This is a genomic window from Candidatus Hydrogenedens sp., from assembly GCA_035378955.1.
Lineage (GTDB): Bacteria > Hydrogenedentota > Hydrogenedentia > Hydrogenedentales > Hydrogenedentaceae > Hydrogenedens.
On record DAOSUS010000002.1, the window covers coordinates 1 to 57,671 of the forward strand.

At 39.7% G+C, this 57,671-nt stretch carries 47 protein-coding genes and 1 riboswitch (1 of these 48 running past the window's edge); of the genes, 34 read left to right on the forward strand and 13 right to left on the reverse strand.

From position 1 onward, the window contains the following. Positions 1–389: 389 nt before the first annotated feature. On the forward strand, positions 390–3,137 hold the full coding sequence (gene secA / locus PLA12_00580; protein ID HOQ30984.1) for a preprotein translocase subunit SecA: 2,748 nt from the start codon (positions 390–392) through the stop codon (positions 3,135–3,137). Further along, the gene (locus PLA12_00585) at positions 3,113–4,603 is read left to right on the forward strand and encodes a transglutaminase-like domain-containing protein (protein HOQ30985.1); all 1,491 of its coding nucleotides are present in this window, start codon (positions 3,113–3,115) and stop codon (positions 4,601–4,603) included. Before secA ends, PLA12_00585 begins: the two co-directional genes overlap by 25 nt. A 12-nt stretch (positions 4,604–4,615) precedes the next feature. Here the strand turns inward: PLA12_00585 and PLA12_00590 are convergent, their stop codons facing one another. The 3 genes from PLA12_00590 to PLA12_00600 all read right to left on the reverse strand — a co-directional run bounded on the left by PLA12_00590 (position 4,616) and on the right by PLA12_00600 (position 7,109). Beyond that, positions 4,616–5,620 (reverse strand): aspartate-semialdehyde dehydrogenase, encoded by a 1,005-nt coding sequence (locus PLA12_00590; GenBank protein ID HOQ30986.1) that lies wholly within the window; start codon positions 5,618–5,620, stop codon positions 4,616–4,618. A 73-nt stretch (positions 5,621–5,693) separates the two neighbouring features. Continuing rightward, entirely contained in the window at positions 5,694–6,008 is a 315-nt protein-coding gene (gene trxA, locus PLA12_00595; protein HOQ30987.1) for a thioredoxin, read from the reverse strand. A gap of 336 nt (positions 6,009–6,344) precedes the next feature. After that, on the reverse strand, positions 6,345–7,109 hold the full coding sequence (locus tag PLA12_00600; protein HOQ30988.1) for an FKBP-type peptidyl-prolyl cis-trans isomerase: 765 nt from the start codon (positions 7,107–7,109) through the stop codon (positions 6,345–6,347). 289 nt (positions 7,110–7,398) lie between these two features. Between PLA12_00600 and PLA12_00605 the strand changes: the two genes are divergently transcribed. After that, entirely contained in the window at positions 7,399–9,372 is a 1,974-nt protein-coding gene (locus PLA12_00605; GenBank protein HOQ30989.1) for a methyl-accepting chemotaxis protein, read from the forward strand. Between the two features lie 69 nt (positions 9,373–9,441). On the opposite strand, the gene PLA12_00610 is transcribed toward PLA12_00605, so the two are convergent. The 4 genes from PLA12_00610 to PLA12_00625 form a co-directional block, all read right to left on the reverse strand. Further along, positions 9,442–11,580: a C45 family autoproteolytic acyltransferase/hydrolase gene (locus tag PLA12_00610; GenBank protein HOQ30990.1), complete on the reverse strand. Its 2,139-nt coding sequence runs from the start codon at positions 11,578–11,580 to the stop codon at positions 9,442–9,444. 144 nt (positions 11,581–11,724) lie between these two features. Continuing rightward, on the reverse strand, positions 11,725–14,883 hold the full coding sequence (locus PLA12_00615) for an AAA family ATPase (GenBank protein HOQ30991.1): 3,159 nt from the start codon (positions 14,881–14,883) through the stop codon (positions 11,725–11,727). Beyond that, positions 14,871–16,043, reverse strand: a complete 1,173-nt coding sequence (locus PLA12_00620) for a metallophosphoesterase (protein HOQ30992.1) — start codon at positions 16,041–16,043, stop codon at positions 14,871–14,873. Before PLA12_00620 ends, PLA12_00615 begins: the two co-directional genes overlap by 13 nt. A 26-nt stretch (positions 16,044–16,069) precedes the next feature. Next, complete coding sequence (locus PLA12_00625; GenBank protein ID HOQ30993.1) at positions 16,070–17,020, reverse strand: glycosyltransferase; 951 nt, start codon at positions 17,018–17,020, stop codon at positions 16,070–16,072. Between the two features lie 114 nt (positions 17,021–17,134). On the opposite strand from PLA12_00625, the gene PLA12_00630 reads away from it, so the two are divergent. The 25 genes from PLA12_00630 to PLA12_00750 all read left to right on the forward strand — a co-directional run bounded on the left by PLA12_00630 (position 17,135) and on the right by PLA12_00750 (position 43,158). Beyond that, complete coding sequence (locus PLA12_00630; protein ID HOQ30994.1) at positions 17,135–19,417, forward strand: YfhO family protein; 2,283 nt, start codon at positions 17,135–17,137, stop codon at positions 19,415–19,417. A 317-nt stretch (positions 19,418–19,734) separates the two neighbouring features. Then, positions 19,735–21,000, forward strand: a complete 1,266-nt coding sequence (locus PLA12_00635) for a hypothetical protein (protein HOQ30995.1) — start codon at positions 19,735–19,737, stop codon at positions 20,998–21,000. Positions 21,001–21,045: 45 nt separating this feature from the next. Then, entirely contained in the window at positions 21,046–21,762 is a 717-nt protein-coding gene (locus PLA12_00640) for a hypothetical protein (protein HOQ30996.1), read from the forward strand. Positions 21,763–21,806: 44 nt separating this feature from the next. Next, complete coding sequence (locus PLA12_00645; GenBank protein HOQ30997.1) at positions 21,807–22,004, forward strand: hypothetical protein; 198 nt, start codon at positions 21,807–21,809, stop codon at positions 22,002–22,004. Positions 22,005–22,021: 17 nt separating this feature from the next. Further along, positions 22,022–22,753 (forward strand): hypothetical protein, encoded by a 732-nt coding sequence (locus tag PLA12_00650; protein HOQ30998.1) that lies wholly within the window; start codon positions 22,022–22,024, stop codon positions 22,751–22,753. A gap of 21 nt (positions 22,754–22,774) precedes the next feature. Further along, positions 22,775–23,155, forward strand: coding sequence for a hypothetical protein (locus PLA12_00655; GenBank protein HOQ30999.1), 381 nt, complete (start codon positions 22,775–22,777; stop codon positions 23,153–23,155). A 17-nt stretch (positions 23,156–23,172) separates the two neighbouring features. Beyond that, a complete protein-coding gene (locus tag PLA12_00660; GenBank protein ID HOQ31000.1) occupies positions 23,173–24,222 on the forward strand; it encodes a hypothetical protein in 1,050 nt (349 codons plus the stop codon). 74 nt (positions 24,223–24,296) lie between these two features. Then, positions 24,297–24,776 (forward strand): hypothetical protein, encoded by a 480-nt coding sequence (locus PLA12_00665; GenBank protein ID HOQ31001.1) that lies wholly within the window; start codon positions 24,297–24,299, stop codon positions 24,774–24,776. A 1-nt stretch (position 24,777) separates the two neighbouring features. Beyond that, complete coding sequence (locus tag PLA12_00670) at positions 24,778–25,158, forward strand: hypothetical protein (protein ID HOQ31002.1); 381 nt, start codon at positions 24,778–24,780, stop codon at positions 25,156–25,158. 140 nt (positions 25,159–25,298) lie between these two features. After that, entirely contained in the window at positions 25,299–26,336 is a 1,038-nt protein-coding gene (locus PLA12_00675) for a hypothetical protein (protein HOQ31003.1), read from the forward strand. Continuing rightward, the gene (locus PLA12_00680) at positions 26,333–27,076 is read left to right on the forward strand and encodes a glycoside hydrolase family 2 TIM barrel-domain containing protein (protein HOQ31004.1); all 744 of its coding nucleotides are present in this window, start codon (positions 26,333–26,335) and stop codon (positions 27,074–27,076) included. Before PLA12_00675 ends, PLA12_00680 begins: the two co-directional genes overlap by 4 nt. Before the next feature lie 40 nt (positions 27,077–27,116). Next, entirely contained in the window at positions 27,117–27,617 is a 501-nt protein-coding gene (locus tag PLA12_00685) for a pentapeptide repeat-containing protein (GenBank protein ID HOQ31005.1), read from the forward strand. Then, complete coding sequence (locus PLA12_00690; GenBank protein HOQ31006.1) at positions 27,614–28,183, forward strand: MBL fold metallo-hydrolase; 570 nt, start codon at positions 27,614–27,616, stop codon at positions 28,181–28,183. Before PLA12_00685 ends, PLA12_00690 begins: the two co-directional genes overlap by 4 nt. A gap of 281 nt (positions 28,184–28,464) precedes the next feature. After that, positions 28,465–30,003 carry a class I SAM-dependent DNA methyltransferase gene (locus PLA12_00695; protein ID HOQ31007.1) on the forward strand — a complete coding sequence of 513 codons (1,539 nt, stop codon included), beginning with the start codon at positions 28,465–28,467 and terminating at the stop codon, positions 30,001–30,003. A gap of 699 nt (positions 30,004–30,702) precedes the next feature. Next, positions 30,703–31,935 (forward strand): restriction endonuclease subunit S, encoded by a 1,233-nt coding sequence (locus tag PLA12_00700; GenBank protein ID HOQ31008.1) that lies wholly within the window; start codon positions 30,703–30,705, stop codon positions 31,933–31,935. Between the two features lie 3 nt (positions 31,936–31,938). Next, a complete protein-coding gene (locus PLA12_00705; GenBank protein ID HOQ31009.1) occupies positions 31,939–34,905 on the forward strand; it encodes an HsdR family type I site-specific deoxyribonuclease in 2,967 nt (988 codons plus the stop codon). Beyond that, positions 34,883–35,173 carry a M48 family metallopeptidase gene (locus PLA12_00710; protein HOQ31010.1) on the forward strand — a complete coding sequence of 97 codons (291 nt, stop codon included), beginning with the start codon at positions 34,883–34,885 and terminating at the stop codon, positions 35,171–35,173. Before PLA12_00705 ends, PLA12_00710 begins: the two co-directional genes overlap by 23 nt. Positions 35,174–35,319: 146 nt before the next feature. Then, positions 35,320–35,976 (forward strand): tRNA (guanosine(46)-N7)-methyltransferase TrmB, encoded by a 657-nt coding sequence (gene trmB / locus PLA12_00715; GenBank protein HOQ31011.1) that lies wholly within the window; start codon positions 35,320–35,322, stop codon positions 35,974–35,976. A 9-nt stretch (positions 35,977–35,985) separates the two neighbouring features. Beyond that, positions 35,986–38,283, forward strand: coding sequence for a PASTA domain-containing protein (locus tag PLA12_00720; GenBank protein HOQ31012.1), 2,298 nt, complete (start codon positions 35,986–35,988; stop codon positions 38,281–38,283). A 97-nt stretch (positions 38,284–38,380) separates the two neighbouring features. Then, positions 38,381–39,541 (forward strand): hypothetical protein, encoded by a 1,161-nt coding sequence (locus tag PLA12_00725; GenBank protein ID HOQ31013.1) that lies wholly within the window; start codon positions 38,381–38,383, stop codon positions 39,539–39,541. 149 nt (positions 39,542–39,690) lie between these two features. Further along, positions 39,691–40,053, forward strand: a complete 363-nt coding sequence (locus PLA12_00730) for a PilZ domain-containing protein (GenBank protein HOQ31014.1) — start codon at positions 39,691–39,693, stop codon at positions 40,051–40,053. A 16-nt stretch (positions 40,054–40,069) separates the two neighbouring features. After that, the gene (locus tag PLA12_00735; protein HOQ31015.1) at positions 40,070–40,879 is read left to right on the forward strand and encodes a hypothetical protein; all 810 of its coding nucleotides are present in this window, start codon (positions 40,070–40,072) and stop codon (positions 40,877–40,879) included. 250 nt (positions 40,880–41,129) lie between these two features. Then, positions 41,130–41,609, forward strand: a complete 480-nt coding sequence (locus tag PLA12_00740) for a hypothetical protein (protein HOQ31016.1) — start codon at positions 41,130–41,132, stop codon at positions 41,607–41,609. Positions 41,610–41,836: 227 nt separating this feature from the next. Then, complete coding sequence (locus PLA12_00745) at positions 41,837–42,619, forward strand: enoyl-CoA hydratase-related protein (GenBank protein ID HOQ31017.1); 783 nt, start codon at positions 41,837–41,839, stop codon at positions 42,617–42,619. Between the two features lie 317 nt (positions 42,620–42,936). After that, positions 42,937–43,158, forward strand: coding sequence for a hypothetical protein (locus tag PLA12_00750; protein HOQ31018.1), 222 nt, complete (start codon positions 42,937–42,939; stop codon positions 43,156–43,158). A gap of 105 nt (positions 43,159–43,263) precedes the next feature. Here PLA12_00750 and PLA12_00755 read toward each other — a convergent pair whose 3' ends face one another. The 4 genes from PLA12_00755 to PLA12_00770 form a co-directional block, all read right to left on the reverse strand. Then, complete coding sequence (locus PLA12_00755; protein HOQ31019.1) at positions 43,264–44,325, reverse strand: DUF2961 domain-containing protein; 1,062 nt, start codon at positions 44,323–44,325, stop codon at positions 43,264–43,266. A gap of 99 nt (positions 44,326–44,424) precedes the next feature. Continuing rightward, on the reverse strand, positions 44,425–48,051 hold the full coding sequence (locus PLA12_00760) for a homocysteine S-methyltransferase family protein (protein HOQ31020.1): 3,627 nt from the start codon (positions 48,049–48,051) through the stop codon (positions 44,425–44,427). A gap of 89 nt (positions 48,052–48,140) precedes the next feature. Continuing rightward, positions 48,141–49,307, reverse strand: coding sequence for a hypothetical protein (locus PLA12_00765; protein ID HOQ31021.1), 1,167 nt, complete (start codon positions 49,305–49,307; stop codon positions 48,141–48,143). A gap of 38 nt (positions 49,308–49,345) precedes the next feature. Next, a complete protein-coding gene (locus tag PLA12_00770) occupies positions 49,346–50,407 on the reverse strand; it encodes a M42 family metallopeptidase (protein ID HOQ31022.1) in 1,062 nt (353 codons plus the stop codon). 480 nt (positions 50,408–50,887) lie between these two features. Here PLA12_00770 and PLA12_00775 point away from each other — a divergent pair, with 480 nt between their 5' ends. Both PLA12_00775 and PLA12_00780 read left to right on the forward strand, forming a co-directional pair. Then, complete coding sequence (locus tag PLA12_00775; protein HOQ31023.1) at positions 50,888–51,901, forward strand: M23 family metallopeptidase; 1,014 nt, start codon at positions 50,888–50,890, stop codon at positions 51,899–51,901. A 65-nt stretch (positions 51,902–51,966) separates the two neighbouring features. After that, a complete protein-coding gene (locus PLA12_00780) occupies positions 51,967–52,344 on the forward strand; it encodes a polymer-forming cytoskeletal protein (GenBank protein ID HOQ31024.1) in 378 nt (125 codons plus the stop codon). Positions 52,345–52,385: 41 nt separating this feature from the next. Here the strand turns inward: PLA12_00780 and PLA12_00785 are convergent, their stop codons facing one another. After that, positions 52,386–52,862 (reverse strand): helix-turn-helix domain-containing protein, encoded by a 477-nt coding sequence (locus PLA12_00785; protein ID HOQ31025.1) that lies wholly within the window; start codon positions 52,860–52,862, stop codon positions 52,386–52,388. A gap of 90 nt (positions 52,863–52,952) precedes the next feature. Here PLA12_00785 and PLA12_00790 point away from each other — a divergent pair, with 90 nt between their 5' ends. From PLA12_00790 to PLA12_00800, 3 genes are all read left to right on the forward strand, one after another. Then, on the forward strand, positions 52,953–54,350 hold the full coding sequence (locus tag PLA12_00790; protein HOQ31026.1) for an MATE family efflux transporter: 1,398 nt from the start codon (positions 52,953–52,955) through the stop codon (positions 54,348–54,350). Between the two features lie 162 nt (positions 54,351–54,512). Then, a complete protein-coding gene (locus PLA12_00795) occupies positions 54,513–55,199 on the forward strand; it encodes a DUF1080 domain-containing protein (protein HOQ31027.1) in 687 nt (228 codons plus the stop codon). 202 nt (positions 55,200–55,401) lie between these two features. After that, complete coding sequence (locus PLA12_00800; protein ID HOQ31028.1) at positions 55,402–56,454, forward strand: hypothetical protein; 1,053 nt, start codon at positions 55,402–55,404, stop codon at positions 56,452–56,454. Positions 56,455–56,545: 91 nt separating this feature from the next. Here the strand turns inward: PLA12_00800 and rpsU are convergent, their stop codons facing one another. After that, positions 56,546–56,740 carry a 30S ribosomal protein S21 gene (gene rpsU, locus PLA12_00805; GenBank protein ID HOQ31029.1) on the reverse strand — a complete coding sequence of 65 codons (195 nt, stop codon included), beginning with the start codon at positions 56,738–56,740 and terminating at the stop codon, positions 56,546–56,548. Positions 56,741–56,868: 128 nt separating this feature from the next. Further along, a riboswitch (Fluoride riboswitch) is annotated at positions 56,869–56,931 on the forward strand. Between the two features lie 38 nt (positions 56,932–56,969). On the opposite strand from rpsU, the gene PLA12_00810 reads away from it, so the two are divergent. Continuing rightward, positions 56,970–57,671, forward strand: partial view of a cation:proton antiporter gene (locus PLA12_00810; protein ID HOQ31030.1) — the 5' portion only. It continues 492 nt past the right edge of the window; only the first 702 of its 1,194 coding nucleotides appear in the window; its start codon is at positions 56,970–56,972; its stop codon lies beyond the right edge, outside the window.

Below are 57,671 nucleotides of genomic sequence, written 5' to 3' on the forward strand. Positions count from 1 at the left end.
TTTTCCCATCGGTAACACTCCATATTCCATGGTTATTTGTAATAATACATTATATTATATACTTTACTTTATCCCTATAATAAGCATTATACAATTTTTTTAACAAAATTAACACAATTTTATCTAACCCGTCAAGATTTATTATCCTTCTATTATATATAAATATTTTGTTCAATTTCTTTTTTATATTTGAATACAAATTTTAAAAATATTTTTCAAATAGAAAATAATGTATATATGGTTAATGGTTATGGATATAAGAACACATTTAGAGGCATAGTAAGGTGCATAATGGTTATAATATGGTAGGGGTAATTCATGAATTACCCTTACATGAATTACCCGTACATAAAATATTCCTACATGTTTGGAAATAAGGAAAAACATTGATGATATTTAAACTGATTGAATGGATTTTTGGTTCCAGTAAAGAGCGAGCTGTACGGAAATTGCTACCTCTTCTGGATGCTGTTCGTGAAGAAGAACCACGCATTGTTAAAATGTCCAATGCGGAATTGCGTTCGCAAACGGCGATATTAAAAGAAAAACTGTCGCAGGGGACAACTTTAGATGATATACTTCCGCATGCATTTGCCGTAGTTCGTGAAACGGCAAAACGCGTAGTCGGGCTACGACCCTTTGATGTTCAGATAATCGGTGGTATTGTTCTTCATCAAGGGGGTATTGCAGAAATGGTAACCGGCGAAGGAAAAACATTGGTAGCAACCATGCCGGTGTATTTGAATGCCCTGACGGGAGAAGGTGTCCATGTGGTCACGGTGAATGATTACTTAGCACGGCGTGATGCGGAATGGATGGGACCTATCTATCAGTTTTTAGGTTTAAGTGTTGGACTTATACAGCATGATATGGATTTATACGAACGGCAGGTGGGATACCGTGCGGATATTACTTACGGGACAAATAACGAATTTGGGTTTGATTATCTCCGCGATAATATGGCGGTGCGTAAAGACATGCAGGTTCAACGCGGGTTAAATTATGCTATTGTTGATGAAGTGGACTCTATATTAATTGATGAGGCACGCACTCCCCTTATCATTTCAGGTCGTCCTGAACGGAGTTCGGATATTTATGTGAAAGTAGATGAGGTTGTTCGACGACTTCGTAAGGGAGAGCATTACGAAGTGGATGAGAAACAACGCTATGTGCTTATAACGGACGATGGTATGGAACAGGCGGAACGACTTTTAGGTGTGGATGATTTATTTACAGATACTAACATTGGAATTGTCCATATTCTTGAGCAATCGATACGAGCCCATAATTTATATCATCGGGATAAAGATTATATTGTTCGAGATGGAGAGGTGCTTATTGTAGATGAGTTCACCGGTCGTGCATTAGAAGGGCGACGCTACTCGGACGGACTTCATCAAGCCATCGAAGCCAAAGAACGCGTGCCCATACGCTTTGAGTCACAGACCATTGCTACGATTACTTATCAGAACTATTTCCGAATGTATAAAAAATTAGCAGGTATGACAGGAACCGCTATAACAGAGGCTCTGGAATTTAGCAAAATCTATGGACTTGAGGTAACTCAAATTCCTACCAACTTACCTTTAATCCGCGAAGATTTGAATGACCTTATCTTTGCCACAGAAGATGGAAAGTTTCGCTATGTAGTAAAAGAAATTAAAAAAATACATGAAACAGGTCGCCCCATTTTGGTAGGAACGGTCAGTATCGAAAAATCCGAAAAGTTAGCCCAATTATTAGAAGGTATCGGTATTGATGATTATCAGGTATTAAATGCAAAACACCATGAACGCGAAGCCGTAATTATTGCCAATGCAGGGAAAAAATCAGCCATTACCATCGCTACAAATATGGCAGGTCGTGGAACCGATATTAAATTGGCGGAAGGGGTTCGTGAATTAGGTGGATTGTATATTATCGGCACGGAACGACATGAAGCACGGCGAATTGATAATCAACTACGAGGTCGTGCCGGCAGACAGGGAGACCCTGGAACTACTCGATTTTATGTAAGTCTTGAAGATGAAGTAGCACGGCTTTTTGGTGGAGACCGTGTTAAAAGATTGCTGGACATGTTTGGTAGTAATAGTGAAATGGACGAGCAACCTTTAAGCCAGCGTATGGTCTCACGCTCGATTGAACGGGCACAAAGGCAGGTCGAAGAATATAACTACGAAATTCGAAAGCATCTGCTTGAATACGATGAGGTTATGGATAAGCAGAGGAAATATATCTATTCCATGAGGCAGGAAGTGCTGGAAGATAAAGATGTGACGGAACGCCTGCAAGAAATGATTACGAATATTATTTCCGATGTCATTGACCAGTTTGCTCCGGAAGACCAACTGCCAGAAGAGTGGGACCTGGAAGGTTTACAAAAACAATTAAAAAAGATATTCAATACAGATTTTAATTTAAGCGGTGAAAAGGAAGAAGAGCCTATCTCGCTGCGTGAGAGCCTTTTTAAACAGGTGTTAAGGGAATATGAACGGCGTCATACCTTGCTTGAAGTGGAACTACAGAAACAATATGAACAACAAACGAGAGAAGGACAAACTCTCCCACCGGTAAACTTTAAAAAGATAGCCCGAAAACGCATTCATGATTTAGAACTTATGGTATTGTTGCGAGCCGTGGATGAAAAATGGATTGAACATTTATATGAAATGGATTATCTCAGAGAATCGGTGCGTCTTCGTGCTTATGGACAGAGAGACCCCTTACTGGAATACAAGCAGGAAGCTTTTGAATTATTCCAGAATTTAATACAGTCCATCGAGTTAAATGTTATTCAATCGCTATTCCGTATTACAGACCCGGAATATCGCAAAAAGAGAAGTATCCCTTCTCGTGCTACGGGGGCGACTATGGAAGATGACCCCTTTGCTCATTTGCAACGGTATAGTTACATTGCGGCAGATAAAGAAGCCGACCGTAGTTTTTCCGCTTTCGATACAAGAAAGTTTGCTCTGGGAGGGCAATCCGTTCCAGGGGGTGGAACCACAGAAGAAGCAGAAGAAGAAAAACCGAAACGGGTACCTGTTCGTGTCGGACCGAAAGTAGGACCGAATGACCCTTGTCCTTGTGGCAGTGGAAAGAAATATAAAAAATGCTGTGGAAAACAACTCGTATAATCGCTCTGGTCTCTATCGTTCTTTTTTGGATCGCTATGATGACCCTATTATTCATTCGGGAAGGATATTTTACAAAATCTACATGGAGTTTTCCTGAAACACGATGGGAACAATATAAAGATTGGCGGGTCGGTGTATATACAAACGATGATAAAAAAGTAGGATATGTGCAGATTACAACAAACCCGGAACCGATGAGCCCCTATGGACCTGCATTTAAAATGACTATTACATTCCGATTGGATACTGTGATTTTCTCCTTTCCTGTAAATTTATCTATTCGTGGTTTTGCATGGTTTAGTCAGCGGAAGGGTTTGGAAAATTTTCAGTTAGCACTTCGTTCCGATGAGAGCGACATCAAAATATCGGGTGAATATGATGGATATCAATTAAAGGGAGAGATAATAACCGGTAAAGAAACAGTTCCTTATTCCCTACCTGTCGGCAGGAATTTTTTACTTACTGCAGGACCGGCTTTACCCTTAATGGATACCCCTGTTTTAGAACCTGGCCAGAGTATTACTGTAGATGTTTTCGACCCCCTTTCCCGTTCCGTGCAGAAATCTATCATAACTTCCCAGAGCAAAGAAACTTTACAGATAGCAGGAGAAAATATTGATACTTACCGTATGACAGTAACTTTGAGTGGGCTTACATCAACGGTATGGGTTACCCCCGACCAGGAAGTAGTTCAAGTAACAACACCTTTCGGTTTGAAACTTAAGAAAATAAGTCTCGCAGAAACAACAGCACACATTCCGGACAGCGAAAAAGGGGATATAATCAGTGCAACAGCCATAAAACCTAAAGGGGTAAAGCCTTTCCGCGGAGCCAGGCAAATGTGGGTGAAAATTGAGGGATTAACAAATATCAACCAACCCCCCGTATCCACATATCAGGTAAGAACAGCTCAGGGATATTTTATCAATCCACCTGCAGAACCCAAATCGCTTCCCCTGACAGAAAAAATCATGCGGACAATCCCAGACAATACGCTTACAGGAGACGCATTAATTCAGTCGGAACATCCCAAAATTCAACAAATGGCAAAAGAGATTGTGGGGACAGAACAGGACCTCTGGAAAAAGAGCCAGAAAATTTATGATTGGGTTTTTAAAAATATAGAAAAGAAAATATCTCCAAATATTCCGTCTGCTTTGACGGTTCTTGAAACGCGTCAGGGCGATTGTAATGAACATGCAGTTCTTTTCACGGCACTTGCCCGTGCCGTTGGAATACCCACACGGATATGTATTGGATTGGTATGGAGTGATGAATTACAAGCCTTCGGTTATCATGCATGGGTAGAAGTATTTGTCGGAGATTGGACACCGATAGACCCAACTTTAGGGCAAGCTATCGCAGATGCTACACATATTGCCCTGATTTATGGGAATATTGAACAATGGTTCCGCCTCAGTTCTTATGTGAACCAAATACAACTCGAAATTATAAATGTAGAGTAATAATTTTTCCTTTTATAGATACTCTGCAATTTGAACAGCGTTATATGCAGCACCTTTAAGGAGATTATCCGCAACAATCCACATATCCAATGCACTGGGATGGGAAATGTCTTCACGAATTCTGCCTACAAAGGTTTCCCACCGTCCTACGGCTACCGTAGCCAAAGGATATACTTGTTTCGCGGGGTCGTCCATTAATACTACACCCGGAGCATTGGCAAGTAATTCGCGTGCTTTCTCTACAGTTACCTTCTTTTCTGTTTGTATATTTACAGATTCGCTATGACTATTAATCACCGGAACGCGGACTGTGGTAGCTGTTACCTTGATATTGGGGTCACCCATAATTTTCTTGGTCTCGTTGACCATCTTCATTTCTTCGTTCGTGTATCCATTCGCCTCAAAGGCATCTTTCTGCGGAATTTGGGGAATACAATTAAATAGAATTTGATGAGGGAAAACCTTTACTTCTAAAGGCTTTCCTTCTACATACGCCTGTATCTGATTTATTAATTCTTGAACCGCATTCTGTCCCGCCCCTGAAACCGCTTGATAAGTGGAAACTACAACCCGTTGTATTCGGGCGAAATCATGAATAGGTTTTAAAGCAACTACCATTTGTATGGTAGAGCAATTCGGATTTGCGATAATCCCTTTATGATTTTTGATTTCATGAGCATTAACTTCCGGGACCACTAATGGAACTTTCGGGTCCATGCGCCAGGCACTTGAATTATCAACAACAACACAGCCATCTTTTGCTGCAATGGGTGCAAATTTCTTGCTTGTGCTTCCACCTGCGCTAAAAAGGGCTATTTCAATCCCTTTGAATGAATTTTCATCAAGAACTTCAACAGGAATTTCTTCTCCCTTATAGGCTAACTTTTTGCCTCGAGAACGCTCCGAAGCAAGGAATTTTATTGCCTTAACAGGAAAATTCCTATTTTCCAATGTTTCTATCATTTTCCTACCGACCAAACCGGTAGCACCCACAACAGCAACTACTTTGGGATTCATATACACGACTCCTGTCTTATAAGTTATTTCGGTGGTTGTTTATATAATAGAAAAAGTTACTTTTTTACAAATGCTATCCAAGGTATGAATCTAACGCAGAGGCAAGAACTGCTTTCTGGGTTAGACCAACGAACCTTTTAACTTCAGTTCCATCTTTTATTATTACAAGCGTAGGAATACTCGAAACGCCAAACTGTTCTGCTAATTCAAATTCTTCATCTACATTTACTTTTCCAATCTTTGCCTTACCTGCGTAATCTTTTGCTAACTCTTCAATTATCGGTGTCATCATCCTACACGGTCCACACCACTCCGCCCAAAAATCTACAAGGCTTACACCCTTCGATGTTTCTGAAGAAAAATTATCTTTGGTAAATGTCATCGCCATATTAAACTCCTTAAAATATATTTTTCAAATGATAAAAATCATAATTCCGTAATAATTAAAACTACATCATTATATAATTTGTTCCCTTAACTTTTCAAACTTTATTTTTTCTGCCAATGATTGAATATAAAATCTTTTAATAAATATTGCAATTATTTTCTAATTCTTTGAATTTCAAAAAGGAGTTTGTAAAGAAACACTTTTATCGTGTCTTTCTTTGCAATTCATCTTTCATATTGTGCGTATTGTAGTTTATGTAGTCTATTCTTAATCTTATAAAGAAATCCCCCATACTTTCTTGTATGGGGGATTTAAGAAACTATCTATCATTCAATATTATTGATTGGGAAGTTGGACTGTGTTGTTGTCTTCTTGCTCTGGAGGTTTAATTTCCAATAATTCTACTTCAAACTGAAGTAAGGCATTCGGTGGAATTCGCTGATTGCCATCTTTACCATAAGCAAGGTTGGGAGGAATGAAAATTTGCCACTTGGAACCTACAGGCATAAGTTGTAAGGCTTCAGTCCAACCTTTTATAACACGATTTAACGGGAAGGTTACTGGTTCCCCACGGTCATAGGAACTATCAAAAGTTGTTCCATCTAATAAAGTGCCTTTGTAATGAACTGTTACGCTGTCGGTTTCTTTTGGTTTAGGTCCATTCCCTTCCTTCAGTATTTTATATTGTAAACCGCTGGGTAATGCGACCACACCTTCTTTTGTTTTGTTCTCTTCAAGGAATTTCTTTGCTTCTGCTTCATTTTTTACCGCGTCTTCTTCCCGCTTTTTCATCTGGGCTTCCATAAGGTTTTGCTGGAAGGTGCGAATACAGTTCTGCATTTCTTCATCTGTCATAGCCAGTTCTTTGTTGTCCAGAACATCATTGATGGCTTTATTTAATACCTCTAAATTAGGTTTAGTATTTAACATCTGAAAAGTCTTCGCTACATTCACACCTAAGGTATAGCAAAGTTTATCCACATCATTTTCAAATTTTGGCTTTTCTGTATCCTGTCCTCTTACTGGATTTATAAAAAGCAAAAGAGCGGATACTAACAAACAAGATGTAATGAGAATAGATTTACCCTTTAAAACTGACATTTTTTTCTCCTTTGAAATTGAAATTTTAAGGTTTCGATGGGGAGTCTCAAACTTTCTGAAAACAGCCCAATTTAGATAGAGCATACTCCTATTGCATATATAAAATCAAATTGTCGGTCTTTACAAAATAATCTGAAGAATGAATTGGTAACCTATATTTGTAAAGATATTAATCATATAAAATATTTGGCAATCTACTTTTATAGCGATTTTTTATTTTTATTGTTCATTGTGTAATAATAAAAAATAATGGAAAAGTAAGGATAAATATCTCTTAAAGGGGAATGTTATGAAAGTATCTCTTACATTAAGGTTGTTAATCTTAGGTGCGATTTTTACAATACTTCCTGCGGTAATTATTTTCTTGAATGTTTATGTACAGAATAATAAGGTATTGGATTCGGTACTGAGTGAAACAGAGAAACTTTCTAATTCGGATTTAAAGCATATTACAGAAGGAGTGTATAGTCTTTGTGAGACTCAGCAAGAAGTATTAGAGAATTTTGTAGGTAAAAGTCTGGATGTTGCTCATAAGTTGGTAGAGGTATCGGGTGGTATATCTGTAAATACGGATTCCCTTTTAACATGGGAAGGGACAAATCAGTTTACGAAAGAAAAACAAAGTGTAACACTACCACGAATGAAGATAGGGGACAAACCCATAGAGCCCAATAAGGACCCCAAAATTCCTTCTCCTATTGTAGATGAAGTAAAAAATTTACAGAATGTAACCTGTACTATCTTTCAACGAATGAATGATAATGGAGACATGTTGAGGGTATGCACTAATGTATTGACAAAAGAAGGACAACGGGCAATAGGGACTTATATTCCAGTAAAAGAACCTGATGGTAACCCCAATGAAGTAGTTAATACGGTATTAAAAGGAGAACGATATAAAGGACGTGCCTTTGTTGTTGACCGCTGGTATATAACTGCTTATGACCCCATATATGATTCCGCAGGAAAAGTTATTGGAATGCTCTATACGGGTATTCCACAAGAAAGTGCAACTGCCTTGCGTAAAGCGATTATGGATATTGTAATAGGGAAAACAGGCTATGTCTTTGTTCTTAATGGGAAAGGAGCTAATAAAGGATATTGTGTAATCTCCTATAAAGGAACAAGAGATGGACAAAACGAATGGGAAACCAAGAATGCAGATGGAGAATATTTCATCCAGAACATCATAAATAAAGCCTTGAAACTAAAAGGAAAAGAAACGGCAATTCATTATTATACATGGAAAAGAGCCGATGACCCTGTGTCCCGAAAAAAAATTGCCATGATTATGTATTATGAACCCTGGGATTGGGTTATTGGTACCAGTGCTTATGTGGATGAACTTCAGGAAGTAGAAGCCAAAATTCGGGGAACATTTCGCAATCAGATTGTTCTAATAATTATACTTACCGCGATAATTCTTGTAGTTGCCTTAATAGTCTGGTTCTTTATGGCAAAACGATTGACTTCTCACATGACAGATTTGTCAAACCTGTTGAACGAATCCGCAAATCAGGTAGATGCCGCCGCAGAGCACTTAGCCAGCAGTAGTCAGGATATGGCTTCTCAGGTGAGCAATCAAGCCTCTTCCTTAGAAGAAACTTCTGCTTCCTTAGAAGAAATTTCTTCTCATGTGCAGGAGAGTGCCTCAAATTCAGAAGAAGCTAAAAACAAAATATTAGAAATCCAAAATGCTACAGAACAAAGTTCGATAGCAGTAACAGAACTTAATCAGGCTATGGGGGCTATTAAAAAATCGTCTGATGAAACAGCAAAGATAATAAAAACCATAGAGGAAGTGGCTTTCCAGACCAATCTATTAGCTCTCAATGCGGTCGTAGAAGCGGCTCGTGCCGGTGAAGCAGGAAGAGGTTTCGCCGTGGTTGCAGAAGAGGTGCGTAATTTAGCACAGCGTAGTGCCCTTGCGGCGAAAGAAACGGCAGAATTATTGAAACAATCCCAGATAAATGTTACCAAAGGCGCAGAGGTATCTGAAAAAGTTTTCTCTGCTATACAAACCATTACCGAATCGGTCCAGAAGACAGTTACTCTTATTACCGAAATATCGACAGCAAGTGTTGAGCAGGCGCAAGGTATTGAGCAGATTAATCTGGCTCTATCTTCTATCAATCAAGTGTCTCAAAATATTTCCGCAACTTCTGAAGAAACTGCTTCCACAGCGGAAGAACTCTCGGCTCAGGCAATTCAATTAAAGAACGCCGTTAATTCCCTTTATGCTATTATCCGTGGGGATAAGTAATTGGTTTTAACAGACGAAAAAACACGAAGAACAAAGATTTCCCGAAGAAAAATAATATTCAAGATAGCCTTATTGTGCTTTATTCGATGATAAGAATTCCTGGTAAGATGAGAGGATTTGTTCTTCATTCATAGGGGCAATAATCATACGGACAGTAGTTTCAATTTTCTGCCCTGTTTCTAATGTTTTGCCGAACAATGAGAAATACATGGAATAGTGTGTGTTTCCTGCTTCGGGAGTTAATATAGCAAAGCAATTATCTTTGCGTGCCATTTGAACTACAGCGAGATTTGTCTCTTTATTTATACGGTAAATAATTGGTTCTTTATAGAAGGGGCGGATTGTCCAATCCACAGGGTTTGGCGGAATAGTCCAGCGTCCATCCTGGATAATTTGAATGGCTTGTTCATCTCTTGGGAAAGCCTGCCATACTCCTGCGTCCCCCGGTGTAGGAAGGAACTTATCTCCTTCCTCTGTTTGTGCATATACATAAGATTCGGGAAATTTATCCGTCAGGTAGGAAGAGAGAAAAATTTCAAAGTCAGGCAGGGATTGTTTCGCTTCGACGGAGATATGAAGGTCTAATGTTTGTGGATTCACCCATTGATATATGGTAGACAGGACGAAAGGATGTGCTTCATCTGCTTCCCACAATACCTTCATTGTTTTTCCATCTAACAATTCGGTTTTGCTTTGCACACTACGCATGCTTTCTCCGAACCGCTGGTTTGTTGCGAACACACGATAAAAATTCAGCAAGCCCGGTAGTGCGGGCGGATTGTTAGAAATCTCAAGTTCTGGCGAAATGGAGAAAAACGGCACGAAACCAATAGATTTACCTTCAAAACGAAAAGTTCCTTTTAGTGAGCCTGTATCTACAAGGTATTCACCCGTAAATTTTTCTGAAGCAACAAAATAGGGTTTTTCTTCGGTCTGTTTGGGCGAGGATAGTTTTTCTTTTCGAGCAGGGTCAAAAAGTTCTTTCATTTTATAGTGGACATAAGGCTGTTTTGCGGCGTCTTCTGTTCCTTTGGCATGAGCGACCCACAATTCAAGGTCTGTGGGGCAGTAAAGGACGCTGTGAAGATTGGTATTTACCATGGCCACTGCTTTGAGTATCTCTAATGCAATATTCTGGTCAATTTTGCCGTAATTTTCTTTTATTCGTGTTGCCATACCTTTATATCGATGGTCATAGGAATTCGAGCCGTAAGGCATATTCGGTGCATTTGCACAGGTTTGTAACGAGCGAATGGTTGGGTCCATGGCTTCATCAGCACGCATAACTGCGTTCTCAATAGGAATTGCATATTCCACTGTTTCACGAGGGTCATTATCCGTGAATATAGCCACATGATGAGCACAGGTCTCATACGCCAGAGCACGGTTTTCATCCCCATCGGCAATAACATAGTTATAACCTACAGTATGCCGTGCTTTCTGGATAACCCCGGTTACCTGGTCTAAGGTAGAGCATTCTTCTAAAATTCGGCGTAGAAGAAGTTCCAGCGGAATACCATCTATGCGTCGGTCTTTATTGGTGGCTCCAATCTGGGCAATAGATACCTTGCGATTGTTCATACCCGAGAGCACACCAATAGCACAAGCATAACCAACAGAAACAAAAGAATTCAGTCCCTGTGGTTCATAACAGAAAGTTACGGCGGTCTCCTGAATGCCCGCTTCCATAATCCAATCAAGATTTCTGCCGTGATACATTTTTCCATCTACTGTGGCTTTTCCCCATACCGCAAACGAACTACAACCCCGTTCTGTAATAACAGAAACTACATGGATGCGACGCAAATCTTGAAGGCTTACATCGGCACCATCGGCAATCCCTTCCAGTTCACGAGAATACCGTAACGGGATATGCGGTGAACATAATCTCCATGTAACATCCAGTATTAATTTGGCGGCAAACTTTGGCAATCCAACTTCCTTTTTAGCCAGTTCCAGTAATTCATCAAATCGAGCCAAACTGCGGTGAATAACATCCTTTAAAAGCACACCGCGTTGAAAGCCCATTTCATACGGAGTGCCTTTTAAATGGATAACTTTTGTCCCATCAATTTCTTCTAAAAATGCCTTTTGCATATCTACTGCTTCATGAGGACCTCGTGTAGGATAGAGCCAGAAATAGAAGCCTGCACATAAAACCACCCCGACAAAAAGGATGGGAAGGATAAAACGGATTTTCTTTTTCATGGGATTTCTCCTGTAAATTAAAAATATTTTTATCTTAAATGTTTTAAATTAGTAACAGAATGGAATTATCTATTATAACAGTATTATTTGACTTTCCATCTCAAAAAAAGTTTTCATCCGTTTCTTTTTCCTTGGGTAAAACGGCTATACATCCTCAATGATTGAAATGGGGATTGATAGATTGTTGGCAATATCAGGAATATCTTTTCTGTATGTAAACAGGATTATCTGTTGCTCTTCCCCTAATGCTTTTAAGGTTTCTAAAGATTGTATCCATTGAGGGTAATCGTAAGATACAAAAGGATTGTCTAACAGTAACGGGAGTTGTTCTTTGAGAAAATGGGGAATTTTCATAAGAGCGACACGCATGGCGAAATATAATTGTTCCAGAAGAAATGGATTTGATGAAAGTTCTTCAAGAGGTATTGCTTTTCCTGTTTGAGCAGGAATAACTTTCAGGGTTAGGTCTGGGTCTACAAGAACTCCTGTGTATTTGCCCTTTGTTAGATGGGTGAGTAAACGGCTCATCTCATTTTGTAATGGCTGTGCAATTTTATGATACCGATATGTAGAGAGTTGCTGTAATACAGATATTGCTAATAACACACTTTCTTGCTCGTATTGCAGGGTTTTCCATTGAGTTTCATAATAATATTTCTCTTCAGCAATTTCATTTAATGGTCGTGAGTTTTTCATCCATTCTTCTAACTCTGATTGAAGGACCTGTATATCCTGTTGAATTTGTTCGGCTTCTTGCTCTTTCTGGTTCATGAGCGATTGTAATTGTTCTTCATCTTCGGCGGGAACAGAAGGAACAAAATCCTGTGTTTGCTTTTCCAGGTCTTCAATGGTTTCATCATTCAGCAATTGTTGAAGTTGGAGTTTCGTTTGTTCCATTTGCGAAAAGATAACATGGGCTTCTTCGGCACGGGTGTATTTGTTTTTCCACTCGGAGATGCTGCTTACTCCTGCCAGTTCTAATATCTCCTTAATTTGCTTCTGATTTTGAGAGATTTCCTCCTCTACCTTTTGCAATTGTTGATTCATGTCCAATCGTTTTTTGCGAAGTTCCGACACTTTTGTTTTTAGTCCGCCATATATTTCTTCGGCGTGATAGTAGGAACGGAATGTATCCTGTGATAAGGCTTCTTCGGATTGGAGTAATCCGGATTGAATGAGTTTATGTCCTATTCGATTAAATATTTCCTCTTGAATTTGATGGTGGATTTTCTTTATGTATTCTTCTTTTTTTGTTATGGTATATGTTAATTGCTGGTATTGTTCTTGTAAGTCCCAGAGTCTACGATGATACATTCGCACTTTTTCCTGCAATTCAAATACTTTCCGCCGATTTTGCTCCATTTTATCCGTATTTTCCAGAGGCAGGCCTACTTGTTCAAAAAGATTTTGCACCTCTTGAAAAAGGTCATTAGTTCGAGACTGATTAATCGTAAAAAGTTCCTCAGTTTTATGAATGCGCTGAATCAAATCTGCTTCTTTTTTTAGCCACACACAGTATTCGTCATAAAGCCCCTGCAATTCTCGGGTGTGCTGTAAATGAGCTTTATTCAGTAATGCCGTTATAGGGTGTTTGTCAATATATTCAAAGGTAACAATTTTCTGAATTTCTTCTTTCAATTTCTGCTGGAAAATATCTATATTTTTGAGGGTTCGTTTGCTATTTATGTAGGAACTCATAAAATATAAAAAGCCTATTCCAACGGCACCCGCAAACCATAAAGATTCTGTTTTATGCATTTTTATAAACATATAGAGCAAAGCAATATCCAGCAAAAGACAAAATAACCCAAATAGCAAGTTTGTGGGTTGTTGGGAAAGTGTTTCTTGTTTAATTACCTCTGTTTCCTGTAATTGTCTTTCTAATTCCTGTTGTTCCTCTTCCGGCTTATCTTTATATTTCAAATACTCATCTACCAATCCAGCGAAGTCGGTTATACCGGCGAATAACTCACGAAACGGCTGTATTTGTTCCTGAACGCGGGCATATTCTTCTTTGAGTTCATTAAGTTGAAATTCACTTTTTTGTGTTTCATTTAACGAACTTTTATACATGTCAATGGCAAAATCGGTTTTCTGATAGAACATATCATCTTTTTGTATTACCCAGGGAAGTTCGGAAACAATCTTTTCTACTTCTTGAATATGTTCAGTTATCTTTTCTCGTTGATGGTATAATTCCTTTAAGACTTCTTCATTACTGTTTATGTGCTTTAAATATTCCTCATATTTATCTTGATAATCCTTAATGTAATCAATCGGGATAAAGGAAGAATGGTGAATTTCGAGTTCGAGATTATTTATTTCCTCAGAAATACTCTCAATTTCATTTTGTAGTTTTTGCTTCTGCATCTCTGCATGATTGATAGCCATTTCTGATTGAATAACATATATATTCTGGTCCAATGGAAAATTTTTATAGCTAGAATAAGCGAAAGACCGTGCCGTCAGTTCATCTAATTTATCGCGGAGGGCTTTTGCATCGTTTTTCCTTCTCCAAAGGGCATATTGACGGGCATATTGCAATTTTTCTTGCAGTTCCTTATATTCCCGTTGAACCGTGTTTAGTTGTTCTTTATATTCTTTCAAGGACGCCCTCTTCTGCGGGATTTTTTCAAGATTACCCTTTGCTTGCTCATATTCTTCGGATAACTTTTTCAATTGCTCCGATATAAAATTTCGTGGGCGTTTATAAGTGCGTTCTGTCCCGATAGATTGCAGGTATTCCTGAAAAGTCGTGATTATGTTGTTTATGGATTGTTCCGTTGTTCCTGTATCTATTAAACAAAGAAGATGCTCTCTTATTCTGTTACTGTGGGTAAAAGAATTCAGGTCATCTATTGTCTTTTTTGAAATCGAAGCAAGTCCTGTAAATATTTCGCGGGATAAATCTAGATGATTTTTTATAAAAGCAGGTTCCCCATTCGGATATACAGGAAAGGTATCTGTTATATCATTTACATCCAGTCCTTCATAAATTTTTAAGAATGCTTCCGGTGCAAATACTCGATGAAGATGTATCACTTTCCCTGTGTCGAAACGGTAGATAATATTTCCACGATAATCCGATGTATGCCAGGGTGTATATTTATAATAATTTTCGGAAAAGGAGGCGTTTTTCTTTCTGGAAGTTTTTTGTCCAAAAAGCATATCCAGCAAGAATTGAAACAAGGTGTTTTTCCCATTTTCATCTCTAACAAAAACTATCTGAAACCCCTTCCCAAATTCAAGGGATACCTTTTGTAGTTTCCCGAAACCGTAGATGTGTCCTTTTATAAATTCCATTCTGGTGGGACCTCACATGTTTCGACAGTGGGGATTGTTAGTTTCACTCCTCCAGCAATTCTTGCCGTGAGATGGCGGGCTCGCTTTGCCATACCGCTAACGGTAGGGCTCGGTGCATACTTCTGCTCTTCTGTTATTTGCTTGAAAAATTCAGATAATACGGTAATTTCACGGAAGTCCTCTATACTTTCAAAGCCTTCTATCTCTCCATCACAACTCCAAGTGAAAGAGAGATTTTCTTCTTGGATAGAATTCACCACCTCTGGAATCTTGTTCAAAATAGAGGGAAAAATTGTTCCAGAGAAACGGATATGAGCAACACAAGGTTTCTGTACCTTGGCTAACTCGTTCCGCAATTGTGTATAAAGCTCTTCTTTGTTTGTAATTGAGGATATATCTATATTTATAACGGAATAAAAATTTTTCTGTAAGGATATATGTTCTATCTGCGAAACTTCCCACCGATTATTATTGGATTGGAAACGAATACCCAGCACTCCAAACGGAGGGGTGTCGTCTATACTTAGGGGGTCGGGAAGACCACAACAACACGCTGTTAATTGGGAGGTATTGTAAAGTTGTTTAAAACTATGTCCCTTTCCTATTCCAACATACGAAATAACATCGGGGACTTTTTCAAACCATGCTGATAATTCGTTCTTGTCATCGAACATGGGCCAATCATAAGATAAAAGGATATGATTTCTGCCATCATAGCCCGAAGGACAATTAAGTTCGGTAAAATTTCTTGTTTTTATATCGTTTTTTGTCAGTGTATAAACCACAAACGGGGTTTTGTCTTCTTCCCACATATTTCTTATGTCGGAATTCATTATAGTCACATTTTCAGGAAAAGTGTTCAATACATACGGGGAATGTTTTGTGATAGGGTCGGAGTTGCCAGGAATAATAATGACAGGAACAGGTTTAATGGCATCACATCGTTCGCATAGATATTGAAGGGTTTGTTCGGTTGTGTATTCTGCATCCAATAAATTCCCGGTTATAAATAAGGCATCCGCTTTATATTCAAATACTTTATTAATAATCGCATCGAATAATTCTCTTTGTCTTTTTCTTCGTTCTTGACCGTATTGCAGATTTGAGCAAGAAAAAAAAGGCTTATCGAAATATAAATTTGCAGTATGTAAGATGAACATGTTGCTTTTAACCTGTAACAGTTTGACTAAGAGTATATTATATCAATTTGCGGTTCCTGCTTTGCCATAGCATCTGTAAAGCCTCGATACCGCCAATATCGCAAAATGCGGCGATACATCCTTTGAAGCAATTTTGAATCCTCTGGAAGTTTTAAACACAAACGGTGGTAATAAGGAATAAGTAGGGCATTAATAATTCGTGTGGGATAGGGGAAATAAAGTTTGTAATTAACAACTATCTGGTAATCATTGGGAAATAATCGTAAATAACAGCCCATGGAATACCCCCGACGATAATGATACCTACACATATCTATATAGGAATTCCCTTTCCAGAGCCAGCATAGGGCTTGATTATCAATATGAAGTTTGCACCCAGCTCGCGATAAGCGTCTCACTAATTCCACTTCCGCAAATTCCACGAAGTAAAAGGACTTGTTAAATGCTCCGCCTCGAAGAATAAGGTCTTTGGGGATACTCATGTTATAGATAGAAAAATGGAGAGGAGTTACCTGGATAACTTGCTCCGTTGAAGGGGGTTCATCTTCCGGTAGTAACCATGGGGTCAGGCTCTTAGATGGAAGTCGTGGATGGGGAAGCAAAGCACCCCCTATACAGGCGTTTCCTTCGTATGCGTATTGGAGTTGGACATGTCTTTGCACCCAATTATTACTGGGCAATACCTCCGGTTGGCTGCATAATATCCATTTCCCTCTTGCCTCGCGGAAACCTACATCCCATGCCTTTATCACAGAATCGTTGCCATGCGGAATGTAACGGGCAATTAAAGGAGACCCTTTCGATAGAGAAGAAAATATATTTCGGGTTTCCTCCGTTGGGTTCATATCCACAATAATCCATTCGAATTGTGCTAAAGGATAGTCCTGATGTTCCAGATGAAAGAACCATGGGGATAAACATCCGGATAGATTGTTCCCGACTAACAACACGCTTGCCTGGATTTCATTCGTTGACATTCCGAAACTTTCTTCCCTTTTTTGTTATTATAAAATATTAACATGATAATATACAGAAAAGGGAATTCTTATTTCTATATAAAAAAGTTTTTTCTGAAATGAGGCTCATTATATATGTCGCAAATGGTAAATAAGGTTTCGGAGTTTCGTCGGTTTCCTTTTTGGGGAACATTACTCGGGGGCATTTTTCTGTTATTTATGATACGCATTTATTGGGACCCTACACTGGCGTCTAATCTGAGTAAAAACGAGAAAAAAGATGTATGGACAAATCAACAATATGCTGTTTGGGGTCCGATATGGAAATATGGCTTTGACCGTATCGCAAAAGGAGAAATTCCACATTGGAATCCTTATCAACTTTGTGGACAGCCCTATCTTGTTGATACTCGAACCTCTCTATTCGAACCTCTACATCTACTATTTTGGCGAATGGATTTTGCCCCTGCCTATCAATGGTATATTTTCCTTTCTCTGTCCCTTATAGGTATTGGTTTCTTAATATGGGGTCGGATTTTAGAAATTCCTTATCCTGCTTTAATTCCCGGATTGGTATCTATGCTGTTTTCAGGACCTGTAATCTGTGCACAAATGGCACTGCCGTTGTTAAGTGGTTCTGTATGGCTTATTTTTCTGTTAAGTGGGATGGTGTATTTCCTCGAAAATTATACGCCGCGTAGTTTCCTTGTTCTTTTATTTATATGGACTGCATTGGTGCTATCCGGAAGTGTGGAATGTATATTCACAGGCATTGTTATGCTTATCCTGTTCCCGTTTATCTTTCGCAGGTTCTTACCTCTTTCGATAGAAAGAAAATCCCTATTTGTAATTTTCAAAATTATAGGGATTCTGCTACTGGGAATAATGATAAGTGCCTTTACATGGTTTCCCTTCATATCGTGGCAAATATATACACGGGGAAATTGGACTCAATTTATGAGTTTTCCTCTATCGGCTCATTTCCCCGAGACGATATATATGTCGCTTTTCCAGATGGCTCTTCCTATATGGTCATGGGACCTTCCTGAATTACCCGTTTTATATCCCGGATTAATATGTCTTACATTTATTATCCCTGCCTTTTTTGACCGTGAATTTCGTTCTATCGTAGTATTTCACGGGCTAATATTGTTGTCCTTCTTTCTACTATTCTTTGTGAACCTTGACCTTGCACGAATACTTCAACAGGGTATGCTTGTCCTCGTTGCTGTTTCTTTCTCAACATTATCAGGAATAGGCTTTTATCGGCTGCTTCTGAAAGGTCGGGATTTGAGTTCCCCTTATGTTTGGGTATCCGGTATCCTTGTTTTTTTATTGCTAATAGCCCTGATTATAATCGGCAATCCATGGATAAAAGGGGTATCCATTTTACTGCTTATACTACTTATCCCAGCCACAGTTATACGCATACCTAAAGTAAATTCTGTCCTTTGCATTTTAATTGCCCTGTTAGGTTTTATAGAACTGTATTATTTACTTCGCCCTTTCCTGCCAGAAAGTTATATCCCCGTTATTGAAAAAAAAGATATTTATTCCGAGTCCATTCGACAATTGCGCTATCAGACAGGCACGGGAAGAAGTGTTATTATTTCCGAACCAAACTCAATACTCTGGTCAGAAAATCTTGGAATGTATTATCACTGGCAACTGGTTAATGGGACAGAACTGCCAATGGATAAATACACACAATTGTGGATGGAATTGCTTTCCAATCATAAGAAAGAAAAAACAGAACTACTCAACAATCCTTTGATAACTATCAGCGGGGTTCAATGGGCATTTGCCAGTAATACGCAAAAAAAGGGAGATAAGGAAAAGGAATTAAAGAATTGGCGTAAAATGGAGCAAATTCCCTTTGTTGATATTTACGAAAATACCCAACCTATGCCAAGATGTTTCTGGATATCCCATTACAAAATAGTATCCTCTAAGGAAGAGGTTTTTAATGTTTTAAAGAGCGGAGAATATTCATCATTTGCGGAATGTATAATAGAGGCGGAAGAACCAATTTCATACAGTAAAAAAATTCCTGATACAGTTCCAATAACATTGGAAGAGAACACAGCTACTCCCCCAGATATGGTAACTGCCAGTATTCAAGAGGAAAATCCCGAATACATTTCTATACAGATAAGAGCACCTAAAGAAGGCTTTTTAGTTCTGTTGGACACATACAGCCCGGGTTGGAAAGCATTTATAGATGGGGAACTTACTCCAATCTACAGAACAAACGGTATATTTCGAGGTATTCCCATACCTGGGGGAGTACATCAAGTTGTATTCAAATATACAAGTCCTGGCTGGAATACAGGAAGAATAATTACATTAGTGGCGATACTTTTAACCTTAGCATTGTTACTCATCGAAAAATTTTTGAGCAAAAGACAAACTACATAATTATAGCTCCTTCATATCCATAAGAATACCGTTAGTAAGTAGCACAGAAATTTTTGTCTATATTTCTTTCTGCTTTTTCCTTCCTGTATCTGAAGCTTCCCCGCTTCGGATATTTTAAATGGTTAAGTCTTTTTTGTCTATATTTCTTTCTGCGGCCATAAATTCTGTAGAAGCGAAAAATCTTTCGTCTCCCGGTATTCTTTAAAGAGATAATAGGGAAAAGGGCTGCAAGTAGTTTATTAGCATGGGATTAGGTCGGGTGTAGGGCAAAAAGTGTGCTTTATTTATAGAGGATATTTTTATAAAAGGGTGTGGATATGATGCAAAATATTTTTTCAGGTTATCGCTGGTTGGATTGGTTCCGCCTATTTCTTTCTTCTCGTGGGAAACCGCGAACGAAAACAAGGCCTGTTTTGCGTCGTTCTCTGGTTTTTAATACGCCGAACCAGTATTTACAAAGTTTTGCCCCGCTTCCGGATAATGTTCCTTTTCAGATGTTAGAGGTGTATCGCTATCTGCGGGATAGTATTCCGGATTTGTCTGATGCGGTATGGACATGGAAACGGTTATGCAATACGGGTTTTAGGTTGGTATGGTCGGATAACGTATCGGAATTGTTAAAACGGGAGGCACAGGAAGTTATTGAGAAGTTGAATCGTCGTATGAATCATGGGGAAGGGGGGCTCACTCATCTACTGGATATTGTATACACATCTCTGTTTACTTATGGTGCTTCTGCTATGGAAATTGTGTTTTCTCCGCGAGGGAGCCAGATTTATGATGTGGTTCCGGTAGATGTATGGACGATTCGTTTTCGCTGGGAGGATGGGGATTGGCAGGCGTATCAGGTGTATGCGGAAGAGACAATTCGGCTCCCTCGCGAACGGTTTGTGTATATCGCTTTAGACCGTGATGGAAGCAATCCCTACGGGCGTTCTTTATTTCGCTCTCTACCTTTTGTTGTTCGGATACAACAGAGATTGATGGAGGATATGTCCCGTGCTATGCATAATGCGGGTTGGGCTCGTTTGCATGTACAATATAAACCTGAACCGCGAGGAACAGATGAAACGGAGGAAGAGTACCAGAACCGTTTGGATTCGAATTTGGAACAGGTGCGAAATCAAATGAGTAATTTGGGGGTAGACCAGAATGTGGTTACCTTTGACAATATTGGTATATCCGTTGTTCAAGGGGCACAGCGTTTTTCGGCGTATTATGAAACTCAGCGTGCTATTGAGGAACAAATCATTACAGGTGCTCACATGATGCCTATTTTGTTGGGTCGAAATTATGGGACAACGGAAACTTATGGAACGGTGCAGTATGAAATCATGAATCGGCAGGTGGATACGATTAATCAATCTTTAGCCCGCATTTTGGAACGGATATATCAACTCGAATTAGCGATGCATGGAATACAGGCGGAATTTACCGTGCAACCGCATTCTAATAGCACAGCGGATACCTTGAAGAAATCGTTAATAGAAACGCGGCGAATTAATGCACTTCTCCAACTGTTGCAATCCGGGATTATTTCTAAAGAGGAGACGCGTAAAGCGGTAGAGCAGATTTTATATTAGAAATAAGGCAATAACTTTTATTTAACGAACAGAGGAGGCTTTTTTATGGGTATGCTTGAAAAACTTTGTTTTGGTGAGCGTTGGGGTGAAGTGGTAAACAACAATTCTGCTTTTTCTCCTGCTGGGCAGGAAGGAGAAACAGATTTGACGGAAATTAATCGGTATACTTTGCGACCTTTGACGGCGGATGAGTATGTGGTCTTCACTCTGGATTTGTGTCATAACCAGATTGACCGACATTTCAGTTGTTTCCCGGAGGATGAACTGGAAGTGATACACAAGAAGGTGCCGGGGCGACCTTTGATGGAGCGACATGACTTGCAGGGCTCTCTTCCGCGTGGCACTTTCTTCCATTCTACTCTTTATCGACAAGGAGATATTCTTTCGGTTCGTCCTAAAGTGTATGTTTTAAGATTGGAGGAAAACCGTAACTTTATCGCAAATATTGAAGGGGGTATTTATCGGGAAACTTCCATAGGGTTCTCTTTTTCGTTTCCTGAATGTTCTATCTGTAATCGCGATATACGGCGTTGCATACATGTTCCGGGTGAAAAATATGAAGGGTCGCTGTGTTACTACCGAATGCGGGGTGTGCAGGATGTATTGGAAGGGTCTGTAGTGGCATGTGGTTCGCAAGGCACTTCGTTTGTATCCGAAGTCCGAACACATATATTGAACACATTCGGCGAAAAAGGCTGGTTCATGTTAAGACGGGGCTATTCTGAGGGTATAGATAAAAGCAAAGCGTGGTGTATGGAATAAATTGTCATAAATAAAAATCAAATGAAATGGAAGGAGGTGTTTCTATGCTTAGAACATCTACAATACCGAAAAGGCGAAGCAAGTATGATGCAATAAATAACTTATGTGAGGATGTAAGTGAATTGCGGGAGCGTATCTCTCGATTGGAGCAATCGTTGTTTCGTGGGTTATGGCTTTTAATAGCCAATCTGCTTGGGGTTGTCTTTTCTCTTATACAACAGGGGATATTTCTAAACCATTAACGAAAGGAGGTGATTTTATGTTTTGCAGGATGATAGAACATCAAGGGGAAATCCCCGTAGATATTCCGCTTCATTCCGAAGGTCGCTTTGTGCTTCATGTCCATAAGGATAAGCAAGGGGCTCATCTTGACCTGCGAATTGAACAAAAGGGGTATCTTCTTGGCTGGCGAATTGATGATACGGAATTACGGAGTGAACTCTGGGGAACGGAAAAACTGCCGCATAACCTTTCATGGCTGGATGTTGAAAAATTAGATGGGGTAAAGCACATAGGTGATTATCGCTGGTTTAGTCAAGGTGATGGAAATGGCTACTTAAATCTGCGGATGCAAGATAACCAGCAATATACTTATCGGGTAGAACGTTGGGGAGGTTTTTCTATCCGTTTTCAACGGACATTGTGGCAAAATATGCGAAAATGGCAAATTTCACCTTCGCAGGTTCTTTCTCTGATAGAAGATGGTATTACAGCCCGTGAATATGCCATTCGCAGGATATGTGGTTTGGGCAAGTTTCTTGAAGGTGATAACTTTGATGCGTCCCAGTGGGAAAAGGTTATGTCAAGGTGTTCGTTAGAAGAAATTTATACAAACTTAAGGAAATGGGAAAACCGTCTGGAACGGCAAAACCCACCCCAGAGATTTTCACAGCCAGAAAAGGTAGATGAGACCTGGGCAGAGAAAACAAGCTCACAAACAAACCACAACTTGCTAAATCTGGTTCGTGGTCAGGAAAAACAGAAACAATAAAAAAAGGAAAGGAGGCAAATTATGGCATTTGGAGATATTGGCGGAACCTATACCGAATTAATTATTACATGTAGCACACCGGAAACAGGACCTGTGAGTATCCGTCGTGGGGATGCATTGAAACTCATTGGGGGATATGTGGTAACGAATGCCTTTACCGGTGAGGATATTATTTTTGGGCAGGCAATGAATGATTGCGATACGAACGATACGGCTATTCCTGTAAAGGTGCGTGGTATATGCATTTTCGAGTATGTAGGAGTTCCACCAACAGTGAATGGATTGCAGGGGATTGCAGGTTCAACAACACCGGGTAAAGTAAAATCTCCTGCCTCTGGAAATGGCTTGGGTCGGGTAGTGAAAACAGAACCGTCTGTAAATCAGGTTCATGTATTGCTTTAACAGGAAAGGAGGTTTTTATGATGGTATCCAAACAAACAAAATTGGCAGAACAGATGCAGTTTTTATCCCAACCCAAAGAGAAATTATTGTCCATGCGTGGGAAAGAGTTGTATGAGACATTAAACTCTTTAGGACTGACACACACTCAATTTTTCCGTGCGGTAGGGACAGATATTGAGGAGTATTGTGCCCGTGAATTTGGGATTGATTTATACCAGATTACTGTGGAGCGTTTTTTCCAGACAGACCCCAATGCGAAATGGCTCTTTCCGGATTTGGTTCGTGAATCGGTTGTTTCTGGGATGACAGGGAAGCCTGTATATTCGCAATTGATAATTCGTGATGAACGCATTGACAGTGCTGTTTACGATGTGCCTTATGTTAAGGAGTCGGAAGAAGAGGAAGAGTTGCGGGGTGTCGGCGAAGGTGCTGTTATCCCGGAATCGGAAATACGGTATGGCAATCGAATTATCAAATTACAGAAGTTAGGGCGAGGTATCCTGGCTTCGTATGAGGTTATCCGCCGTATGTCGGTGGATATGTTGCGTGTCCATCTTCGGCGTATAGGCGAATGTTTAGGCAGAAATCTGGATAAACGGCTTGCGTATGTGCTTACTTATGGTGATGTGTCCGGTGAAACAGCACCGGAGGTGCTAAATACGCAAACCGCCGGCACATGGAAGTATAACGACCTTGTTCGGGCTTTCCTTCATCTGACTACAAAAAACTTTTTCCTCCCGACACATCTTATTGCGAATTCCGATACGATGGAAAAGATATTGTCATTACCGGAAATTACGGACTCCGCATTGTTTGATTTTGCGAAGTCGGGTAATTTGCCGACACCATTGGGAGTGAAGTTAGTGCCAATGCCTGACTATCCGGAAGACCGCTTTGTCTTGTTGGATGCTCGCTATGCTGTCCAGAAATTAACAGAGCAGGATGTGCTCGTAGAAAGTGACCGTCTGATTCATCAACAATGGGACCGTAGTTATCTTACGGTAGTAACGGACTTTGCCATTATTTATCAAAAGGCGCGTGTGGTCATGCGTTGTGACTGGAGTTAACCATATATTGAAAAGATAACCATGGGGGCTTATAGATTTTTATGATTTATAAGCCCCTTGAAGAAAGGAATTTTATGAAAGGCAGGAATAATGTGCAACTTGCTGTTGAATGGGACGGGCAATGGGTGGTTACTCACTTCAATTTGAAAGAGTTTGAGAATGAAAATGGCTGGGTAATGATACATCGTTCGGTCATTATTTCCCTGACAAAAATTCGCGAGGAATTAGGCAAGTTGTTTGGTGAAGAGGTGGAAATTGTGATAACCGATTCAACACGCACACCCCAGCAACTGGAACATTTAGGAGAAAAATTGGGCTGGATTGATGAAGGGGGTGTTGTTGCTCGCAATTCAAAACATCTGGAAAGGTTTGGTGGTATTGCTGTGGATTTTTATGCGAGGTTTAAGCAAAGTAAAAAACGGATAGCATCGTCTTCAATCGAAATGATATGTAAAAAGCATTTTGATTATGTTAAGGCAGATTATGCAGACGGGCATATACATGCGGATAACCGAAATCACATAATTTATGAACTCAAAAATAAGGAGGATTAAAATGATTACAAGTATCCCTATGTTAGACCAATTTCTTTTTTACTCGATGGTTGTTGTCTTTGGAAGTGTCTGGACAATTATGCGGGCTTATGAGATTTATCAGCAATTAAAAAATTCCCGTTATCGTCTGGCGATAACAATCATTGAAAGTGCTGTGCAGAAGACTTACGATACCTATACGCGGGAGATAAAGAAAGCCCGCGAAGATGGGAAATTAACACCGGAGGAACGGAAAAAAGCGTTTAATCTGGCTATGCAAACGGCGATAGAAATGGCACGAGGGCAAAATATGGAATTGAATAGTATTATAAGGAAGGAGTTGCTTCCTTATTTTATTCATAGGGCGTTACAAAAATTGAAGTTGCAAAAAAGCGGGGGATAGAACAGGATTTTTGAGCAGGTCTGACAGATTAAACAGAAACAAAAAAACGGGTTGCACATGCAGCCCGTTTTTTTATGATAATATACTTTTCAGGTTATTTTGAAAAAAACTAAACATGAAGAATAAGAAAGGAAAAAGTTATGAAATTGTGCCTTCTTGTGCTTTCTTTAAGTGTATTGCTTCTTGCTGTATCTGTGGGAGCAGAAGAAATACCCCGTTCGGAACATCCCCGACCGGACATGCAGAGAAATACATGGATAAACCTGAATGGCTATTGGGAGTTTGTAGAAACGGATGACGATAATGCGACCTTTTTAGATGCAGGTGCAAAATTTCCAGACCGTATCCTGGTTCCGTTTTGTCGTGAAAGTGAATTGTCGGGACTTAACCGCAAACATTTTGTCCGCAATGTATGGTATCGGCGTTCTTTCCTTGTGCCGTCGGAATGGAAAGAAAATCGTCTATTACTTCATATTGGCGCCTGCGATTGGAAAACGCAGGTATGGGTAAATGGAAATCTTTGTGGTGAGCATTTTGGCGGAAGTGCCCCGATTAATTGCGATATAACAGGCACTATAAAAGACGGTGAGAATACGATTGTTATCCATGCGTATGATGATGTCCGCACAGGTATTCAAGCCGGCGGGAAACAGTCAACAAAACCGGAAAGTTATGGTTGTGTTTATACCCGAACAACCGGTATCTGGCAGACGGTCTGGTTAGAAAGTGTCGGCAAGACTTACATTGAACGGTTCCGTGTATATACGGATGTGGATAACCGACAGGTAAAATTACACGCAATATGTCGGGGTGATTTGCCGACAGGATTAACTTTACAAGCGGAGGCTCTTTTTAACGGTGCGATTGTTGGTTCTGCTTCCGTAGCCGTAAACGGAGACAGTGCGGATTTAATTGTTCCGTTGAGTTCGCTTCAAATCTGGGAGCCCGGACAGCCCAATTTATATGACCTCAAATTATCGTTAAAGCAAGGTGATACCATAATAGATACTTTAATGTCCTATTTCGGTATGCGGAAAATAACATTAGAGGGGAGGAAATTCCTCATTAATGGCAAGCCCATTTTCCATCGGACGGTGTTGGACCAGGGATTTTATCCTGCGGGTATCTGGACAGCACCGAGTGATGATGAATTGCGTGCTGATATTGAGCGTTCATGAACGCCGGATTTAATGGGGCAAGACTTCATCAGAAGGTATTTGAACCGCGTTTCTTATACTGGGCGGATAAATTAGGCTATATTGTTTGGGGCGAATTTCCGGATTGGGGCTTTGACCATAAAAATCCAGCAGGGCAGTTGTATTATATCCATGAATGGCGGGAGATTGTAGAACGGGATTTTAACCATCCTGCGATTATCGGCTGGTGTCCGTTTAATGAAACGCCAAGGGAAACCGTCCCTCTACAACGGGTAGTGTTCGAACTGACACGGGCTATTGACACGACCCGTCCTGTTCTGGAAGCCAGTGGCTGGACACATGGCTATGCATACCCTCTTTTATTAGATGCCCATGATTATGAGCAGGACCCGGTCAAGTTTCGGGCAAAATGGGATAAGGTCGGAGAAAATCCGCCGAAGCCGAATGTCCCTTACGCGGATAACCGTCCCGTCCCGTTCTTCATCAGCGAATATGGCGGAATTGGATGGAATGTGGAAAGTGGCGGTTGGGGTTATGGAAACAATCCGAAAACCCTGGAAGAATTTTATGAACGGTTAGAGGGATTGACCAAAGCGATTTTGGATAATCCGTATATTTTTGGATTCTGTTATACACAATTGACGAACATCGAACAGGAACAAAACGGTATTTATACCTATGACCGTAAACCGAAATTTGACCTTGACCGCATTAAAGCCATTTTCTCTGCGGAATCTGCCTACGAAAAGAATATGAAATAAGAAACTCATTTATAAGGTTAATATTTATCGGTAAAAAGTTATGAGCGTAATAGCAGTAGTTAAATACGAGTTTGAATCGTCGCCCGACACGAAACAGGGCAGGGTTTTGCAAATGCCATCATCCATTAGCATGGAATTGCAACAGCAAATCCGTAGTGGCTCCCTGCAAGGGGCTTGTCTGCAATATGTAAATCTGATGGGTGTCTGGCTCGAAGGGATAGATTTTTCAGGTGCAGACCTTACTAATGCATGCTTTGAGTTTGCCGTGCTGAGTTCATGCAATTTTCAAGATTGTAAATTAGAAAAGGCTAACTTAAAACGAGCAAATCTAATCGGTGCCAATCTGAATGGTGCCCATTTAAGAAACGCAGACCTGTATTATGCACGGCTTACCTGTGCAAGTTTGAAAAAAGCAGATTTAAGCAATGCTAATTTAGAACGGACTATCCTGCGTTGTGCCGATTTATCAGGTGCGCGGCTGACCAATGCACGCGGAAATCCTGTAATTGACCGAACCAAGATGGAGGGAATTATCCAATGATAGTTTACCACTTTTGCACATCGGTCAATGAAGCCAACGCCTATTTGATAATTGATGCGGAAAATAAAGAAGGGTTGCTAATAGATGTGCCGACATGGACAGAAGGTATGCAGAAAGTCCTTGATGAATATAAGGCAAAACTTGTTGGCGTGTTCATAACGCACGAACATTACGACCATACCTCCGGTCTCAGCGAACTGTATAAAATCTATCCGAATATAAAACGATACCCGCAGAAAGAGTTCTTTAATGACCCTGAAAATGAAAAGTATAACAAACTAACTGTCGGGCAATGGGAAGGAACAATATTATCCCTGCCGGGACATACAGCGGAAAGTGTCGGATTATATATCGGCAATGTCGTGTTTACGGGGGATGCACTCTTCGCTGGTTCTGTGGGTGGAACTGTAAGTCCACAGGAAGCAAAACAACAAATAGAAGCCATCCAGAAGAAAATACTAATACTGCCCGAAGATACCCTCATATTAACAGGACACGGACCCGCCTCCTCTGTGGGCATAGAAAAGAAATTCAACCCCTTTTTACAAAATAATAACAGCGGCTAAACGGAACGAATAGCAGGAATACACGCATTTTACCTGCACAATGTTAAACAAAAAAGAATTGGGGAATTACTTCAAGTATTGCTATTAGTATAAAATTAAATCGGAAAAGTATTAAAAACAAGATAGAGGAATAGAAAAATTTTTTCGCTACTTGGGAAACTTGAATTTAGATATAATGACAGAGAAAAGTATAATAGGGTTCATATCGTATTAAGTAAAATAGAAATGAGTAATCATATTAATAGCTGTGTTATAAAATAAAACACTGGAGGTCCAAAGGAATGCCCGCTCAAAAACTTGACATTAAAACCCTTGAAAACTGGCTCTGGGAAGCAGCATGCAAAATAAGGGGAGAAGTAGATGCCCCCAAATATAAAGATTACATCCTACCGTTAATCTTTCTCAAAAGGCTTTCCGATGTGTTTGAAGACGAAATTCTTAAACTCTCCGAACAGTATCGCAGTAGAGAAATTGCAGAAAAATTAGTAGGACAGGACCACAAACTCGTTCGCTTCTACCTTCCTGAAACGGCAAGGTGGGAAAACATAAAAAAACAGACCACCCGCATAGGGCAGTATTTAACGGATGCTGTCAGAACGGTTGCAAGAGAAAACCCAAAATTACAAGGGGTAATAGACATTGTTGATTTTAACGCAACGACCGCAGGGGAACGGGTGATAAGTGATGATAGTTTGAAAGCCTTAATAGATGTATTGGGAAGATGTCGGCTCGGGCTGGATGATGTCGAACCGGATATCCTTGGCAGAGCGTATGAGTATCTTCTGCGTAAGTTTGCGGAAGGCAGCGGGCAAAGTGCCGGTGAATTCTACACCCCTAAAGAGGTAGCCATTCTCATGGCTCACATATTAGACCCACTGCCAGGGATAGAAGTTTATGACCCTTGTGCCGGTTCCGGTGGACTTCTCATAAAAACTTACCTCAGGTTCAAAGAAAAGTATGGAGATAACCCAAAAACAAAGCCCCTTAAATTTTATGGTCAGGAAATCCTGCATGCCACCTACGCTATGGCAAAGATGAATGTGTTCATACACAGTATGGATGCGGAAATCGTTCTCGGGGACACAATGAAAACTCCTAAATTCTTAAATTCAGATGGCTCTCTGAAAAAGTTCGACTTCGTAGTGGCGAATCCTATGTGGAATCAAAAATTCCCTCAAAGTGTATATGAAAATGACCCATACAACCGCTTCATATTTGGCTATCCTCCCTCGAACAGTGCCGATTGGGCATGGATACAGCACATGCACGCATCGCTTAAAGATAACGGGAAAATGGCTGTAGTTCTGGATACAGGAGCCGTCTCGAGGGGAAGTGGTAACACAGGCAGGGACAGAGAAAGGGATATAAGGAAAGAATTTGTAGAGCAGGATTTAGTAGAAACCGTCATTCTCCTCCCTGAAAACCTCTTTTACAACACCACAGCACCCGGTATTATCCTGCTCATTAACAAAAACAAACCCGAAGAACGAAAGAATAAGATGCTTTTGATAAATACTTCCCAACTTCACGAAAAAGAGAGACCTAAAAACTACCTGCCCGATGAGAGTATAGCAAGAGTAGCCCGCATATACTTAGAGTGGAAGGAAGAGGAAAGTATAAGCAAGATCATTACCACAGATGAGGTGAGGAGGAACGATTACAACCTGAGCCCGTCAAGGTATGTAGCGTTAAACGGCGGTGATGAGACGATACCGGTAGATGAGGCAATGGTAGAACTTTTAGAGGCGGAAGAAGAGCGAAAAGAGGCGGAAGCAAAATTAAAAAAGGTGCTGACGGAGTTGGGATTCGATTATGAATAAGAGTTTTTTCGGGAGTGTGGGGTTAGAGAGTTAAGGGAATTTTCTATGTTTTAATGATTTATCAATCCATTGATGTCAAAGGGGACAAAGGGGTCATAAAGGGGACATAAAGGGGACAATTGAACCCAAGTGCGGGGAAAAGAGTTTTTTCAGATGTGTGGGAAATATAGGAAAAGGAAAGGATTTTTACGGTTATATTGGGTAATGAAGGTAATGAATAAGTAATGTGATTACCTATGGGACATAGGTAACATGTAGGGGCGATTGGCTAATCGCCCTCTTAGGCTCTATGTATCGGTTTATATGTAGCACTTCCGTAGGATGTTATAAATTTCTCATACGATATACCAAGACAAGTGTTACCCATGTCCTATAGTTCTTCAAGTAATGAATAGGTAATGAAAGTAATGAATCGGGGGTGTGAAAATAGGGAGGCAATTCTTCGTGAAAATTTTATATTTTTTTGCAATAATGAGGTGGTCAAGTATTGATTGTATAATGATTGAATAGTAATTGGTGGTGTCAAAGGGGACAGAGGTATGCAAAAGAATATCCGTAAGGACGCAATAAAAAGCGAAAGGCAAAAAAGGTCGGTAAAAATGCGATAATGATATAAAAAAAGTATAATAAAGAATAAAAGAATAATAAAGTTGTAATAAAGGAGCAATTTTGTATAATTGTGATTAGTTGAGGTGTATTATGAAAGACTCAGAGAACGGATTTAAAGAAACGGAACTCGGACCCCTCCCAGAAGACTGGAATGTCGTAAAACTGGGCGAGGTTTGTGAAGTAATTATGGGACAATCTCCACCAGGGAAAACTTACAATACAGAGGGAAATGGAGTGCCTTTTCTACAGGGGAAAGCAGAATTTGGAGATATTTATCCTACACATATTAAATATACAACTAAACCTTTGAAAATTGCTCTTCCAAATACAGTTTTGATTTCGGTAAGAGCACCTGTAGGAGATGTAAATTTGACCAATATTATATACTGTATTGGTAGAGGTTTAGCTTCATTATCTTTGAAAAATAGCAATAACTTCTATTTGTTTTATTGCCTTGCTTATTTAAAACCTTTGCTTGAAAAACAGGGAACGGGCTCAACATTTATGGCAATAAACAAATCAAAGTTAGAGAGGTTTCCTATCCCCCTACCCCCTCTTAGTGAGCAGGAGAGGATAGCGGGGGTATTATCGGCGATTCAAGGAGTGATAGAGAAGACGGAGAAGGTGATACGGGCAAATAGGGAGTTGAAAAGGTCTTTAATGAAGCATCTTTTTACTTATGGACCTGTGCCCGTTAACAATGTGGATAGCGTAAATCTTAAAGATACTGAGATTGGCAATATTCCTCAACATTGGAATGTCGTAAAACTGGGCGAGGTTTGTGAAGTAATTATGGGACAATCTCCACCAGGGAAAACTTACAATACAGAGGGAAATGGAGTGCCTTTTCTACAGGGGAAAGCAGAATTTGGAGATATTTATCCTACACATATTAAATATACAACTAAACCTTTGAAAATTGCTCTTCCAAATACAGTTTTGATTTCGGTAAGAGCACCTGTAGGAGATGTAAATTTGACCAATATTATATACTGTATTGGTAGAGGTTTAGCTTCATTATCTTTGAAAAATAGCAATAACTTCTATTTGTTTTATTGCCTTGCTTATTTAAAACCTTTGCTTGAAAAACAGGGAACGGGCTCAACATTTATGGCAATAAACAAATCAAAGTTAGAGAGGTTTCCTATCCCCCTACCCCCTCTTTCGGAGCAGGAGAGGATAGTGGAGGTATTGTGTGCGGTGGATGAGAAGATACAGGCGGAGGAGAGGAAGAAGAAGTCGCTTGAGGTATTGTTTAGGTCTATGCTTCACTATTTAATGAGCGGTAAAATCAGAGTGAATAACTTAAACATAGAGGGTTAAGGTATGGAGAAACTGGGAGGTGAAAGATATTCCGTTCAAGAGCCTATTATAAATTATGTTGGTGAATCGTCGGCGGAATATATAGCGGCGGGTGGTGAAAAAATACACTTAAAATTAGGCTGGGAGTATGTTCCGCCGAAGATTGCAGAGGAGATGAGGGGTGGCACGGCGGGGTTTGTGTTTAGGGATGTGTTTATCGGTCAGATGAAGAAATTAAACCCGTTTGTAGATGACCTGATTGCTAATGACCTTATACGGAAGATAGAAATTATACCTCCGACTATTGAAGGGAATCTGACCGTCTGGGAATATTTGAAGGGTTTGAGGGGCGTTTTTGTGCCCGGAGAGAAAAGGGAACGAAATGTAAAGTTTATAGACACGGAAAACATAGAGAATAACATCTTTCAGATAACGGATGAGTTTCCTTTTACTAATGGAAGCAAGACGATACGGTTTGATTTGGTGTTTCTTATAAACGGTGTGCCGGTGATTTTTGTGGAGACGAAGTCAGCGGATAAGATAGAGGGGTTGACGGAAGCCTTAGAGCAGGTAAGTCGTTATCACAGGGATTGTCCGGAGATATTGGCGGTGCTTCAGGCGTATGCGATAACGCATCTTATCAAATATTTTTATAGTCCCACATGGAACACATCGCTGAAAGGGCTTTTTAACTGGAAGGAGGAGGTAGCAGGGGATTTTGAGCGGCTTGTGAAGACATTTTTTGAGAGGGAGCGGATTGTAAAACTGATAACGGATTTTGTGCTATTTGTGCGGCAGGACGATGAATTGAAGAAGGTTATTTTGAGACCGCATCAAATGCGGGCGGTGGAAAAGGTAGTCAAACGGGCGGAATTGGAAGAGAAGCGGAGGGGACTAATCTGGCATACGCAAGGCTCCGGGAAAACTTATACGATGATTGTCTCTGCTAAGAAACTTATTGAAAATCCTTTGTTTGAGAATCCGACAGTGATAATGCTGGTGGATCGCACGGAATTGGAGTCGCAACTTTTTAGTAATTTGAGGGCGGTAGGGTTTGAGTCGGTGGAGGTTGCGGAGAGTAGGGAGCATCTACGCGGGCTGCTTGAGCAGGATAAGAGGGGGCTTATCATCAGTATGATTCATAAGTTTGAAGGTATGCCCGTCAATATAAATACAAGAAAGAACATATTTGTGCTTGTAGATGAGGCACACAGGACTACGGGTGGTAAACTCGGCAATTATCTTATGGGTGCTTTACCAGAGGCAACCTATATCGGTTTTACGGGCACACCTATTGATAGGACATCTCAAGGGCAGGGGACATTTGTAATATTCGGGAGGGATGACCCGCCTAAGGGTTATCTGGACAGATATAGTATTGCGGAATCGATAGAAGATGGAACGACGCTCCCCCTTTATTACACATTGGCATCTAACGAACTTCTGGTGGATAGGGAAACCTTAGAAACGGAGTTTTTAATGATAAAAGAGGCGGAAGGTGTGAGCGATATTGAGGAACTCAATAAAGTGTTAGAGAAGGCAGTAAATCTCCGAAACATGCTAAAGAGCAAAAACAGGATTAAGAAGGTGGCGGAGTATGTGGCAAAGCATTTTACCGAAACGGTTGAACCTATGGGCTATAAAGCGTTTCTTGTCGCTGTGGATAGGGAAGCTTGCGCATTATATAAAGAAGAACTTGATAAATTTCTGCCTTCGGAATACTCAAAAGTTGTAATTAGTAGTTTTTACAACGATCCGACGGAATTAGCGAAATACCACCTTACGAAGGAGGAAGAGAAGAGGGTAAGGAAGGCGTTCAGACAGCCTGACCAATTGCCGAAGATACTCATCGTTACGGAAAAACTGCTTACGGGCTTTGATGCGCCCATACTCTACTGTATGTATTTAGACAAGCCGATGCGTGACCATGTGCTACTGCAAGCCATTGCAAGGGTGAATAGACCGTATGAGGATAAAAATAGCGTGAAAAAGCCCTCCGGGTTCATTTTGGATTTTGTTGGGATATTTCAAAATCTTGAGAAAGCCTTATCCTTTGATTCTGAAGATATTGAAGGCGTTGTGAAAGATGTAGAGATGCTAAAAGAGGAATTTGTCGAGAAGATGCGGATTGCGCGGGCGGAGTATCTGTCTATAATAGAGGGCAAGGCGCGGGACAAAGCGGTGGAGACAGTGTTAGAACATTTCAGGAATGAGGAAAAAAGGCATGAGTTTTATCGGTTTTTCAAGGAACTTCAAGACCGCTACGAAATTATCTCTCCGGACCCGTTTTTGAGGTCCTATATTGAGGAATTTGATACCCTTGCGAAGATGTATGGGATACTGCGGTCTAATTATGAGCCGGGGGTCTCTATTGATAGAAACTTTATGAGGAAGACAGCGAAGTTGGTTCAGGAATATACAAGCAGTAGTTCTATAAAGCCCGCCCTTGAGATATACGAAATCAATGAAGAGACGCTGAAAAAGATTGAAGAGAGCAAGGTTTCTGATACGGAAAAGGTGTTTAACCTACTCAACAGTATTACAAAGATGGTAGAGGAACAGTCGCAGAAGTCTCCTTACCTTATATCTATAGGAGAAAAGGCTCATGAGATAGCAAAACGGTATCGCGAAGGACAAATAACCACGCAAGAAGCGTTGGCTGAAGTAATTCAATTAACGAAAGAAACCATCAAAGCAAAGATGGAAGAGATTGAAAAAAATATGCCTGCCGATGTATTCACCGTGTATTGGATACTCGACAGTGAAGGGTATGAAAAGGCTGAGGATGTGGCAAATCGGATAAAAGAGGTCTTTGAAGAAAGTCCCCACTGGAAAGAGTCTGAGGAGCAGGCGATAACAGTTCGTAAAAAGTTTTATGAGATTATACTTCAATCCGGGGTTTCTGATTATCAAAAAGCGGTGGAAATTGTAGAACGAATATTCCGAACCTTAAAGGAAAATCCTAACGATGTTAACTCAAGATGTATTTAAGAAGAAAGTTTTTGAACTTGCCGATATGGTGGGTGTAAAGCCCAAAGAAATTCATATCCGCAGGATGAATAGAAAACTGGCAAGTTGTTCCAGTAAGGGGAGGTTAACCTTTGATGTGTCTTTGCTGGATGAGAATAAAGAAGTAAGGTATAAAATTATCCTGCATGAACTTCTCCATCTCAGGTATCGAAATCATAGCAAAATGTTTCATCTTTTGCTGAGAGCATATTTAAATAAGAGCCTAAATGCAACTGAGACGGCAGAATGACGGTATAAGAGGAATGGTAAAACCTCTTGGATTGCAATTCAATTAAATCTATGATATATGGGGGATGCTTCACTTATAAAATAAAAGGGTGTATAATTATGTTATAGAGATGGATATGAAATCGAAATTGAAAGGTTGAAGGTCATTTGCGAATACATCAGCATGTAAATCCGTTGAATAAAAAATATCTGGTTGTGCCGCCTATGCCGCAATGGTCGAAGGTGTATGCAGAGCCTTTTCTACCTCTTCATCTTGATTTGGGTTCTGCAAGTGGTCGTTTTTTGCTGCAGCTGGCACAAAAGAATAAAGATTGGAATTTTTTAGGGTTGGAGATACGCGAACCTTTAGTGGAACGGGCAAATCAATGGAAGGATGAATTGGGACTTGCGAACCTTTATTTCTTTCACGGTCAGGCGCATATCGTTTTACAGCCCCTTCTTGAAAGTCTACCTATTGGTGTATTGCAGTTTGTAAGTATTAATTTTCCAGACCCATGGTTCAAAAGGCGCCACCATAAACGGAGATTGGTTACACCGCAATTGGTGCAAACATTAGCAACATACTTACAGCCTCGTGGGAAGGTCTTTATTCAAACGGATGTGGAGGAATTAAGTAAGAATATTTGTGGTCTTTTTGCAGACAATATCTGTTTTCAAGTCGTGGATGAATTGCTCGAACACAATCCTTTTGGTATTCTTACGGAGCGTGAGAATTCCGTTATTCGTTTAGGGCGTTATATATATAGAACTATTTTCGAACGGAAAGCAGAGAAACCGTGTGAAAAGCGTATGAATAATAATTAGGATAATGAAATGAAACATAGATTTTTCCTCCTATCATTTATGCTCGTTGTTATTCTCACAGCGTTCCCTTGTTTTGCTGGGGAAAAAATTTCGTTCCGTCTGCGAATTCAAGTTCAAGGTGGAGGGACAGTAAATCCCGGTGTCGGAGATTTCTATTATGAAGCCGGGACATACGCATTTATAAACGCTGTCCCGAATGCCGACTGGGCATTTGACCACTGGGAGGGTGCTATTACCGGGACGGATTTGTTCGCTCAAATTCGCATGGATGGCAATAGAACCGTAACTGCGGTATTTGTCCCTGCGGTTTGGCGGTTAACTTTAGAGCATATTGGTAATGCTACGGGTTTCACATCGTTCTCGCCGGGAGTTTACGGTTTTAAGGATGGAGATAAGGTCTCTTTAAGTGCTGGTACATCGCCGGGTGTTTATTTTGGGGGTTGGAGGGGTGATGTTGCCAGTAATGAAGAGTTTATTCAGTTTGTTATGAATTCTAACAAATATATAACCGCACGCTTTACCAATACAGGCTATACGCTTAATATCAGTGTAATAGGACCCGGGGGAACAACTCCTTTGCATGGGACACCGCATCGTTATTCGGAAGGTTTATCTATTTTTGTCTACTCTTATTCAAATGACCCATTATGGCGGTTTGACCATTGGGAAGGGGATATCGGTAATAATGAACCCCGATACTATATTTTGTTGGAATTAACTATGGACCAGGACCGAAATATTACGGCGGTATTCATTGAAAAACCCTGGTATAACCTTAAATTGGAGATAATTGGCGAAGGAGGTGTTTCTTTTACAAAAGGTTTTGAAGAGCCCATAATTTTATCCACAGGTATCCACGAATTTAGTATTATTGAGTGGACATATATCCGATGTGAAAGAATAATAACTTCGCCTACATGGAAATTCCTCCGCTGGGAAGGGGATTTCGGCGATACATTACCTACCTATCAGCGGTGCGCCTTTTCTATGGACAGGGACCGTTATGTCCGTTGTATTTTTACCAATTTGACCCAAGTGCCGAATGTTATAGGGACAAGTCGCAATACCGCAGAAACGATTATAACAAGCACGGATTTAACTGTCGGGGATATTACAGAATTATGTAGTGATGATTATCCTTCGGGATATGTTATAGACCAGAACCCATCCGCAGGGACAACGGTGGAGATAGGAAATTCTGTATCGCTCTGGGTGTCCACAGGACCCTGCCCTGTATCGGTACCGAATGTGATTGGAATGTCTCGAGGAGAAGCAGAAGATATAATCGTAGCCGCCAATTTAAAATTAGGGAGCATAACAGAGCAATGCAATGATGAAATAGAACAGGATAGAGTTATTAGTCAAAATCCCTCCGCCGGGGAACAATTATCCCCCGGTAGTTTTGTAAATATTGTGGTATCTTCGGGACCCTGTCCCGAAGGGATAATAGAAGGTGAAGGAGTAACGGAAGGCGAAGGGATAATAGAAGGTGAAGGAGCAGTGGAAGGCGAAGGTTGTATCTGGACGGCAACATGCCCCAATTTTGATTATGAAGGGATGAAAATAGGAAGTTATGTTGGACAGTTATGGGCTAACTGTGATGTTAATCAGTCCGCTATCCCAGACGCATGGGAAATAGAAGTAGTCAAATACCTGCTTTGCAACCCTCAGGGGATATGGGAAAATGAGTTTATCTGTAAGTTTATCGAGAACTATCAACAACTACAAAAAGAGCCCTATTTCCACTCTTCCTATTATCTTTTTCGTCATGTCTTGACAGGACTTCTAACCATCGGAACAAATATAGATGTTATAAAGGATAGATTTTTACTCTCAAAAAACTATTCTGCCTTTGAGTATCCATCGGATAATTTTCCGTTACTGCCCGATGCCGATATTGATAATGATGGATTAACCAACTATGAGGAATATCTCATGGTAGCTGAACTTAATGGGAATAAAGATGCCTTTGTTAAAAATATTTTCAATCCTTCGCTTATCCCTCCCATTCACACCGGGGATATAAATCAGGATAACAAGATAGATTTGGGAGAATTACTTCGCATTATTCAGTTTTTAAATTCTTCCGGATTTCATTGTGAAGAAGGAACGGAAGATGGTTATGCACCGGGTTATGACGAAAGTTTTGATTTCTCCTGTCCCCGACATGCTGCTGATTATTTACCCCCAGACTGGCATATCAGCCTTGAAGAAATTCTTCGTATGATACAGTTTTTTAATTCAAACGGCTATCGGGTTTGCCCGTTTATTTCAGAAGATAACTACTGTCCCATTTTTTTGAATTAATCCTAAAAATTGTGAAATAAATTCGTCTTCCTCTACAATATCTCTTACAATTCGCAAAATACTTTATCCACAACTTACCTATAGAAAATCTTTCACTATGAGTAAAAAATTGCCTTTTTTATGTTTCCTTGTTTTACAAGTATGCATACAATCCATAATTTATGCGGAACCCCTTTTCGAAAAGGATTACAAAACAAGTAGTTTCCCTGAAACAAAAATCGTCCGATATAGAGTTTTGAGCCATCATAGCGAACAAAAGGGCTATATCTTTGCTTTTACAGGAAAAATTCTGAAGGGTCGGGTTACTATTCAAATCGAAGACACAAAAAAGAACATTATTGAAAAAAAAGAAATCCCTGCTTTCTCATTTCTTCACTGGCACTTTATATTACCCGAAGAAAAGGAACTGGATAATATCTATATATCACTACATCTTCAAGAGATGGTAGGAAATGTTTATGCTGTTGTTGTTCCTGCTGTAAAAAACCAACAGGTATACATTGCCCAGAGTATTGTTGTTATCGTGAACCTACTTTTATTTTTCGCCTGTATCTATATTATCAAAAGGCAGTCTCTTTCTATTTCATGGTGGAGTTGGGGAATATTCCTTGGAATTATCGCAAAAATTCTCTTTTATATTGTGGATTATGTTGACTTTCTGCCTACTACACTTTTAGTTAGTTCCACAACTCTGGATGATGATATTTCGGACTATCTTTTTTCGATGTATATCTCTTTAAGGGAAACTGCTATTCTGTTTTTGATATTGGGCTTCTTCTCAAGTAGATTATTATCTATAGAACAGAAAAAACAAACCGCTATAAGTATCTCTCTGGGAATGGTTATTATATTCTTAACTTTTCTTGTGCTTGAAGGGATATTGAAAACATTTCAATTCGTTCCATCTTTAAGTATATCCCGCTATTCTCTGGCTCTTTTCTCTGTGCAGGTAGCACGAACACCTTTTTATCATTTTCTTATTCCATTACGCAATGTAATTCTATTGGGACTAGGGTTCAGTGCTTTTTACTTTGCGTTATCAGGGACAATGAACGCAGAGAAAAGAACTGTTTTGCACGGTATATTAATATTTATTATCACAGAAGCCGTGCTTATCTATTTTGAAAAATCTTATTTTGTCTATCATAATTCAAGTTGGTGGAGTATCGTTTTACTATTGGTAATAAGTTTCTTCCCTGTGTTCATTTATAAATTTAAAACGCTTATATATCCCGAAACTTCCCCCGATAAAAAATAAGTATTCCCATATTGGACAATATACATACAGGCTTACTAAAGATTGCCCTTTTTTACAAATTGTGTGGAAATCAATATAATATTTTTTTAAAAAAGGGGAGCCTTTGAAGTAATATATTTATATAATCGAAATTAATCAGGAGGAATTCTATGACACACACTACAAATCCTGAAGAAAGAAGGAAGTATCCCCGCAGTAAACACGGTCTGAAAATTCCCATTGAATCTAAAGGACCGGGAATACTTAATCATGTGGACAACATCAGTGCCAATGGCGTTTTGTGCCATACGGTTCAGCCCATCCCACTAATGACACGGATGCAAATCGTAGTAGAACTTCCGAAACCTTCGAAACATCGCATTCAGGCAGAAGGTATTGTTGTGCGTTGTAATAAAGATAAATTGGGAGACGACCATTTTAAAGTAGGCATTGTTTTTACACGCATAGATGAAAAGGACCAGGAAAAAATACGCGAATTTGTTGAACATAGCCTTTCTAAAAAAGATAATTAGATAAAGTATTTTATATATGATTAACGAAGTGGGCGCTATAAAAGAAAAACGCGGGAGAAAAAAAAGAAAAATAATTGATAGTTCTGAAAAAAGAATTCTTCTGTTCGGAAAAGATGTTAAAGAAATTATTCCCCTGTTTAAGAATTTCCCTCAATTGAAAATCGTTCAAGAAAACCCGGATTTTGTTTTAAGTTATGGAGGAGATGGCACACTCCTTTCTGCAGAATATTTATATCCGCATATCCCTAAAATTCCCGTATTAAAAAGTTTGCGAGGACATCGGTGCATTCACCATCCCCCAAAAGAGGTATTAAAAAGATTAACAGAGGATAAACTCGTCCCGTATCGTTATATGAAATTAGTTTGCTCTGTTTATCCCGGGGGAACAACAAATCCATCGCATCAGTTTGAAGCCCTAAATGAAGTAATGGTAGAGAAAGGTAAAATTAATACCGCTGTCCGATTTAAAATATGGATTGATGGTATCTCTTACGAAGGGGAGGATAGGGATATACTCGGTGATGGATTCATGATTAGCACCCCTTTTGGTAGCACGGCATACTTTTCTAATGTTACACGGGGTATTTTCTGGAATGGAATCGGCATTGCGTTTTTGGCGACTTCAGAAGCTGTAACGCACATGATTTTATCGGAAGACACTTTGGTTGAGGTAAAAATAACAAGAGGACCTGCTGTTCTTGCTCATGATAATGCCCCGGAATCGATACCGTTAGAAGAAGGGGATATTCTTGTTGTAAAAAAATCTCCAAAAGATGCTATTATCTATTCTTGTGGAGTAGTGCATAAATTATCCGAACCCTTCTAATTAAAAGTCCTACCTGTTTGCTTTTTTATAAAAAATTAGGTGTTGAGACCGTATTTATTTAAGGGTTAATACTTGACTTGCAATATTCGTAAATAATTGATATATATTGTAATTGCAAAAATTACAATATTTTAATAATAGAAATTTCAAAATATATGTTGCAAAAATGAGGCACTTATATTATAATAATAATGATATAATTTTGTTAATATTATAATTATATTTAATAATTATGATAAGGAAAAAGATTATGTTGTACCATAAAGAAATAAGTGAAACATATCATGTGATGTGTTCTTGTGGGCAGATATATCCTATTGTCAAGCCGGACTTGATTGAACAATTAACCTGTGGTGTATGTGGAAAGATTATTAAAATCAATCAAGAAAATTTGCTTGAGCCCAATGAGAGCAACACAGCCATCTACCGAAAATTAAAAAACCACCCTCCTATGGAACGAATTGTTGAAGGGGTTCGTCTCATTAAAGAGGGAAAATGGGAACTGGCTCTTCCCTTGTTCCAATCGGTGGTAATTGAAAACAAGCCCGTGCGCGAAGCCTTTTATGGATTGGGCTATTGTTATTACAGAGAAAAAGAATATTTAGATAGTCTTGCTTTCCTTGGTGTTGCAATGTATTTAGGACATCCTCATGCCCAAGCCTTGTATGAGAAAGTAAAACAAATATTAAAAATTGACGAGAGCAATATACCTACGAAATTAGAAGAGTAATTTTATTTGTTATTTTTGACACGACCTTCCGATAATAAGTTTTCCTGCTTTCAAAAATTGCGCACTTGAAATGCACCTATTCTCTCTAATTAAACTATTACAATATTGGCAATGTCTGTTAATTATTATTTATACGATAGACAGGATAAGAATATACTATTTGAAACAACATTCGATTAATAACATTATAATTATTGAATTATAAAAACCAACAGAAGGAGGTCATTATGAGTTATCAGTATCTACTAACAGAGAAAGTAAATGCGAGTTTCTGGATTATACTGAACCGACCCAAAGCGAATGCTCTTTCTCGGGAACTATTGGCAGAAATTTACAACGCTATTGAAGAAGCCGAGAAAGACCCGAATGTGAGGGCTGTGATTATCACGGGAGGTGAAGGAAAATTTTTTGCGGCAGGTGCAGATATTCCGACCATAGCAGAGGATTTAGATAACCCAATGGGAGAAGGGAAAATGCTTGCTCAGGGGATAAAAACGATGGACCGTATTGAAGCATGCACAAAGCCGGTGATTGCTGCGATTAACGGGTTTGCTTTAGGTGGAGGATGTGAATTAGCACTTGCCTGCCATATTCGAATTGCTTCGGCAAATGCAACAATGGGTCAACCTGAAATTAATTTGGGTATTATTCCCGGTTGGGGTGGGACATTTCGTCTTCCCCGTGTTATAGGAGAAGGTAGAGCCATGGATTTAATACTAACAGGTAGAAGCATATCCGCCGAAGAGGCGTTACAATATGGCTTGGTGAGCAAGGTTATTCCTCCTGAAGAGTTGAAAAGAACAGCACAAGAATTAGCAGACCTACTTGCAAGCAAGCCACCCGTGGCTCTTCGTGAACTCATTTTATTGCAGAAAAAGCGAATAGCAGAACCGTCTCATGCGGCAGATTACGAAAAATCAGCCTTTGAGAAATGTGCCAAATCGTCAGATGCTCGAGAAGGTGTAGAAGCATTCTTAAATAAACGCACACCCCAGTTTAAGGGTGTATAAAACATTCTCTTCTACCCTTTTCAAATAAGATATAAAATCAAGTGATACCCTGCAAGATACATAGATAATAGATTGATATTTTTATACACATCTGATATAGGAATAGAATATTCCAAAAGTCCTGCCAAGATACATAGACAATAGATTGATATTGTTATACACCGAATTTTTTCACATATCCTTTTCTAATCATTAATCATTTACCATTAACCATTAATTTTTATACACTGAATTTTTTCACATATCCTTTTTTTTAAAAATGTAGGAGCGAAACATGTTTCACCCTAACAATGTAATAATTGCATATCAATTTTATAATGGGGATTTGCGATATTGATAGGGCATTAACGGGATATAGATTTTCCCGTCAGGATAGGAGGGCGATTGGTCAATCGCCCCTACAAGACATTTTATTATCAGGGGCACTGCCCGTGCAGACGGGATTAGAACGGGTAAAGCATAGTTTGGTTGTTAATATCCCATGTGTCCTATGTGTCCCCTATGTCCCATGTGTCCCATGTGTCCCATCCGTCCCATAAGTCCTATTTAGCTTAATCCGCGGATGGAAAACGGATTTTCTGTTCCTTTTCATTGGTGAGTATGGACAGGGTGTCAATTTTTAAAAAGGAAAATTGAATTGGACATTAAATGACTTCCAGGAAATCGCGGTTTGGTAAAGTAGAATAAGGTTGATGGGGTTCGGTTTGATACCAATAAGCCACAGAGGCTATATCGTCTTGGAGGGGCAAATATCGCCCGCCACTACGCCAACCTAATGCTTGTAGAGTAACGCGAAGGTCCTTGTCAAAACAGATGGGGTCCGTGATGTGCCAGCGATACATTCCAAACCTTTGCTGGGAACGGTAAGAGCCATCGGGCTTTATAACTTGGTGTAAGCCTGAATATGGCGTGCAAAAGGGGACATATTGTCCTCCACGGTCAAAATTATATGAGCCGCAGAAATAATCTTCTGTACCGGTTCCGCAGATGGTAGGCCAGGTATCGCCATCAATGTAAAATTTTACCTCTCCTTCTCCCCACCAGCCACAATTGTTGGACTGCCACGCCAGATAAGTGCCGACATATTTCCCTTTTCCGCAAACATTATCTAACAGTGTATAAACCTTTTTATAGGGGAGTGGATTTTCACGGTGCCAGTGTGCGTGCAGGTATAAAGTATTTTCTGAAACATCGGTAAGGCAATAATCAATTTGATAATACAGGACTACTTCCTCGAAGCCAATATTCTCCAGAGTTATTTTGCATCGTTTTCGAAATGGCATAGGGAAGTAGCCATTGAATGCACTGCCGGGATTGACACATATTGCCAGAGAATTTAAAGGTGCATATTCACACCAGCCCATCCCGAAAAAGTCGCCTAATGGTGTTTCAATACTTGGATTTTCTTCATTGTCCCAATAGAACCTTAATATCTGATGTCGCCAATTCCCTGTAGGGGTTAGCCAGATATGCTGAATGATTCCCGAATCCTGAATGTCTGCAAGGATTTCTGTTGTGCCTGCAGGTATTTTTATATAAGGGGATATTTTCCATCCCTGGCCTAAATCGCGTGCACAGGAGGAAGCGGGTCCTTCTGTTGCCATACCTCCTTTTCCTTTTTCTCCTGTGCGGTTTTCGGGGGTGATGGCTCGAGATTGTGCAAGGGATGGAGTAAATAAATGGTTCATCGGGATATTAATAAACATAAGGCATTCCTTCTCATTATTAGGAATAATTAATTTTAAAAATATCATATCAAAGCGATAGTTGATTTTCTATTTTTTGTCGGCATGAAGTCTTTTTTATTAGGTGTATTTGGCTTCGGGATGGAATGAGATAACCGCGGCGGTAGTGCAGGTAGGATGGAATTGTCCGGATTCCAGTAAAGAAACACCGATGGAAGCACCTCCGCCGAGGATGTTCAGGATGGTTTCGTTCATCAGGATATTTGTCATGCCGGGATAGCCGGGGGACCAACGCCTTCCATGTTCGTGTGGGATGTGGAGTAAATTTTGTAGATGTCGATGTATAAATTCCGCAGTATCTTCTGCAATGCGGTCTCCCAAACCTTGAAGGAATAAGTAAGATTCGCTGTCTCCCTGTTCTTTGAAATAGGCAAGTCCTTGTTCAATAGAAGGTCCTGCCGTGCTAACCTGTATTCCAATTACATCCCATTCATTATCATTCAAGGAACGGAAATACTGTGAGCCTGATACGAGGTCTTTTTCGCCGGCACCGATAACAGTTGTAAATTCAACTTTACCTAAAATCTCCTCTATATTTTCTGGATTATAAACATAAACCCAATTATCAACCGATTTCGCAGGGAATAGTCCGTATATCGCCTGAGGTTCTATCCATTTTTGTTTTTCTGTGAGCGATATCCATTTATCAAAAAGTTTTTCCAATTCTTCCATTGTATGTCCTGCTTTCTCCTGACTGGTTTTACCTCCGAATTTCCAATTCAGAGAGAATAGGGTTTGTTTATCAATATATTGCAGGAATTTGGATAGGGACATACGGAAGGTGCGATTGCGAAAACGGGGAGATTTTGGGTATTGGGGGAAAGGTGTTGAAATAATACGACGGGGCAAATCTCGCAATTTTTGTTCTTCTTCTTGAAGGCGTTTTGTTGCTTGAAGGTAGCGTTGTTTTAAGGCTTCTCTATTTTGTTGATATAGTTTTTCGCGTGTTTCCGATGATGTGGTTATCTGATTCATAATGTTTACGCCATCCATTGCGGTTCGGCAGTAGAAGACATCGGGTCGTATTTGGTTTATATCCTCCTGCCCCATCATTGCCACAAAGGCAGTATGTCGTGGCGTTACCGCAGCACCTCCCGTGAGAATAGGTATATCCAGCCCTTGTTCTTTGGTCATGCGTGCTACTGTTATCATGTGGTTCGCTGTTTGCACCAAAAGAGCCGACATACCTATTGCATTAGCCTTGTGTTTTTTTGCCTGGTCAATAAATTCCTGTAATGGCACCATAACTCCCAAATCAATGACTTTGTAGCCGTAATTTTCGAGCAAAGTTTTGGTTAGGTCTTTACCTATAGAATGCACATCTTGATACACCGTTCCTAAAACGATAGTGCCGCGCACGGTCTCTTCCGATTGTTCGCGCTTTTCTTGTTTTGCTTTATAACGCAGGTAGCCTTCAATAAAGCCCATGGCTTGTTTCATAACATCTGCCGAACGGAGAAGATGGGGTAAGGACACTTCCCCTTTACCGAACAAATCCCCTAATTCCTGCATAGCAGACATTAAGTAATCGCTGACAAAGTTTAAGGGTTCGTGTTTTTCCAATGCTTTTGCGACTTGGGGAACGATTAAGTCTTGATATTCATAAATAAATCCTTGAAATTCAACCTGTCCTTTTCCCCGTTCTTTGAATCCGTCCTTTATCTTTTCACAAATAGCTGTTTCCAGAGGCAATTCGTCATAGTTGTTTTTCTTAAAGGTTTCTTTTTGTTTTAACGATAAAGCCCGTTCTTCCAATATTGCAAAGCATTCCATATCTCGTTCAAAGATTATTTTCTTAGCAAGGCGATAATCTTCGGGGTCAAGATTTTCGACGAAAACATAGTGTTGTGGGTTCAATATGGCAGAATGGAGACCGCGTTTTCGTGCTTCGTCTAAAAAAACAGAGGTAAGGACTTTCCGCATGTGAGGTTTTTGTGCCAAGCCATTGGTTAGATTGCCTACACCAATAATAGTAAAAGCGTCGGGTAATTCTTTTCGAACCTGTTCAATTCCCTGTAAAGTTTCCAGGGCATAATTTTGTGTTTCGTTGGGTTCGGCACCAATAGGAAAGACATTTACATCAATAAACAAACGATGCGTCGGGACGCCATAATTCTTCGCTTTTTCAACGATTTGTTTTGCCAGGGTAATTTTTCGTTCAACTGTATCTGCAGGTCCTTTGGAGTCTGTGCAAAGAGCCACATAAAAGCAACCGAAATCTTTTGTAGGCGGTAAAAGAATGTCTAATTTGGTTTTTCCTGCTTCTACTTCTTCCAGAGATATGGAATTTAAAATAGGCACACCTGCATAATAACGAACAGCTTCGATTAAAGCATCTGGCTGAAATGAATCAATACACATGGCCCCTTTAATATCCGCACTAATCTGGTGAACCACTCGGGAGAGGGTTTTTACAGTGTTTACATGGTTGGAGTCCATGCAAACATCAATAATCTCACATCCTAAATCGTCAATCTGTTCGCGAGCCACTTCTTCCAAAGCATCCATATCTATCCCGTTGTCCGTTTCAACCGCTTCACGCACTTTTTTTGAGCCGCGGACATTTAGCCGTTCCCCTATACGAATGAGGGAACGCTCTGCATCTAAAGCCACAGCCTTCTGCACACCTGTAATGAAAATCTTATCCGATGGATTGCGAGTAGCAGGCTTTTTCCCTTTTAACCGTTCCACTAATTCTGCAATATGTTCCGGTCGTGTGCCACAGCAACCACCAACGATATTTAAGCCATATTCCAATGCGAGGGAACTTAAAATCTCTGCAAAAGGTTTTGGGGCAAATCGGAAAACGGTTTTTCCTGCTTCCGATTGAGGCAACCCTGCATTGGGTATTGTGCTTAAAGGAACATGAGCATAGCGGGACATTTTTTCCACAGCCGTTTGCATCAAGTCGGGACCAATAGAGCAATTAATACCAAAGACATCAATCCCTAATGCTTCAATACTAACAAGAGCAGAGTGAATATCCGTATTAAAGATTTGCATACGGGCAAAGGGGTCAACAGTAATCTGGGCAATCACAGGGACATGCTTGCCACATTCCCGCATAGCATCCCGTGCACCAAAAATACCTGCTTTCAGTTCGAGAATATCCTGTTGTGTTTCAAATAAAACAACATCCACCCCCCCATCTAACAAACCTTTTATCTGAATACGGAAATTTTCGCGTATTTCTTCAAAAGTAGACGGAGTTAGTCCTGCACGCGAAAAAGTTAATACACGATTGGATGGACCTACGGAACCTAAAATAAAAAGGGGTCTGTTATCGTATTTGTGGGAGTGCCGATATTCTTCCCGTGCTTCACATGCGATTTCAGCCCCACGACGGCTGAGATAATAACTCCATTCCTTATGGTTAATTTTCTGTAGCGTTATATTATAAGGATTAGACGGGAAGATTTTTGTATCTAATTCTGTAAAATCATACTCTGAAAGGCGCAAATGAGATGCCCCAAAGGTGTTGGTTTCCACAGCGCTACTACCTGCTTCGAAGTAGGCTCGATGGATGGATTTCATTGCTTCAGGTGCCGAAAAATTTATTAAATCCGTAAGCATTCGGTAGGGTTCGCCACCATAGTATTCAACACCTAAATTTAGGTCCTGAACCATCGTGCCTGTGGCACCATCAATAATTAAAATTTGTTCTTGGATATAGTCTAAAAATCGCATAGATATTTTTCCCGGGGACATAAAAAGGAAATTGGAGATTTAAATAATATCATATTAAGAGGTTATGATTGTCTATTCTGTTAGGCTGGTCAAGCCAAAGGCAAAGCCTCAAAATTTTCTGGTAACAGAACAAGATGAATTTCTTCATAGCCGAAACAGGAGGTATTAAAAACAATACCAGAACTGTCTGGTAAAAAAGACGCATGGGGATGCACTTTAATATTGTTTCCAATTTTACCAGATACAAGTAGCCGCCGTTCTTTTTTCTCCGGTAAAATCAGCCAGATGTTTCTATCGAAATCATCCCCTAATACCCATTTAAAATCATGGCTACCATGGGTATGCCATGCAGGATATTGGGCTAATAAATTCATACTACCTTTACTTCCCTTTTCTTTATCTGTTTCCGCCACGCCATGAGGCAATTTTTTATGGGCTTCGTCATAGGGCCAGATGGTAAATAAAGCTCGTTCTGTGCCCCACCATACTTCGTGGGTTATCCAGAGTTCATCAGGCTCTACAAAAAAAGGTTCTGCCTTGTGAGTTTTTTCAGACCAGCACCATGTCCGTTGAGGACTATCTCCTCCGGTTTCCCAGCAAAACATAACCAGGTCTGTATTCCAGAAATTCGGTTGAACATGTCCTATCTTAAACGGGACTTGTGTGCATTCTTCCCATTTACCCTCCGAAATACTCATTCGACGCAGGAGATTTTGTTCTCCCTCTTCTTTGTGTGTGGCGCAGTATAACCATTTCTCATCTGCAGAAATCCCAATTCCGCCTGTCATTGTGCCGAATTCATCGGGATATGTTCCTATTTCTGACTTGCTTCTATCTACCTCTTGTTTGAATATTTTGTTCTCTTTAAAGAAATAAACCCTTTCTGTTTCCCATGATAAAGAAAAGTTGCCCATACCTATTTCCAGCACGGGAGAAATCTTTTTTGTATCTCTTTCTAAACGATGTAATTGTGATTTGCCTTCGGAACGGTCTGAAAGGAAATAAAAATGTTCACAGGATTTTCCCCACATGGGATGAGTTTGATATATCGTTGTATTTTTAGAGGGACCCGTAACAATTTTATATATCTTTGCTCCGGTTTTTTCATCTTCATACATTTCAAATTCGTCCCAGACATTACGAGATTTTGTTGTAGTCGTCTGGCTTTGTGCATAAGCCATACTCGCAACAGGGAACCAAAGGGTAGAGGCAAGGAAACCACGGCGGGTAAATTGTATTTTGCTTGCTTTGGACATAAAGACTTCCTATCAATCGTAAATGGTGTATATATTGATTATGGAGTGAAATCTATAGAAGGGGTCAAGGAAAGTATCCAATTTTTTATTAATTTTATAGCATTTTCCACATCTGTCAACGAGACAATTTCTGCAGGTGTATGCATATAACGGTTGGGGATACCCACAAGTCCTGTGGCAACTCCTTTACGGCTTAATTGTATAGCATTTGCATCGGTTCCAGTAGCACGGGGCGCCGGCATAAGTTGATAGGGTATTTTCTGGTTTTGGGCTATTTTAATTAAGCCTTCAAGCACTTTTGGATTTATATTCGGTCCTTTATCAAGGATAGGACCTTTCCCTAATTTAATGTCGGCATATTTGGCTTTGTCAATTCCTGGGTGGTCTGTTGCCCAGCCGACATCAACCGCTATGGCGGTATGCGGTTCGCATGCAAAAGCACTTGTAACGGCTCCTCTCAAGCCGATTTCTTCTTGAACCGTAGTAACACAATAAACCGCCACTTTTAATTTATTTTTGGGCAAATTGCGTATGGCTTCAAGACAAACAAAAGCACCAATACGGTCATCTAACCCACGGGCAGAAATCGAGTTGTTTTTAAGTTCACGAATAGGAACATCTAAAGTAATCGGGTCTGCCACAGATACTATTTTTTCTGCCTCTTTTTTGCTGGTAACACCTATATCAACCCATAATTCATGTAGTTCGGGGGATTTTTCCCGTTCCTTTTCCGGCGTTAGATGAATAGGTTTCCTGCCAATAACACCGTATACAGCACCTTTTGCTGAGTGTATTGCTACCCTTTGCCCGGGGAGAACAGCAATATCAACACCGCCAATGGCTACTACACGAATGAAACCGTTATCATCAATAGAATTGACCATCAGCCCGATTTCATCTACATGTCCACAGAGCATAACACGCAGAGGAGCATTTTTGTTGATTACATAGAATTGGTTTCCGTGGACATCTTTATAGATTTCATCCGCGTAGCCTGTCATATATTCTTTGCACTTCTCCTGAATTTTAACTTCAAAACCTGAAGGGCTTGGAGTAGTGAGTAAATCATAGAGGAAAGATTTTGATGAAGGAGATAACATGGCGGTAATCCTTTTCTGTTTTTTATAAATTAACATATAGAAGATAGATAGGACAAATGAAAGAGGTGGAAGCGATTAAGGTTATTGTCTTCAACCTGGATTAATTGTTGACAAATATACAAAATAAACAAAATACACTTACCCCTCTTTAATCTCAAACTACCTGCAGACTTTTAATGTTTTATATCTAACAATCTGTTTTTTTAATCACCTCTAATCTAATTATACCTGTTATTTCCAAATTTTGCTTAAAAAATTTATACTTTTTAAGTGCAAATAAACCCTTATATTTCATAGATATATACAAATAGACGGATTTTTTGTTACAAAAATTTAAAAAATTTTAAAATTTTACTTGACAAAACTGGTTAATTCATGTTAAATTTGAATTTGCGTCAAAATTGAATATTATAGATTTGAGATTGAGGATATATATAAATCAAGGAAAAGGACTATCTTTTCTATAAGGAGCCGCAACGCGTGAAATCATGGACAATCATCAGGCTTCCGAAAAAGGAAGGTGAGAAAATCCATATAAGGTTATCACCGAGCGTATTTGGTTTTATTTTACTTCTGATAGCGGTGCTTACCTTCTTTACTTCCTTTTTATATACACGCCAGCATATTATTTCGACACATCTGTCGGAATTGAAGCAAATTAATCGCAATCTGGAATATGCCACAGGTAATGGGAATACGAGCCCGACAGTTGCAAATGGCGTTTCAGAGGAAGAATTGCGTCGTATAGAAAATCAACTTCGTTCCGAGTATGAATCAACAATCGCCGTGATTACATCGCAGTTGAATGAATTGCTGGAAATAGAGACAAAAGCACGTCAGGCAACGGGTTTAACACCTAAATACAAGACGCCGGCGGTGGATACGACAAGCCGTAAAGAAGGAGGAAAAGGAGGTCCTGTGGGAAAGCCTATGAATATGGAATTTCAGGCAAGTCGAAATTCTATAAGTGTTCCCACTCTTTTACGCAGTTCCAATCGGCTTTCAGCAGATTTGATATTGCAGGAGATTGCCTTACGTAAAATAGGGTTGCAGGATTTGCTTAAAGGTGTGGAGGCACAGAATGTTAAGATTGAACGGACGCCGAATAGTTGGCCTATTGCGAAGCGGATGGGTAAGTTAATGTCGTATTTCGGGTATCGTAGAGACCCGTTTACCAATAGAATAAAACATCATGACGGTCTTGATATTGCAGTGCCCTATGGCACACAGGTTATATCCGCGGGTAAAGGGACGGTAAGTTTTGCGGGGCGTGAAGGAGACTATGGAAATATGGTTATCATTGACCATGGTGATGGTATACAAACGGCGTATGCTCACCTATCCCAGATAAATGTTACCGTAGGTCAAAAAGTTGAGAAAGGACAGGTTATCGGTGCGGTAGGGAGCACAGGTAGAAGTACAGGTCCTCATTTACATTTTGAAGTCCGAATTGGAAAGCAAGCTGTAAATCCGTTAAAATACTTAAGTAGATAATAATTGTTTGTTTTTAGTAATCAGTCTTTCAAAAAATCGAGCTAATTAACGAGTAGGAAAGTGTTATGTTAGATGTAAGAAAGAAAGGTCCCGGTGAAATGGATGTAAAAAGTATAATTGGTTCTGGAACAGTAGTAAATGGTGATATAACATCGGAAAGCTCTCTCCGAATTGAAGGAGAGGTGATTGGAAAAATCACCAGTAAAGATACTGTTGTAATTCATGATAACGGTAAGGTAAAAGCAGAAATTCGGGCACAACAGGTTATCGTAAGTGGTGAGGTTCAGGGAAATATCTTTGCAACGGAACGATTGGAAATTACCGCTTCGGGTAGAGTTATTGGTGATATTACCGCTCCTCGTGTTAGTATTGCGGAGGGAGTTGTTTTTGAAGGAAAATGCACGATGAAACCTCCTTCAAATCCGGTTCCTCAGCAAAAATAAAAAAATATATTCGGGTCTGACACATTAGGAAATTCCACACCTTAAACAATATCATTTTTTTCTTTTATTTTTTTCAGTTTCCGCCAGAGTGTATTTCTTCCAATACCTAATCTACGGGCTGCTTCTGAACGGTTAAAGTGACATTCTGCTAAAGTTTTTAGTAGGGTCTCTGTTTCTATTTCTTTTAAGGATACTATTTTTTTCTCAACTGTATTTTTACCTGCCTCCCATAAACCCAATGCTCGTTCAACCATCATAGGAGCTTCATCGGGTTGAAAAGGCACAAAAATATATCCATATACTCCCTGTCTCATCAGTTCTACAGCCTGAGGAATTTGTTGAGCCGATGCCAAAATGAGGGTAGGTTGATTTTTCGCATATTTTAATGCGAAAGAATAATCATCGGTAATCAATACATCGGCAAAATCGTTTACAATAGCATATCCATGGGCTTCAAGAAGTGTTTTCAGTGTAAACTCATTTATAGGTTGCTGGATATGTAATTTTATACGAGCCATGTAAAACAATCCTTTTACTTTTATTCCTTTTATAAATAGTATAATACATTTCCAAAAGAATTTATATAGAAGGGAACTATCGGAAAATTTATGCCGCAATCTTTTTATGAAAATAAAGCCAAACACTTACTATGGGTAGAAGCCACTCGTGAAGTGTTCTATATGTCCTGGCCTATTGTATTGGGTTCCCTTTCCTATACCGTTATGGAATTTTGTGATAAGTGGATGGTCGCTCAATTAGGAACGGTGCCTTTGGCGGCGGTCGGTTCTGCGGGAATATGGTCATACACGATGAGCACATTATTATTAGGTATTGTGGGTTGCACGGGGACATTTGTAGCACAGTCGTATGGTAAGGAAATATGGAAGGATTGTTCGCGATATACATGGCAGGGGATTTATCTGGCGTTTTTTTCTATCTTGCTTGCGGGAATATTGTTTCTTTTTTCAGAGATGTTGTTTTCATGGATGAAACACAGTCCCGAAGTTACCCAACAGGAAATAACCTACTTCCGTATTCGGTTGTTGGGCTATTTCCCGATGGCTATGGGTTCCGCTTTAGCCTCCTTTTTTCCCTCTATCAGCAAACCACGAGTGCCTATGTATTCAGCCATTGTAGGGAATGTCTTAAATCTGATATTAAACTATCTTTTAATTTTCGGGAAGTTTGGTTTTCCACGGATGGAGATAGCCGGAGCCAGTTATGCCACTGTAATTTCACAATGGACGCAAACATTAATTCTATTTTTCCTGTTTCTGATGCCCGGGCTACATCAGAAATTTGGAACACGAACTTACTACTATTTTGATTTTCAACGGATGAAAGAATTAATAAGAATTGGGATACCTGCGGGATTATCCATGTTTTTAGATATTTGCAACTGGAGCATATTTACCAGTTTTATTGTAGGTAGGTTTGGGGATGTTTCTCTTGCGTCGCATAATGTAGCCATCAGTTTTATGCATTTGTGTTTTATGCCTGCGGTTGCGGTGAGTATTGGCATTTCTGCGATTGTTGGACAGTGGTTAGGTCGGCGGGAAGTGCAAATAGCCAAACAAAGGGTTTATGTAGCCCTTGCTTTATGTATGGGATATATGGTAAGCATGGGTTTTGTTCTTGCTGTATTTGGAGGGAAACTTATTTACCATATATTCAGCCAAGACCCGGAGGTCGTTCATTTTGGGCATCGGTTATTAATTTTAGCTGCTTTATTTCAAGCGTTTGATGCCATTAATATTATTTGTTTAGGTGCTTTGCGGGGTGCTGGAGATACCCGCTGGGTAATGTGGGCGATGGTTATCAATGCTTATTGCCTTTTCCTGCCTCTGGCAATTATTATGGGCTTCGTTTTAGGTTGGGGTGCTTTTGGTTCCTGGATTGCTGCTACAATTTATATTGCGGTTTTAAGTATGACCCTTATCTATCGCTTTCTTTCTGAAAAGTGGACACAAATCATTATCTTTTCGGAAGAAGTCCCAACTCAATGAAACTGAACAAAGGTAACGCTGTCGAATAAAACGGATATTTAGATTTATTTTTTTACACCAGATATTTTGGTTCTTAAAAAGGAGGTTAAATGTGGTATTATGAAATTTAATGAGAGTATGAAGTGTTCAGAAAATATAAACCGTTATTAGAAGGAGCAAAATATGAGTTACAAAATGATGTTGCCCATGATGTTTGCCATGATTATCCTCGTATCTTTGATGATGATAAACATTAGAGCAGATGAAACCCGTGCTGCGGAGAAAGGTGAATGGATTTCTTTGTTTGATGGGAAATCATTGCAAGGTTGGGTTCAGTTTCTTCCGGACCCAAATGCAGACCCTGCGAAAACATGGATGGTAAAAGATGGGGTTATTCATTGCACTGGAAATCCCGCAGGTTATATTCGCACAGATAAAAAATTTGGAAATTATCAATTGCAATTAGAATGGCGTTGGGCAGGTTCTCCGGGCAATAGCGGTGTTTTGCTTCATGTTCAGGATAAAGACGAAGTGTGGCCAAAATCTATCGAGGCTCAACTCATGCATGAAAATGCAGGAGATTTTTGGGTGATTGGTGGGACCGATTTTGAGGAACATAAGAAAAATGCAAGCAAAGAAGATGACCGTCGTGTGCCGAAGCGGGCGGACTGTAGTGAAAAGAAACCCGGTGAATGGAACCAATACGATATCTGGTGTGAAGGGGATACCATTCGCGTATTTGTAAATGGTGTTCTGCAAAATGAAGCACATAAATGCACCGTAACAGAAGGTTATATTGGATTACAAAGTGAAGGAGCACCTATTGAATTTCGTAATATTAAATTAAGAAAGTTAGAACCCAAAAAGTAATTACACAGAACGAGTTTCTATCCATTTCTGTTTTCTCTGCGATTGAAAAAGGAAAATTACAACTTATTTTTAATAAAGAAGTTATGCAAATTAAAGCAGCAGGAAATAAATTTTTATTAAAAAAAGAGAAACGAAATGAGTATTCGATGTAATATACTTAATAGAAATAAAATTTAATAGCAACATATTGGAGTAAAACATAATGAAAGTATTCTTCTTTTTATATCGAATATCCACCTTCCTGTTATTGCTATGTGTTATGACATTTTTAACAGGATGCCCCAAACCCGATTTGCAGGTATCTGCACTATCACATCATTTCGGCGGAGATATGTATACAGGCATTGTAGAAACAGACTGGGAATTTCAAATATGGAACGCCGGTGATAAGAATTCTATCTTGTACTATAAAGTAGAACCTATAAAAAATTGGATTCTTGTAAATCCGACCTCCGGGAAAATTGCTGCAAATGATGAACCCGTAAAGGTATCCGTTCATATCAACCGTGATAGCACTCAAAAGTCAGTGCCTTCTTTTGCCACAGGGTATATCAAAGTTTCAGGCGGAGGGAAGGAAAAAGTAATTACAGTAACGACTGTCCCTAACTTCTATACAGAAGTTTTTGGCGGTCTTTATAATCGACCTTTTGATTTGTCCAATACGACTTTGGTTTTTATTCCAGATGAAGGACTACACTTCTATAAACAAGGTATCAAGAAGAATGTTCAACAATTTCCCCAGCAACCTCCTAATATGGGAAACTATGCTCTTTTTGCAGTACAAGACCCGTTCAAAATATCTTTCTCAATAGCACCCATTCCTTTTTATGGAGTTAAATACACAGATATTTATGTTTCCAGTAAAGGATATATATCCTTTGGTGCAAAAGGGTTGGAACCTATTACAGTGGGCAAACATTTTGCATATCCGCAAATCTCTCTTTTACCAATAGATGCATTGCTTGCAGAGGAAGGTAGTGGTGTTATTTATAGCTTGCTTCCTCAAAAAATAGTTATTTCATGGATAAATATTCCTCTTGCACAAAGTCCAACCATTGGAGAAGATGGTAAACCATTTAAAAATAATATTCAGGTTGAACTGTTCTTTGATGGAAAAATACAGATAACCTATCTTAGTATTGACCCGAAACAATTTAATGCCGTTGTTGGTTTATCCTGTGGTGGCGGAGATGGAACAAGCCCACCCGTTCAGGATTTTGTTATCAGTGATTTATCCAGTGCTCCGGAAATATAATCTTGTTTAGAATAAAAATGCTCCTGACTTATCTATTAGGAGCATTTTATTTTCGATTATCTCTTGTGCTTGTATAAATTGGAAAAATCTTCTATTGAACCGTTTCGGATTCCATAATTGAGCGAGATACCGCTTTAATTAATCTTCTACGACGGCGTTCCGAGGGCTTCTCATAATGGCGAAGTTCGCGAAGTCTTTGCATAATACCATCTTTATTGCACTTTTTCTTGAAACGCCGCATAGCCTTATCGAAAGACTCTTCCGGCTTAATTCGAACCTTTGTCAAAGAAATCAACCTCCTTTCAATATAAATTTGTAAGTTGAAAAGGATTTTAATTATATAACAAATAGGGACAATGTTTCAAGAGATGTTCCATTTTAAATTTTTCTATTATTTGTGTTAGAATATTATTGCAATTCAGCGGAGATGGGGTTCTCCTCAAACTGCCGAGCGTGGCTGATGACTCCTACCTAAAACATCCTCGGTATAACTATTTCTACGAAAGGAACATGACATGGAACAACTGTATTTATCTGCATCCATCTGGTTATCTCTTGCCCTCATCTCTGTAATAATTGCCTACTATTTGAGGGTTTCTATTGCTTTGATAGAAATTTGTGTGGGTGTTGTTGCCGGGTATGTAACCAGCAATTTCTTACACACCGATTTGCTCAATAACGGTGAAGAATGGCTGAAATTTCTTGCAGGTAGTGGAGCCATTTTTCTTACCTTTCTGGCAGGTGCTGAATTAGAACCTACGGTGATTAAAAATAAATGGAAGGAAGTCCTTCTTATAGGGTTAATTGGATTTTTTTCTCCTTTCATCGGTTGTTCGTTAATTACTTATTTCTTATTAGGATGGACTCCGCAAGCCAGTTTGCTATGTGGTGTAGCCCTATCCACTACTTCAATGGCTGTGGTCTATGCGGTAATGATTGATACAGGGTTAAATATTACAGAATTCGGGAAGGGCATATTAGGTTCTTGCTTTATCAATGATATTGGGACCGTTCTGGCTTTAGGAATTATCTTTGCACCGTTTACCTACAAGACCTTTATTTTTATTACTATAACGGTTATCTATCTTGCACTTTTCCCATTTATAACGAACTATTTAACGAATGTATATGGAAACCGAACGGCAGCCATTCGAACCAAATGGATTTCATTTACATTATTTGGATTAGGAGCATTGGCGTTATGGTCGGGCAATGAA

What these genes read in the sequence shown, in the direction of transcription:
- secA (HOQ30984.1), top strand. Translation starts at nt 390, where the DNA reads ATGATATTTAAACTGATTGAATGGATTTTTGGTTCCAGTAAAGAGCGA.
- PLA12_00585 (HOQ30985.1), top strand. Translation starts at nt 3,113, where the DNA reads ATGCTGTGGAAAACAACTCGTATAATCGCTCTGGTCTCTATCGTTCTT.
- PLA12_00590 (HOQ30986.1), bottom strand. Translation starts at nt 5,620, where the DNA reads ATGAATCCCAAAGTAGTTGCTGTTGTGGGTGCTACCGGTTTGGTCGGT.
- trxA (HOQ30987.1), bottom strand. Translation starts at nt 6,008, where the DNA reads ATGGCGATGACATTTACCAAAGATAATTTTTCTTCAGAAACATCGAAG.
- PLA12_00600 (HOQ30988.1), bottom strand. Translation starts at nt 7,109, where the DNA reads ATGTCAGTTTTAAAGGGTAAATCTATTCTCATTACATCTTGTTTGTTA.
- PLA12_00605 (HOQ30989.1), top strand. Translation starts at nt 7,399, where the DNA reads ATGAAAGTATCTCTTACATTAAGGTTGTTAATCTTAGGTGCGATTTTT.
- PLA12_00610 (HOQ30990.1), bottom strand. Translation starts at nt 11,580, where the DNA reads ATGAAAAAGAAAATCCGTTTTATCCTTCCCATCCTTTTTGTCGGGGTG.
- PLA12_00615 (HOQ30991.1), bottom strand. Translation starts at nt 14,883, where the DNA reads ATGGAATTTATAAAAGGACACATCTACGGTTTCGGGAAACTACAAAAG.
- PLA12_00620 (HOQ30992.1), bottom strand. Translation starts at nt 16,043, where the DNA reads ATGTTCATCTTACATACTGCAAATTTATATTTCGATAAGCCTTTTTTT.
- PLA12_00625 (HOQ30993.1), bottom strand. Translation starts at nt 17,020, where the DNA reads ATGTCAACGAATGAAATCCAGGCAAGCGTGTTGTTAGTCGGGAACAAT.
- PLA12_00630 (HOQ30994.1), top strand. Translation starts at nt 17,135, where the DNA reads ATGTCGCAAATGGTAAATAAGGTTTCGGAGTTTCGTCGGTTTCCTTTT.
- PLA12_00635 (HOQ30995.1), top strand. Translation starts at nt 19,735, where the DNA reads ATGATGCAAAATATTTTTTCAGGTTATCGCTGGTTGGATTGGTTCCGC.
- PLA12_00640 (HOQ30996.1), top strand. Translation starts at nt 21,046, where the DNA reads ATGGGTATGCTTGAAAAACTTTGTTTTGGTGAGCGTTGGGGTGAAGTG.
- PLA12_00645 (HOQ30997.1), top strand. Translation starts at nt 21,807, where the DNA reads ATGCTTAGAACATCTACAATACCGAAAAGGCGAAGCAAGTATGATGCA.
- PLA12_00650 (HOQ30998.1), top strand. Translation starts at nt 22,022, where the DNA reads ATGTTTTGCAGGATGATAGAACATCAAGGGGAAATCCCCGTAGATATT.
- PLA12_00655 (HOQ30999.1), top strand. Translation starts at nt 22,775, where the DNA reads ATGGCATTTGGAGATATTGGCGGAACCTATACCGAATTAATTATTACA.
- PLA12_00660 (HOQ31000.1), top strand. Translation starts at nt 23,173, where the DNA reads ATGATGGTATCCAAACAAACAAAATTGGCAGAACAGATGCAGTTTTTA.
- PLA12_00665 (HOQ31001.1), top strand. Translation starts at nt 24,297, where the DNA reads ATGAAAGGCAGGAATAATGTGCAACTTGCTGTTGAATGGGACGGGCAA.
- PLA12_00670 (HOQ31002.1), top strand. Translation starts at nt 24,778, where the DNA reads ATGATTACAAGTATCCCTATGTTAGACCAATTTCTTTTTTACTCGATG.
- PLA12_00675 (HOQ31003.1), top strand. Translation starts at nt 25,299, where the DNA reads ATGAAATTGTGCCTTCTTGTGCTTTCTTTAAGTGTATTGCTTCTTGCT.
- PLA12_00680 (HOQ31004.1), top strand. Translation starts at nt 26,333, where the DNA reads ATGAACGCCGGATTTAATGGGGCAAGACTTCATCAGAAGGTATTTGAA.
- PLA12_00685 (HOQ31005.1), top strand. Translation starts at nt 27,117, where the DNA reads ATGAGCGTAATAGCAGTAGTTAAATACGAGTTTGAATCGTCGCCCGAC.
- PLA12_00690 (HOQ31006.1), top strand. Translation starts at nt 27,614, where the DNA reads ATGATAGTTTACCACTTTTGCACATCGGTCAATGAAGCCAACGCCTAT.
- PLA12_00695 (HOQ31007.1), top strand. Translation starts at nt 28,465, where the DNA reads ATGCCCGCTCAAAAACTTGACATTAAAACCCTTGAAAACTGGCTCTGG.
- PLA12_00700 (HOQ31008.1), top strand. Translation starts at nt 30,703, where the DNA reads ATGAAAGACTCAGAGAACGGATTTAAAGAAACGGAACTCGGACCCCTC.
- PLA12_00705 (HOQ31009.1), top strand. Translation starts at nt 31,939, where the DNA reads ATGGAGAAACTGGGAGGTGAAAGATATTCCGTTCAAGAGCCTATTATA.
- PLA12_00710 (HOQ31010.1), top strand. Translation starts at nt 34,883, where the DNA reads ATGTTAACTCAAGATGTATTTAAGAAGAAAGTTTTTGAACTTGCCGAT.
- PLA12_00720 (HOQ31012.1), top strand. Translation starts at nt 35,986, where the DNA reads ATGAAACATAGATTTTTCCTCCTATCATTTATGCTCGTTGTTATTCTC.
- PLA12_00725 (HOQ31013.1), top strand. Translation starts at nt 38,381, where the DNA reads ATGAGTAAAAAATTGCCTTTTTTATGTTTCCTTGTTTTACAAGTATGC.
- PLA12_00730 (HOQ31014.1), top strand. Translation starts at nt 39,691, where the DNA reads ATGACACACACTACAAATCCTGAAGAAAGAAGGAAGTATCCCCGCAGT.
- PLA12_00735 (HOQ31015.1), top strand. Translation starts at nt 40,070, where the DNA reads ATGATTAACGAAGTGGGCGCTATAAAAGAAAAACGCGGGAGAAAAAAA.
- PLA12_00740 (HOQ31016.1), top strand. Translation starts at nt 41,130, where the DNA reads ATGTTGTACCATAAAGAAATAAGTGAAACATATCATGTGATGTGTTCT.
- PLA12_00745 (HOQ31017.1), top strand. Translation starts at nt 41,837, where the DNA reads ATGAGTTATCAGTATCTACTAACAGAGAAAGTAAATGCGAGTTTCTGG.
- PLA12_00750 (HOQ31018.1), top strand. Translation starts at nt 42,937, where the DNA reads ATGGGGATTTGCGATATTGATAGGGCATTAACGGGATATAGATTTTCC.
- PLA12_00755 (HOQ31019.1), bottom strand. Translation starts at nt 44,325, where the DNA reads ATGTTTATTAATATCCCGATGAACCATTTATTTACTCCATCCCTTGCA.
- PLA12_00760 (HOQ31020.1), bottom strand. Translation starts at nt 48,051, where the DNA reads ATGCGATTTTTAGACTATATCCAAGAACAAATTTTAATTATTGATGGT.
- PLA12_00765 (HOQ31021.1), bottom strand. Translation starts at nt 49,307, where the DNA reads ATGTCCAAAGCAAGCAAAATACAATTTACCCGCCGTGGTTTCCTTGCC.
- PLA12_00770 (HOQ31022.1), bottom strand. Translation starts at nt 50,407, where the DNA reads ATGTTATCTCCTTCATCAAAATCTTTCCTCTATGATTTACTCACTACT.
- PLA12_00780 (HOQ31024.1), top strand. Translation starts at nt 51,967, where the DNA reads ATGTTAGATGTAAGAAAGAAAGGTCCCGGTGAAATGGATGTAAAAAGT.
- PLA12_00785 (HOQ31025.1), bottom strand. Translation starts at nt 52,862, where the DNA reads ATGGCTCGTATAAAATTACATATCCAGCAACCTATAAATGAGTTTACA.
- PLA12_00790 (HOQ31026.1), top strand. Translation starts at nt 52,953, where the DNA reads ATGCCGCAATCTTTTTATGAAAATAAAGCCAAACACTTACTATGGGTA.
- PLA12_00795 (HOQ31027.1), top strand. Translation starts at nt 54,513, where the DNA reads ATGAGTTACAAAATGATGTTGCCCATGATGTTTGCCATGATTATCCTC.
- PLA12_00800 (HOQ31028.1), top strand. Translation starts at nt 55,402, where the DNA reads ATGAAAGTATTCTTCTTTTTATATCGAATATCCACCTTCCTGTTATTG.